General features: G+C 71.6%; 55 protein-coding genes, 1 tRNA gene and 2 pseudogenes (1 of these 58 running past the window's edge). 24 read left to right on the top strand and 34 right to left on the bottom strand.

The features are described 5' to 3' along the window. Positions 1-1415, top strand: partial view of an NADP-dependent phosphogluconate dehydrogenase gene (gene gndA, locus ACFXMF_RS10570; RefSeq protein WP_379987663.1) — the 3' portion only. Its footprint begins 22 nt before the window's first position; only the last 1415 of its 1437 coding nucleotides appear in the window; its start codon lies off the left edge, out of view; the stop codon is at positions 1413-1415. Between the two features lie 61 nt (positions 1416-1476). Here the strand turns inward: gndA and ACFXMF_RS10565 are convergent, their stop codons facing one another. From ACFXMF_RS10565 to ACFXMF_RS10555, 3 genes are all read right to left on the bottom strand, one after another. Then, positions 1477-2046 carry a hypothetical protein gene (locus ACFXMF_RS10565; RefSeq protein ID WP_360307454.1) on the bottom strand — a complete coding sequence of 190 codons (570 nt, stop codon included), beginning with the start codon at positions 2044-2046 and terminating at the stop codon, positions 1477-1479. Between the two features lie 97 nt (positions 2047-2143). Beyond that, positions 2144-2227: transfer RNA gene (locus ACFXMF_RS10560), tRNA-Leu, on the bottom strand. 179 nt (positions 2228-2406) lie between these two features. Next, the gene (locus ACFXMF_RS10555; protein ID WP_379987623.1) at positions 2407-2955 is read right to left on the bottom strand and encodes a TetR/AcrR family transcriptional regulator; all 549 of its coding nucleotides are present in this window, start codon (positions 2953-2955) and stop codon (positions 2407-2409) included. 34 nt (positions 2956-2989) lie between these two features. On the opposite strand from ACFXMF_RS10555, the gene ACFXMF_RS10550 reads away from it, so the two are divergent. The 3 genes from ACFXMF_RS10550 to ACFXMF_RS10540 all read left to right on the top strand — a co-directional run bounded on the left by ACFXMF_RS10550 (position 2990) and on the right by ACFXMF_RS10540 (position 6458). Continuing rightward, positions 2990-3127, top strand: a complete 138-nt coding sequence (locus ACFXMF_RS10550) for a hypothetical protein (RefSeq protein WP_360307449.1) — start codon at positions 2990-2992, stop codon at positions 3125-3127. A 120-nt stretch (positions 3128-3247) separates the two neighbouring features. Further along, positions 3248-4720, top strand: a complete 1473-nt coding sequence (locus ACFXMF_RS10545) for a purine-cytosine permease family protein (RefSeq protein WP_379987621.1) — start codon at positions 3248-3250, stop codon at positions 4718-4720. 58 nt (positions 4721-4778) lie between these two features. Beyond that, complete coding sequence (locus ACFXMF_RS10540; RefSeq protein WP_360307446.1) at positions 4779-6458, top strand: amidohydrolase; 1680 nt, start codon at positions 4779-4781, stop codon at positions 6456-6458. An 18-nt stretch (positions 6459-6476) separates the two neighbouring features. Here ACFXMF_RS10540 and proP read toward each other — a convergent pair whose 3' ends face one another. Next, entirely contained in the window at positions 6477-7952 is a 1476-nt protein-coding gene (proP, locus tag ACFXMF_RS10535) for a glycine betaine/L-proline transporter ProP (protein ID WP_379987661.1), read from the bottom strand. A 75-nt stretch (positions 7953-8027) separates the two neighbouring features. Beyond that, positions 8028-8504, bottom strand: a complete 477-nt coding sequence (gene bcp, locus ACFXMF_RS10530) for a thioredoxin-dependent thiol peroxidase (protein WP_360307440.1) — start codon at positions 8502-8504, stop codon at positions 8028-8030. Between the two features lie 242 nt (positions 8505-8746). Here bcp and ACFXMF_RS10525 point away from each other — a divergent pair. The 7 genes and pseudogenes from ACFXMF_RS10525 to ACFXMF_RS10495 all read left to right on the top strand — a co-directional run bounded on the left by ACFXMF_RS10525 (position 8747) and on the right by ACFXMF_RS10495 (position 14527). Next, a pseudogene (locus tag ACFXMF_RS10525) lies at positions 8747-9786 on the top strand (energy-coupling factor ABC transporter permease). A 2-nt stretch (positions 9787-9788) separates the two neighbouring features. Next, positions 9789-10550 (top strand): cobalt ECF transporter T component CbiQ, encoded by a 762-nt coding sequence (gene cbiQ / locus ACFXMF_RS10520; protein WP_360307437.1) that lies wholly within the window; start codon positions 9789-9791, stop codon positions 10548-10550. Further along, positions 10547-11323, top strand: coding sequence for an ABC transporter ATP-binding protein (locus ACFXMF_RS10515; protein ID WP_360307434.1), 777 nt, complete (start codon positions 10547-10549; stop codon positions 11321-11323). The genes cbiQ and ACFXMF_RS10515 overlap by 4 nt, the downstream gene beginning before the upstream one ends. 304 nt (positions 11324-11627) lie before the next feature. Then, positions 11628-11909: pseudogene (locus tag ACFXMF_RS10510) on the top strand (DUF3618 domain-containing protein); the annotation flags it as partial. Between the two features lie 184 nt (positions 11910-12093). After that, positions 12094-12396 carry a co-chaperone GroES gene (locus ACFXMF_RS10505; protein WP_052173837.1) on the top strand — a complete coding sequence of 101 codons (303 nt, stop codon included), beginning with the start codon at positions 12094-12096 and terminating at the stop codon, positions 12394-12396. 206 nt (positions 12397-12602) lie between these two features. Next, positions 12603-13265, top strand: a complete 663-nt coding sequence (locus ACFXMF_RS10500) for an RICIN domain-containing protein (protein WP_360307428.1) — start codon at positions 12603-12605, stop codon at positions 13263-13265. A gap of 221 nt (positions 13266-13486) precedes the next feature. Next, positions 13487-14527, top strand: coding sequence for an LLM class flavin-dependent oxidoreductase (locus ACFXMF_RS10495; RefSeq protein ID WP_379987658.1), 1041 nt, complete (start codon positions 13487-13489; stop codon positions 14525-14527). Between the two features lie 58 nt (positions 14528-14585). On the opposite strand, the gene ACFXMF_RS10490 is transcribed toward ACFXMF_RS10495, so the two are convergent. Next, positions 14586-16148, bottom strand: coding sequence for a molybdopterin-dependent oxidoreductase (locus ACFXMF_RS10490; protein WP_360307422.1), 1563 nt, complete (start codon positions 16146-16148; stop codon positions 14586-14588). A gap of 188 nt (positions 16149-16336) precedes the next feature. On the opposite strand from ACFXMF_RS10490, the gene ACFXMF_RS10485 reads away from it, so the two are divergent. Continuing rightward, positions 16337-17032: a GNAT family N-acetyltransferase gene (locus ACFXMF_RS10485; RefSeq protein WP_360307420.1), complete on the top strand. Its 696-nt coding sequence runs from the start codon at positions 16337-16339 to the stop codon at positions 17030-17032. Here ACFXMF_RS10485 and ACFXMF_RS10480 read toward each other — a convergent pair. From ACFXMF_RS10480 to ACFXMF_RS10465, 4 genes are all read right to left on the bottom strand, one after another. After that, the gene (locus tag ACFXMF_RS10480; protein WP_379987616.1) at positions 17011-21813 is read right to left on the bottom strand and encodes a DNA repair ATPase; all 4803 of its coding nucleotides are present in this window, start codon (positions 21811-21813) and stop codon (positions 17011-17013) included. The two genes, ACFXMF_RS10485 and ACFXMF_RS10480, sit on opposite strands and share 22 nt — an antisense overlap. Before the next feature lie 47 nt (positions 21814-21860). Next, positions 21861-23891, bottom strand: a complete 2031-nt coding sequence (locus tag ACFXMF_RS10475; protein WP_379987614.1) for a flotillin family protein — start codon at positions 23889-23891, stop codon at positions 21861-21863. A gap of 135 nt (positions 23892-24026) precedes the next feature. After that, positions 24027-24689, bottom strand: a complete 663-nt coding sequence (locus tag ACFXMF_RS10470; protein WP_360307411.1) for a hypothetical protein — start codon at positions 24687-24689, stop codon at positions 24027-24029. Positions 24690-24815: 126 nt separating this feature from the next. Further along, positions 24816-25907 carry a PucR family transcriptional regulator gene (locus ACFXMF_RS10465; RefSeq protein WP_379987656.1) on the bottom strand — a complete coding sequence of 364 codons (1092 nt, stop codon included), beginning with the start codon at positions 25905-25907 and terminating at the stop codon, positions 24816-24818. A 168-nt stretch (positions 25908-26075) separates the two neighbouring features. On the opposite strand from ACFXMF_RS10465, the gene ACFXMF_RS10460 reads away from it, so the two are divergent. The 4 genes from ACFXMF_RS10460 to ACFXMF_RS10445 all read left to right on the top strand — a co-directional run bounded on the left by ACFXMF_RS10460 (position 26076) and on the right by ACFXMF_RS10445 (position 30523). Further along, positions 26076-26741, top strand: coding sequence for a response regulator (locus ACFXMF_RS10460; protein WP_379987612.1), 666 nt, complete (start codon positions 26076-26078; stop codon positions 26739-26741). Next, positions 26738-27916: a sensor histidine kinase gene (locus ACFXMF_RS10455; RefSeq protein WP_379987610.1), complete on the top strand. Its 1179-nt coding sequence runs from the start codon at positions 26738-26740 to the stop codon at positions 27914-27916. The genes ACFXMF_RS10460 and ACFXMF_RS10455 overlap by 4 nt, the downstream gene beginning before the upstream one ends. A 154-nt stretch (positions 27917-28070) precedes the next feature. Continuing rightward, positions 28071-28964, top strand: coding sequence for an ATP-binding cassette domain-containing protein (locus ACFXMF_RS10450; RefSeq protein ID WP_360307402.1), 894 nt, complete (start codon positions 28071-28073; stop codon positions 28962-28964). After that, on the top strand, positions 28961-30523 hold the full coding sequence (locus ACFXMF_RS10445) for an ABC transporter permease (protein ID WP_379987607.1): 1563 nt from the start codon (positions 28961-28963) through the stop codon (positions 30521-30523). The genes ACFXMF_RS10450 and ACFXMF_RS10445 overlap by 4 nt, the downstream gene beginning before the upstream one ends. A gap of 27 nt (positions 30524-30550) precedes the next feature. Here ACFXMF_RS10445 and rdgB read toward each other — a convergent pair whose 3' ends face one another. From rdgB to murI, 5 genes are all read right to left on the bottom strand, one after another. Further along, on the bottom strand, positions 30551-31153 hold the full coding sequence (gene rdgB, locus ACFXMF_RS10440) for an RdgB/HAM1 family non-canonical purine NTP pyrophosphatase (protein ID WP_360307396.1): 603 nt from the start codon (positions 31151-31153) through the stop codon (positions 30551-30553). Positions 31154-31226: 73 nt separating this feature from the next. After that, positions 31227-31625 (bottom strand): hypothetical protein, encoded by a 399-nt coding sequence (locus ACFXMF_RS10435; RefSeq protein WP_360307393.1) that lies wholly within the window; start codon positions 31623-31625, stop codon positions 31227-31229. Between the two features lie 216 nt (positions 31626-31841). Next, the gene (gene rph, locus ACFXMF_RS10430) at positions 31842-32567 is read right to left on the bottom strand and encodes a ribonuclease PH (protein ID WP_360307390.1); all 726 of its coding nucleotides are present in this window, start codon (positions 32565-32567) and stop codon (positions 31842-31844) included. A gap of 54 nt (positions 32568-32621) precedes the next feature. Further along, positions 32622-33377: an MBL fold metallo-hydrolase gene (locus ACFXMF_RS10425; protein ID WP_360307387.1), complete on the bottom strand. Its 756-nt coding sequence runs from the start codon at positions 33375-33377 to the stop codon at positions 32622-32624. Then, positions 33374-34189 (bottom strand): glutamate racemase, encoded by an 816-nt coding sequence (gene murI, locus ACFXMF_RS10420; RefSeq protein WP_360307384.1) that lies wholly within the window; start codon positions 34187-34189, stop codon positions 33374-33376. Before murI ends, ACFXMF_RS10425 begins: the two co-directional genes overlap by 4 nt. Before the next feature lie 219 nt (positions 34190-34408). Here murI and ACFXMF_RS10415 point away from each other — a divergent pair, with 219 nt between their 5' ends. After that, positions 34409-34591, top strand: coding sequence for a hypothetical protein (locus ACFXMF_RS10415; protein ID WP_360307381.1), 183 nt, complete (start codon positions 34409-34411; stop codon positions 34589-34591). Positions 34592-34838: 247 nt separating this feature from the next. Here the strand turns inward: ACFXMF_RS10415 and ACFXMF_RS10410 are convergent, their stop codons facing one another. Next, complete coding sequence (locus tag ACFXMF_RS10410) at positions 34839-34970, bottom strand: hypothetical protein (RefSeq protein ID WP_360307378.1); 132 nt, start codon at positions 34968-34970, stop codon at positions 34839-34841. Here ACFXMF_RS10410 and ACFXMF_RS10405 point away from each other — a divergent pair. Further along, a complete protein-coding gene (locus ACFXMF_RS10405) occupies positions 34950-35858 on the top strand; it encodes a methyltransferase domain-containing protein (protein ID WP_379987603.1) in 909 nt (302 codons plus the stop codon). The two genes, ACFXMF_RS10410 and ACFXMF_RS10405, sit on opposite strands and share 21 nt — an antisense overlap. Here the strand turns inward: ACFXMF_RS10405 and ACFXMF_RS10400 are convergent. Together ACFXMF_RS10400 and ACFXMF_RS10395 are read right to left on the bottom strand one after the other, a co-directional pair. Next, positions 35822-36724, bottom strand: coding sequence for an NAD(P)-dependent oxidoreductase (locus tag ACFXMF_RS10400; protein ID WP_379987601.1), 903 nt, complete (start codon positions 36722-36724; stop codon positions 35822-35824). The two genes, ACFXMF_RS10405 and ACFXMF_RS10400, sit on opposite strands and share 37 nt — an antisense overlap. 173 nt (positions 36725-36897) lie before the next feature. Continuing rightward, on the bottom strand, positions 36898-37872 hold the full coding sequence (locus ACFXMF_RS10395) for a zinc-binding alcohol dehydrogenase family protein (protein ID WP_379987599.1): 975 nt from the start codon (positions 37870-37872) through the stop codon (positions 36898-36900). Between the two features lie 183 nt (positions 37873-38055). On the opposite strand from ACFXMF_RS10395, the gene ACFXMF_RS10390 reads away from it, so the two are divergent. Continuing rightward, positions 38056-38667 (top strand): TetR/AcrR family transcriptional regulator, encoded by a 612-nt coding sequence (locus ACFXMF_RS10390; protein WP_360307366.1) that lies wholly within the window; start codon positions 38056-38058, stop codon positions 38665-38667. Between the two features lie 230 nt (positions 38668-38897). Here ACFXMF_RS10390 and ACFXMF_RS10385 read toward each other — a convergent pair whose 3' ends face one another. From ACFXMF_RS10385 to clpS, 7 genes are all read right to left on the bottom strand, one after another. Next, positions 38898-39848, bottom strand: coding sequence for a PLP-dependent cysteine synthase family protein (locus ACFXMF_RS10385; protein ID WP_379987597.1), 951 nt, complete (start codon positions 39846-39848; stop codon positions 38898-38900). Further along, positions 39848-40129 carry a MoaD family protein gene (locus tag ACFXMF_RS10380; protein WP_360307360.1) on the bottom strand — a complete coding sequence of 94 codons (282 nt, stop codon included), beginning with the start codon at positions 40127-40129 and terminating at the stop codon, positions 39848-39850. The genes ACFXMF_RS10385 and ACFXMF_RS10380 overlap by 1 nt, the downstream gene beginning before the upstream one ends. Positions 40130-40305: 176 nt before the next feature. Then, entirely contained in the window at positions 40306-40404 is a 99-nt protein-coding gene (locus tag ACFXMF_RS10375; protein WP_360307782.1) for a putative leader peptide, read from the bottom strand. A gap of 178 nt (positions 40405-40582) precedes the next feature. Beyond that, a complete protein-coding gene (locus tag ACFXMF_RS10370) occupies positions 40583-40996 on the bottom strand; it encodes a M67 family metallopeptidase (RefSeq protein ID WP_360307357.1) in 414 nt (137 codons plus the stop codon). Between the two features lie 65 nt (positions 40997-41061). Continuing rightward, positions 41062-42471: an amino acid permease gene (locus ACFXMF_RS10365; RefSeq protein ID WP_360307354.1), complete on the bottom strand. Its 1410-nt coding sequence runs from the start codon at positions 42469-42471 to the stop codon at positions 41062-41064. A 164-nt stretch (positions 42472-42635) separates the two neighbouring features. Continuing rightward, positions 42636-43235 carry a DUF2017 domain-containing protein gene (locus ACFXMF_RS10360; RefSeq protein ID WP_360307351.1) on the bottom strand — a complete coding sequence of 200 codons (600 nt, stop codon included), beginning with the start codon at positions 43233-43235 and terminating at the stop codon, positions 42636-42638. Between the two features lie 76 nt (positions 43236-43311). Next, positions 43312-43602, bottom strand: a complete 291-nt coding sequence (clpS, locus tag ACFXMF_RS10355) for an ATP-dependent Clp protease adapter ClpS (RefSeq protein ID WP_020553361.1) — start codon at positions 43600-43602, stop codon at positions 43312-43314. A 116-nt stretch (positions 43603-43718) separates the two neighbouring features. Here clpS and ACFXMF_RS10350 point away from each other — a divergent pair, with 116 nt between their 5' ends. Further along, positions 43719-44654 (top strand): RDD family protein, encoded by a 936-nt coding sequence (locus tag ACFXMF_RS10350; protein WP_379987593.1) that lies wholly within the window; start codon positions 43719-43721, stop codon positions 44652-44654. Between the two features lie 148 nt (positions 44655-44802). Then, a complete protein-coding gene (locus ACFXMF_RS10345) occupies positions 44803-45600 on the top strand; it encodes an RDD family protein (protein ID WP_379987591.1) in 798 nt (265 codons plus the stop codon). Here ACFXMF_RS10345 and ACFXMF_RS10340 read toward each other — a convergent pair. Continuing rightward, positions 45584-45787 carry a hypothetical protein gene (locus ACFXMF_RS10340; RefSeq protein WP_158696122.1) on the bottom strand — a complete coding sequence of 68 codons (204 nt, stop codon included), beginning with the start codon at positions 45785-45787 and terminating at the stop codon, positions 45584-45586. The genes ACFXMF_RS10345 and ACFXMF_RS10340 overlap by 17 nt on opposite strands. A 183-nt stretch (positions 45788-45970) precedes the next feature. Between ACFXMF_RS10340 and ACFXMF_RS10335 the strand changes: the two genes are divergently transcribed. After that, the gene (locus ACFXMF_RS10335; protein WP_379987589.1) at positions 45971-46420 is read left to right on the top strand and encodes a hypothetical protein; all 450 of its coding nucleotides are present in this window, start codon (positions 45971-45973) and stop codon (positions 46418-46420) included. Between the two features lie 27 nt (positions 46421-46447). Here the strand turns inward: ACFXMF_RS10335 and ACFXMF_RS10330 are convergent, their stop codons facing one another. The 4 genes from ACFXMF_RS10330 to ACFXMF_RS10315 all read right to left on the bottom strand — a co-directional run bounded on the left by ACFXMF_RS10330 (position 46448) and on the right by ACFXMF_RS10315 (position 49816). After that, complete coding sequence (locus ACFXMF_RS10330; RefSeq protein WP_360307340.1) at positions 46448-47071, bottom strand: isochorismatase family protein; 624 nt, start codon at positions 47069-47071, stop codon at positions 46448-46450. A 60-nt stretch (positions 47072-47131) separates the two neighbouring features. Beyond that, complete coding sequence (locus tag ACFXMF_RS10325; protein WP_379987586.1) at positions 47132-48436, bottom strand: nicotinate phosphoribosyltransferase; 1305 nt, start codon at positions 48434-48436, stop codon at positions 47132-47134. A gap of 113 nt (positions 48437-48549) precedes the next feature. After that, positions 48550-49356, bottom strand: a complete 807-nt coding sequence (locus ACFXMF_RS10320; RefSeq protein WP_379987584.1) for an SDR family NAD(P)-dependent oxidoreductase — start codon at positions 49354-49356, stop codon at positions 48550-48552. 97 nt (positions 49357-49453) lie between these two features. Beyond that, positions 49454-49816, bottom strand: coding sequence for a hypothetical protein (locus ACFXMF_RS10315; protein ID WP_360307333.1), 363 nt, complete (start codon positions 49814-49816; stop codon positions 49454-49456). Between the two features lie 217 nt (positions 49817-50033). On the opposite strand from ACFXMF_RS10315, the gene alaS reads away from it, so the two are divergent. Beyond that, the gene (gene alaS, locus ACFXMF_RS10310) at positions 50034-51332 is read left to right on the top strand and encodes an alanine--tRNA ligase (protein WP_379987582.1); all 1299 of its coding nucleotides are present in this window, start codon (positions 50034-50036) and stop codon (positions 51330-51332) included. Between the two features lie 292 nt (positions 51333-51624). Here the strand turns inward: alaS and ACFXMF_RS10305 are convergent, their stop codons facing one another. Both ACFXMF_RS10305 and ACFXMF_RS10300 read right to left on the bottom strand, forming a co-directional pair. Beyond that, the gene (locus tag ACFXMF_RS10305; RefSeq protein ID WP_360307327.1) at positions 51625-52491 is read right to left on the bottom strand and encodes a helix-turn-helix transcriptional regulator; all 867 of its coding nucleotides are present in this window, start codon (positions 52489-52491) and stop codon (positions 51625-51627) included. Between the two features lie 564 nt (positions 52492-53055). After that, entirely contained in the window at positions 53056-54423 is a 1368-nt protein-coding gene (locus tag ACFXMF_RS10300; protein ID WP_360307324.1) for an FAD-linked oxidase C-terminal domain-containing protein, read from the bottom strand. A 72-nt stretch (positions 54424-54495) separates the two neighbouring features. Between ACFXMF_RS10300 and ACFXMF_RS10295 the strand changes: the two genes are divergently transcribed. Then, positions 54496-54963 carry an Lrp/AsnC family transcriptional regulator gene (locus ACFXMF_RS10295; RefSeq protein ID WP_360307321.1) on the top strand — a complete coding sequence of 156 codons (468 nt, stop codon included), beginning with the start codon at positions 54496-54498 and terminating at the stop codon, positions 54961-54963. A gap of 121 nt (positions 54964-55084) precedes the next feature. On the opposite strand, the gene ACFXMF_RS10290 is transcribed toward ACFXMF_RS10295, so the two are convergent. Together ACFXMF_RS10290 and ACFXMF_RS10285 are read right to left on the bottom strand one after the other, a co-directional pair. Further along, the gene (locus tag ACFXMF_RS10290; RefSeq protein ID WP_360307318.1) at positions 55085-55864 is read right to left on the bottom strand and encodes a S16 family serine protease; all 780 of its coding nucleotides are present in this window, start codon (positions 55862-55864) and stop codon (positions 55085-55087) included. Between the two features lie 87 nt (positions 55865-55951). Beyond that, the coding region (locus ACFXMF_RS10285) for an IclR family transcriptional regulator (RefSeq protein ID WP_380020608.1) at positions 55952-56603 on the bottom strand (652 nt) is incomplete at its 5' end.

The following is a 56603-nucleotide window of genomic DNA, read 5'->3' as shown; positions in this document are numbered from 1 at the left end:
GTGTGACCGGCCTGGCCGTGATGGGGCGCAACCTGGCCCGCAACTTCGCGCGGCACGGGCACACCGTCGCCGTGCACAACCGGACCTCGGCCAAGACCCGGGCGTTGGTCGACGAGTTCGGCGACGAGGGCACCTTCCTGCCCGCCGACACCGCCGAGGAGTTCGTCGCACTACTGGAGCCGCCTCGGCGGCTGGTGATCATGGTCAAGGCCGGTGCGCCCACCGACGCGGTGATCGACGAGTTCGCCGCGCTGCTCGAACCCGGCGACATGATCGTCGACGGCGGCAACGCGCACTTCGCCGACACCCGCCGGCGCGAGGCCGCGCTGCGCGAGCGCGGGATCCACTTCGTCGGCTCCGGGATCTCCGGCGGCGAGGAGGGCGCGCTGCTCGGCCCGAGCATCATGCCGGGCGGCTCCCCCGAGTCGTATGCCGCGCTCGGCCCGATCCTGGAGGACATCGCCGCGAAGGTCGACGGTGTGCCGTGTTGCGCGCACATGGGCCCGGACGGCGCCGGTCACTTCGTCAAGATGGTGCACAACGGCATCGAGTACGCCGACATGCAGCTGATCGCCGAGGCGTACGACCTGCTCGATCGCGCGCTGGGGTGGCAACCCGGCCGGATCGCCGAGGTGTTCCGGACCTGGAACTCCGGCCGACTGGAGTCCTACCTGATCGAGATCACCGCCGAGGTACTCGCGCACACCGACGCGGCCACCGGCCGGGCGTTCGTCGACGTGGTCCAGGACCGGGCCGAGCAGAAGGGCACCGGCCGATGGACCGTGCAGACCGCGCTGGACCTCGGTGTTCCGGTCAGCGGTATCGCCGAGGCGGTGTTCGCCCGGTCGTTGTCCGGACACGCCGACCTGCGCGCGGCGGCCCGGGAGTTGCCCGGTCCGACCCGCACCACGCTCGACGCGGACGCGGCCGACCGCTTCGCCGACGATGTCGAGCAGGCGCTGTACGCGTCCAAGATCGTGGCGTACGCGCAGGGCATCCATCAGATCGAGGCAGGCAGTGCCGAATACGACTGGTCGATCGATCCCGGTAAGGTCGCCGAGATCTGGCGTGGCGGCTGCATCATCCGGGCCCGCTTCCTGAATCGCATCCGGGAGGCGTACGAGGCCGACCGCAAGCCCGACTCGCTGCTGACCGCCGACTACTTCCGAAACGCGATCGCCGGCGCCCAGGACGCCTGGCGTCGGGTGGTCGTCACCGCCGCCGAACTGGGCATCCCCACCCCGGGCTTCGCCGCCGCGCTGTCCTACTACGACGGCCTGCGCTCGCCCCGCCTGCCAGCCGCGCTGATCCAGGGGCAGCGGGACTACTTCGGTGCGCACACCTACCGCCGGGTGGACCGCGAGGGTTCCTTCCACACCGAGTGGTCCGGCGACCGCACCGAGCACTCGGTCTGATCGAGGGCGGAGCCGGCCACCGGCAGCGGCCACCACACGGCCGCTGCCGGTCCGGATCACCTCACTCCCAGCGCCCCGCCAGCAGCCGCGTCATCGCGCCCGTCAACGACCCGCGCAACTGTCGACGCACCGGCGGCGTCAGGTGCCGCAGCCACAGATGCGCCGCCCGCTCACCCATCAGCCCCACGCACAACAGCGGATCCTCGAACAGGAACGCCGGCGCGTGCCAGCTCACGCACACGTTCGGATCGGGGTCCACGGCCGGCACCCGCCGGATGCCCACCGCGGCCAGCCCGGTGGCGCAGAGCAGACAGCAGCCCCCGCCGACCTCCATCGCGGTATCCGTGAACTCGCCCGATTCCAAAGGCAGTCCGTGCATCCGGGCCTGCTGGAGGCAATCCATCTCGGCGTGCAGCCCGCGCTTGGGCGAGCCCTCGAAAATCCGCCGGCCGAAGCTCATCACACAGTCCGCGTCGGGCTTGGCCGGCACCGCCCGCCCGAGCGTCTCGACCCGCCCCTCGGCGGCCCGCACCCACCCCACCCAGTCACCGGCGATCTTCGGCACGATCATCTCGGCGGGCGGTGTCTGCACCCGGCCGCCGGAAACCTTCGGACAGTACTCGCAGTGCATGGCGCCTCCCCAGGGACGACATGCCGCAAGCTAGCGTGCGCGGGGTCGAACCCGCCAGCACAAGACCGGCCGACAATCACCGGAAAACCACCACTTGTGCGGCCGAAGGGACTCGAACCCTCATATCCTCTCGGACGGCAGGACCTAAACCTGCTGCGTCAACCAATTGCGCCACGGCCGCGCGACCGACCTGCGCGACAACGCCCCGAGGTCGACCACGCCTCATGCTAGTGCCCACCGGATCGACCGGCCGGCATATATCCCCCCACGACCAACCATCCGGCCGAGCCCGAGCCGACGTCGAGTCGACCTCGAAGCCGTTCCCGAGCCGCCCCCGCGGTGGCCCGCGACGCCCGTCCCTCAGCGGATCAGCCGCCCGGTCGCCCGCCGCGCCAGCGCCAACGCGCTCTCCCGAGTCGTCCCGCCCAGTCCGAGCACCGTGCGCGTACTCAGCCCCTCCAACAGCGCGAGCAACTCCGAGGCGACCGCGTCCGGATCGTCGATCAGCAATACCTCGCGCTCCGCACCCCGGGTCAGGACGGTGACCAGGTCGGCGTGCCAGCCGAGGTCGATCTCGTCCTGCGCGACCCGCAGTTCCACGTTGCCGGCCGTCCTGGCCCACAGCTCCAGCCACAACATCCAGCGCGGATCGCGCGGGCCGACCGGCAGGTACAGGCCCAGGAACAGGTCGAGCTTGCGATCGGCCGCGACCCGGCGCGCGAGCAGCCGGGCCCGCTCCTCGCCCAACCGCTCCTCACTCCAGCGCAGCGCGGCCAGCAACAACCGATCCTTGCTGCCGAAGTAGTACAGGATGTGCCCGCCGCTGGTGCCCAGGCGCTCCGCGAGACCGGACATGGTCAGCTTGGCCAGGCCGTGCTCGGCGATCGCCGTTATGGCCTCCTCGAGCATCCGATCCTGGGCGATCCGACCGTCGCTCCGCCGCGTGGCCACCACCGACACCCGCCTTTCGATCGCGCGGCCGACCCACGACCCGCTCGCGCAAGGGCTCGACCCTATCCCGCCGGCCACGCCGACCTTGAACGACGGTCAAATTCTGGTCGGGTTCGCCACGAACTCTTGACACCTTCCTTGCTCGCAGCGCACCTTGAGTGGCGTTCAAAGTTCTTGAATGCCATTCAAGCTTCGGGTTCGGCCCGAACGCCCACGAAGGCCACACCGCACACCATGAGGAGGAGGTCCGGTGACCCTGCCCCGCACGGACTCCACGAGCGGCGCGGCAAGCGGCGACGCATCCGCCGCCCCGCGCACCACCCCCGCCGCCGACCCGCCCGGCTTCGGCCGGGGTGTCGCCTCCGACGAGCTCTTCCAGGTGGAAACCCGCGGGATCGACCCGATCCCGGACGACGAACGACACGGCAGCGCCAAGGACGTCTTCTGGCTCTGGTTCGGCTCGAACCTGTCGTTCACGTTCGTCATCAACGGCACCCTCGCGGTGATGTTCGGCCTCTCCTTCTGGGCCGCCATCGCCGTGGTGGTGGTCACCGGTCTGTCCTTCTTCGCGGTCGGTGCGCTCGGCCTGGCCGGGGTCCGCACCGGCACCGCGACGCTGGTGATCTCGCGCGCCGCGTTCGGCGTACACGGCAACTTCCCGGCCGGCCTGCTGAACTGGGTGGTCGGCATCGGATACACCATCCTCAACACCGTGGTCGGCACCTTCGCGCTCGAAGGGCTGTTCGCCAAGCTCGGCTGGGCCGGCGGCGACCTCGCCCGGGTGGTCGCGCTCGCGATCACCCTCTCGCTCACCTTCGCCGTGGCGATGTGGGGGCACGCCACCGTGCAGGCCGCCGAACGCTGGATGGCCTACGTGCTGGGCATCGGCTTCGGCCTGCTGATCCTGTTCGTGGTCCCGGGCCTGGAGACCGGAGCCGCGCCGGAGACCTCGAACAGCTTCCACGCGATCTCGCTCGCCGTGCTCGTCCTGGTCGCCGGCCCGATCTCCTACCTGCCGATGCCCTCGGACTACACCCGTTATCTGCCCCGGGACACCTCGCTGCGCTCGATCACCCTGTGGGGCGCGGCCGGCGGAATGCTCTCCTCGGTGCTGCTCGGCGTGGTCGGCGTGGCCGCCGCCACCCAGGCGGACATGACCGACCCGGTGGCCGGTGTCGCCGACCTGGTGCCGAACTGGTTCGAGGCGCTGTTCCTGCTGCTCGTGGTGGGCGGCTCGATCACCAACTCGATCCTGACCCTGTACTCCTCCAGCCTGAACCTCCAGGTGCTCGGCATCCCGTGGTCGCGCTCCAAGGGCATCCTGGTCAGCACTGCGTGCATCCTGGTCGGCTCGTTGTGGGCGCTGTTCAACGGCAACTTCACCGACAACCTGACCAGCTTCCTGTCCGTGCTCGTGGTGGTGTTCGCGCCGTGGGGCGGGGTGTTCATCGCGGACACGCTGATGCGCCGCTGCCGCTACGACGCCGACGGCCTGCACGACCTGCGCGGCGGCGCCTACCGGTATCGCGGCGGTTTCCACCCCGCCGGGATGATCGCGCTCGCCGCCGGCATCGTCTTCGCCTGCCTGACCGCCGAGTCCGCGCTGTGGACCGGCGCACTGGTGGAGACCTTCGACGGCGACTTCACCCTGCTGGGCACGGTCGTCTCCGGCGGCCTGTACTGGCTGCTCGCCCGCCGCGAACCGCAATTCGCCGAGCGCTGATCGACCCCGAAACCAACCACCCCGCACCACGTTTCCGCGCCACCCCCCTGGAGCCACCGTGTCCCACACCGCCGATCTGGTCCTGCGCAACGCCCGCCTGCACACCGTGGACCCCGACCTGCCCGAGGCCGAGGCACTCGCGGTGCGCGCGGGCCGGATCGCCTGGGTGGGGGCGGACGCCGACGCCGCGGCCTGGATCGGTCCGGACACCGTCGTACTCGACGGCGCCGGGCGGCGGGTGTTGCCCGGCTTCGTCGACGCGCACAACCACGTGCGGCTGGGCTCGGACGACGCGTGCGTGCAATTGGCGGGCGTGCGCACGCTGGCCGGCATCCACGAGCGGATCGGCACCTGGCTGGCGGCCAACCCGGACGCCGAGTGGATCGAGGCCGAGGCGTTCGACTACTCGGCGATCCCGGACGGCCGGATGCCGCGGGCGAGCGACCTGGACCCGGTCACGGGCGCGGTGCCGGCCTTCGTGCTCAGCTACGACGTGCACACCGCGTGGCTCAACAGCGCGGCGATCAAGCGGCTCGGGATCACCCGGGACAGCGACATCCTGCCGTTCGGCCGGGTGGACAAGGACCCGGAGACGGGCGAGCCGACCGGCTTCGTCAAGGACTTCGCGGTCCGCGGGCTCTCCCGTGACGGGCACCGGGCGCTGCGCGAGCTGGGTCTGCCCTGGGCCTCGGCCGACCGGCAGTACGGCCGGCTGGCCAAGAGCCTGGACGACGCGATCCGGTTCGGCATCACCACCGTGGTCGAGCCGCAGAACTCGCTCGACGACCTGGCCCTGTACACCCGTGCCCGACACGAGGGCCGGCTGCGCTCGCGCGTCGTCGCGGCGCTGTTCCACCCGCGCGGCACCACCGCGGCCGACCTGGACGAGTTCGCCGAGGCCGCCCGCACGTACGCCGACGACCGGCTGCGGGTGGGGCCGCTCAAGCTGTACATCGACGACGTGGTCGAGCCGCGCACCGCCGCGCTCCTGGAACCGTACCGCGGGTGTGCGCACCACCGGGGCGAGACGTTCTACCCGGCCGAGGAGTTCGCCGACCTGCTGGCCGAGCTGGACGGCCGCGGCTTCCAGTGCTTCGTGCACGCCACCGGCGACCGGGGCATCCGTACCGTCCTGGACGCGGTCGAGCACGCCCGTACGGTCAACGGCGCACGCGACGCGCGGCACCAGGTCGTGCACGTGGAATGCCTGGACCCGGCGGACGTGTCGCGCTTCGCCGAGTTGGGTGTGGTCGCCTGCATGCAGCCGAGGCACTGCGCGCCGGAGATCGCCGGACCGGGTCGGGACTGGGCGGAGAACGTCGGCGAGGAGCGCTGGCACAAGGCGTGGCCGATGCGGAGCCTGCACGCGGCGGGCGCGGTGTTGGCGCTGTCCAGCGACTGGAACGTGGCCGAGATGGACCCGATGGTCGGCGTGTACACCGCGCTCACCCGGGCGCCGCTGGCCGGCGGCCCGTCCTGGATCCCGACCGAGACGCTCGACGTCGAGACCGCGGTGCGCGGCTACACGATGGGCTCGGCGTACGCCAACTTCCTTGAGCACGAGCGCGGTTCGCTGACCGTCGGCAAGCTCGCCGACTTCGTCGTGCTCTCCCGGGACGTCATGACCATCGCCCCGGCCGACATCTTGGGCACGGTCTGCGAGATCGTCGCGGTCGGCGGCGAGATCGTGCACACCACCGAAGCCGAGCGCACCACCGAAGCCGTGCACCCCGCCTGACCGGCCCCGCCGTGCCGCCTACGGTCGCTGCGCCGCCACCAGTTCGCGGGCCTCCTCGATCGTTTCCACCGCCGGGGGCGAGCCCATCAGCGGCTTGCGCGCGGTCTCGGTCATCGAGATCGCGGCGACCAGGCCCACGACGGCCGCGAGCATCATGTAGAAGGCCGGCATGTAGTCGTTGCCCGTCCCGCTGACCAGCGCCTCGCTCACGAACGGGGTGGTGCCGCCGAACAGCGAAACCGAGATGTTGAACGAGACGGACAACGCTCCGGAGCGGATCTCGGTCGGGAACAGGGCGGGCAACGCGGCGGACATGGTGGCCAGGAAGCAGACCAGGACCAGGCCCAGGATCAGCAGGCCGATGAAGATCGGCACCAGCCGGCCGGTCTGGAGCAGTACGAAGCACGGCAGCGGCAGCACGATGAAGCCGACGCAGCCGGCGATGATCACCGGCCTACGGCCGATCCGGTCGGTCAGCGCGCCCAGCGGGTGGATCACCGCGAGCAGCACGACCATCACCACGACGATCTGCAACAGGCCGTGCGTCTCGTCGTAGCCGAGGGTGTCGGAGAGATAGGTCGGCATGTACGACAACAGCATGTAGTCGTTGATGTTGTACGCCGCGACCAGCGCGATGCAGATGATCATCGCGCGCCGCTGGCCGAGGAAGATGCGCTTGAACTCGCTCAGGGTCTCCGACCCGCTCCCGGCATCGTCGCCCTCGCCCGCCGCCGACCGTTCCAGCACCTTCGCGAACGCCGGCGACTCCTCCAGCCGCAACCGCAGATACAGCCCGATCACCCCGATCGGACCGGCCACCAGGAACGGGATGCGCCAACCCCACGACCGCATCTCGTGCTCGCTGAGCACCGCGGTCAACAGGGTGACCAGGCTCGCCGCCAGGATGTAGCCGATCAGCGTGCCGAACTCCAGGAAGCTGCCGTAGAACCCGCGCCGCTTGTCCGGCGCGTACTCGGCGATGAAGGTGCTCGCGCCGCCGTACTCGCCACCGGCCGAGAAGCCCTGGAGCATCCGGAACAGGATCAGCAACACCGGCGCCAGGAAGCCGATCGTGTCGTAGCCCGGAATCAGCCCGATGCACAATGTGCCGCTCGCCATCATCAGCATGGTGATCGCGAGCACCTTCTTGCGCCCGATCCGGTCGCCGAGCGGCCCGAAGAAGAAGCCGCCGAGCGGTCGGACCAGGAACGCGGCGGCGAACGTCGCGAACGAGGACAACGTCTGCGCGGTGTCGTTCCCGGACGGAAAGAACACCTTCCCGATCGTGACCGCCATGTAGGCGTAGATGCCGAAGTCGTACCACTCCATGGCGTTGCCGAGCATGGTCGCCCGGACCGCGGTGTCCACCGTCTTGGTGTCGACGACCGTGATGTCTTCCTCGCGCACCTGTCTCCCTCGTCCTGCGGTCGCCCCGCGCTCCAGGTTGGGGCAGACCGCCGCGCAAGACGGGGCACGACACAGGATTACGCGCAAAAAGCCCCGAATCACCCGAAGATCGGGCGAATCGGGGCCGTTCTACGGAGCTCCGAGCGGAGCGTCCGAGCGAGCTCAGGCCGCGTCGAGCTTGAGGTCCTTGATCAGCTTGGCGACGTGACCGGTCGCGCGCACGTTGTAGAGCGCCCGCTCGATCCGGCCGCTCTCGTCGACGACGAACGTGGAGCGGATCACGCCCTTGACGGTCTTGCCGTACATGGTCTTCTCGCCGAACGCGCCGTACGCCTCCAGCGTGCTCTTGTCCGGGTCGGCGACCAGCGTCACCGTGAGCTTCTCCTTCTCCCGGAACTTGCCGAGCTTCTCCGGCTTGTCCGGCGAGATGCCGACCACGTCGTAGCCCGCGCCGGCGAGCAGCTCCAGGTTGTCGGTGAAGTCGCACGCCTGCTTGGTGCAGCCCGGGGTCAGTGCGGCCGGGTAGAAGTACACGATGACCTTGCGGCCCGCGTAGTCGGACAGCGAGACGTCCTTGCCGTCGGCGTCGGACAGGGTGAAGGCGGGGGCGGTGTCGCCCGCCTGGAGGCGGTCGCTCACGAAGAACTCCTCGGATCGCTCGGCAACGTATGCCGCCACGCTAGCGCTGCCGTCCGACCGATTCGGCTCCCGAGCGCCGCGGCGCGGTCGCGCGTCCCGCAGGGGCGTCGTTCGTCAAAGCCGGGCAAAGAACGCCCCCCGTGCGCCGTTGTTGCCTCGATCACCCAATTGCGAGCCTTTTGCAGTTGCGGCCACAAGCCATAAAATCCCACAGCCGAATCCGGCATTTCGGGAGGCGTCACATGCACATACCCAACGGGTTCATCGACGGCCCGGTATCCGCGGGGGCCGGAGTCGTCGCCGTCGCCGGGATCGCCGTCGGCCTGCGCGGCGCGCGCCGGGAGCTGGACGAGCGCACCGCGCCGCTGGCCGGCCTGGTCGCGGCCTTCGTCTTCGCGGTCCAGATGCTCAACTTCCCCGTGGCCGGCGGCACCAGTGGCCATCTGCTGGGCGGCACCCTGGCCGCGATCCTGGTCGGCCCGTACACCGGCGTGTTGTGCGTGGCGGTGGTGCTGCTGATGCAGGGTCTGTTCTTCGCCGACGGCGGCCTGACGGCGCTGGGCCTGAACATCACCATCATGGGCATCGTGACCGTCGTGGTCGGCTACGGGCTGTTCCGCCTCGTGCTGGGCCTGCTGCCGGCCCGGCACTCGTCGGTGCCGATCGCCGCGTTCGTCGGCGCGCTCGTCTCGGTGCCCGCGGCGGCCTGCGTGTTCACCGTTTTCTACGCGATCGGCGGGACCACCGACGTGTCGATCGGCAAGGTGGCCGGCGCGATGATCGGCGTGCACGTGCTGATCGGCATCGGCGAGGCGATCATCACCGCGGCCACCGTCTCCAGCGTGCTCGCGGTCCGGCCCGACCTCGTCCACGGCGCTCGCGGCCTCGCGCGCCCGCTCGAACTGCGCTCGGCAGGGGGATCCCGATGACCCGCGTCCGTACTCGCACCCTGCTGATCGCGGGCGCGTTGCTCGCCCTCGTGCTGGCCGGTTTCGTGAGCTATTACGCGAGCCAAAGCCCGGACGGCCTGGAGAAGGTGTCCGCGGACAAGGGCATCGACGCCAAGGAGCAGGAACACCAGATGAAGGACGGCCCGCTGGCCGACTACACCGTCAAGGGCGTGCACAACGAGCGGCTCTCCGGCGGTCTGGCCGGCGTGATCGGCGTGGGTGCCACCCTGCTCGTCGGCACCGGCGTCTTCCGGCTGGTCCGCAAGCGTTCCACCGGCACCGACCCGGCGGGTGCCCGCACCGCCGACTCCGGCGCGGGCGACGGCGCCTGATCATGTCCGCAGGACACGGCCATCGGCTGTACCGACCCGGCGACTCGCCGCTCCATCGACTGCCCCCGCACTGCAAACTGCTCTCGCTGGTCGCCTTCGTGCTGGTCACCGTGTCCACACCGCGCGAGGTCTACTGGGCGTTCGGCGGGTATGCCGTGCTGCTCGCCGCCGTCGCCGCGCTCGCCCGGGTGCCGGCCGGCTTCCTGCTGCGGCGCATGCTCGTCGAGCTGCCGTTCGTGGGCTTCGCGCTGCTGTTGCCGTTCGTGGCGAACGGGCCGAGCGTCGAGGTGCTGGGCCTGTCGGTCAGCCGGGACGGCCTGCTCGGCGCCTGGAACATCATGGCCAAGGGCACCCTGGGCGTGATCGCCGGAGTCCTGCTCGCGGCCACCACCGAACTGCGCGACCTGCTGCTGGGCCTGCAGAAGTTGCGGATGCCACCGCTGCTGGTCCAGATCATGTCGTTCATGCTGCGTTACGGCGCGGTGATCACCGCCGAGATGGGCCGGATGCGGATCGCCCGCGAGTCCCGCGGCTTCGTCGCGCGCGACCTGCGGCAGACCCCGGCGGTGGCCAAGTCCGCCGGCGCGCTGTTCATCCGCTCCTACGAACGCGGCGAGCGGGTGCACCTGGCCATGCTCAGCCGGGGCTACACCGGGACCATGCCGGTAATCCTGGACACTCGGGCGAGCGGTGCGCACTGGGCCGCCGCCGCGGCGCTGCCGGCGGCGGCGCTCGTGGTCTGGGCGGGTGCGCGGACCCTATGAACGGAGTACCTCACGTGAGCGAACCGACCGCCGCCCCCTCGCTGGCCGTCCGCGGCCTCGCCTACGCCTACCCCGACGGCCATCAGGCGCTGTACGGCGTCGACCTGACCATCGCCCGGGGCGAACGGGTCGCCCTGCTCGGCCCCAACGGCGCCGGCAAGACCACCCTGGTGCTGCACCTCAACGGCATCCTGACCGCGGGCGCCGGCACCGTCGAGGTGGCCGGGCTGCCGGTGGCCAAGGAGCACCTGCGCGAGATCCGTCGCCGGGTCGGCATCGTCTTCCAGGACCCGGACGACCAACTGTTCATGCCCACGGTCCGCGAGGACGTCGCGTTCGGCCCGGCCAACCTGGGCCTGCGCGGCGCCGCGCTGGAGGAACGCGTACAACACGCCCTGGCCCGGGTGGGCATGGCCGGCTTCGCCGATCGCCCGCCGCACCACCTCAGCTACGGCCAGCGCCGCCGGGTCGCGGTGGCCACGGTGCTCGCGATGGAGCCGGAGATCCTGGTCCTGGACGAGCCCTCCTCGAACCTGGACCCGGCGAGCCGGCGCGAGTTGGCCGAGGTACTGCGTTCGCTCGACGTCACCGTGTTGATGGTGACCCACGACCTGCCCTACGCGTTGGAGCTGTGTCCGCGCGCGCTGGTGCTGGCCGGCGGCGTCGTGGTCGCCGACGGGACCACCCGCGAGCTGCTCCTGGATCGCGACCTGATGGCCGCCCACCGGCTGGAACTGCCGTACGGTTTCGACCCGTCGTCGGTCCCGGCCTGACCGGCTCGACCCCGTCCGCCCGCGCCACGCCACCCGGTTGACACGGGTGCGGGGCTGCACCTGACAGACTTGGGGAACACACGAGCGCAGGGGCCGGAGAGGACGGGTTGTGAGCGACCACGGGCGGGAACTGTCTCCGGCGGAGTTGGAGCGGCAAGGCCGGGCGGCGTTGGGCCGTCCGGTGACGGCACACGCTGAGCGGAGTCGGGTGGAGTCGGTGAACGGTGCGCACAAGGCCGACGGTTCGAACGCCGGGCACAAGGCCGGGGAGGCCGTCGACAAGCCGTCGACCGGCGACCAGCCGGACCGGCGCTCGCCGCAGCAGATCGAGCGGGACATCGAGGCCGCCCGGGCCAATCTGGCGGTGACGCTGGACGAGATCGTCGATCGGGTGAAGCCGGCCAACGTCGCGGCGCGCGCGAAGGACAAGGTCCGGGCGCAGTTCATCGACAGCGACACGGGCGCACCGCGCACCGAGCGGATCGTGCCGCTGGTGGGCGGGGTGGCGGGGCTGCTCCTGCTGGTCGTACTGGTCAAGAGCCGCGGCAAGGGCGACAAGAACGGCAAGGCCGGCAAGAAGCGCTGAGGTCCCGCACCGACGCCGGGCCGACCTCGCCGGGCCCGGCCGAGGCGGAATCGGATCGGGACATCACACCTCCCGGTGACGCACGTTCCGCGTCGGACGGGTAGCTTGTCGAAGCGTGAGTTCCGACAGGTCCCAGTCTTCGAGCAAAAACGCCCACGATCTCGGCGAGAAACTGCCCATCCGCATGCTGCACGACCGCGTGCTGGTCCGCCAGGACGCGGCGGAGGGCGAGCGTCGTTCCGGCGGTGGCATCCTCATTCCCGCGACCGCGCAGGTCGGCAAGCGGCTGGCGTGGGCGGAGGTGGTCGCGGTCGGCCAGAACGTCCGCACCGTCGAACCGGGCGATCGTGTCCTGTACGACCCCGAGGAGCGCGCCGAGGTCGAGGTGCGCGGTGTTCCGTACGTCCTGCTCCGCGAGCGCGATCTGCACGCGGTCGCCGCCGAACGCATCGAGGTTTCCGGCGAGGCCACCGGCCTCTACCTCTGACCGCGGACCGTCCGCCGAGAGATCCCAGAACAGCCGTCGAACGCCGGGTGGTGAGCCCTTCACCACCCGGCGGCTTCGTATGCGCGCGGTGGATCGGGCCGCCGGGATGGACCGAATCGGGTGAGCCGGCTCACTCCTGCGGGTGAACTCTTCTGCCAGGATGACCCGATCCGCACGAAGAGCCGGCCAAGAGGAGAGGGAAACAGATGCCGCGACGTCGGATCTGGATGGCGGCGCTGTGCGCGGTCGCGCTGGTGGGTTTCCTGGGCGGCGGCCTGGTCGGGGTGTTCGGTGGTGGCGGTGGCGGTGGTGGCAAGTCCGCCGCCGCGGCGACGTCGCCCGGTGCGAGCAGCCCGTCCCCCACCACCGTGGTCGGTGCACAGGTCAGTACGCCGCCGACCACCGCCGCGCCCACCTCGACGTCCCCGTCACCGTCCAGGACCGCGCCGCCCAAGTCGCCGCTGACCGTGGGCGCCCGCTACGTGCTGACCCTCGGGGACGGCCGGGCGATGGACGTGAGCGGGGCCAGCGACCGGGACCGGGCCGCGGTGATCGCGTATCCGGCCGGAGCGGGCAAGGCGAACCAGCAGTGGGTGGTGCGCGACGCGGGCGGCGGCTTCGTCCGGCTGGAGTCGGCGCTCTCGCGCAAGTGCCTGGAGGTGTCGGGCGGCCGGGACTCTCGGGCGTACCAGGACGACTGCGGACGCGGCGACAACCAGTTGTGGAAGCCGCAGGCCGACGGCTCCGGTGTGGTCCTGCTGGCCCGCAACGGCTCGGCGCTCGGGCTGGGCGAGCAGAACAAGGGCCTGCAGGGGCTGGGCCTGGTACCGGCCGGCTCGGGCGCGGTGTGGCGAGCCGCCGGCGCGTGAGCGGGCGTCGGGCGAACCGGCCGGGCCCGCCCGGCCCCGCGGCGGATGTGCTCCCCCACCGGGTGTGACCCCCTGCACGCCCGCCGCCCGGAACAGCGCGCGCCGCCCTGCGGTTGCACCTCAGAGCGATCGCGGCCACCCCACCCTCGGCGGCACGGGTGCACGGGTGCGCAATCGGGCGGGCGAGAAACGGCGAGGAAGAGGGACGCGGAGTGGACGCTGTGAAGCTGTCGGTACTGGACGTGGCCCCGGTGGGGACCGGGTATTCGGCGACCGAGGCACTGCGCACGAGCACCGAGCTGGCCCGGCGGGCCGAGCAATGGGGCTTCCATCGGTTCTGGGTGGCCGAGCACCACAACATGCCCGGCATCGCCAGCTCCTCGCCGCCGGTGCTGCTCGCCCACCTGGCCGCGCACACCTCCACCCTGCGGCTGGGCTCGGGCGGCGTGATGTTGCCCAACCACGCGCCGCTGGTGGTCGCCGAGCAGTTCGGCACGCTCCAGGCGCTGCACCCCGGGCGGATCGACATCGGCATCGGCCGGGCCCCGGGCACCGACCAGGTCACCATGCGCGCCCTGCGCCGCGGCGGTGGCGCCGAGTCGGTCGACGAGTTCCCGCAGGCGCTCGGCGAGCTGATCGGCTTCGTCACCGGGTCGTTCGCCCCGGATCACCCCTACTCGCGAATGCACGCGGTGCCCGGTCCCGCGTCGGGGATCGAGGCGGGCGGCGAGTTCGCGGCCGGCGAGGCGCCGGTGTGGCTGCTCGGATCCAGCGGCTACAGCGCCCAACTGGCCGGGGTCCTGGGCCTGCCGTTCGCCTTCGCGCACCACTTCAGCGGGCAGCACACGGTGCCCGCGCTGCGGTTGTACCGCGAGTCGTTCCAGCCGTCCGAGTCGCTCAAGGAGCCGTACTCGATGATCGCGGCCGGGGTGATCGCGGCCGACACCCACGAGCAGGCGGAGCGGCTCGCGCAGTCCCAGGCGTTGTCGATGTTGCGGCTGCGCAGCGGCAATCCGGGCCGGATGCCCTCACCGGAGGAGGCCGAGTCCTATCCGTGGACGCCGGCCGAGCGGGAGTTCGTGGCGAACTACCGACGCCAACACATCAGCGGTGACCTGGCCGAGGTGCGAGCCGGTATGCGGGAGTTGCGCGAGCGCACGCAGGTGGACGAGTTGATGGTGATCAGCAACGTCTACGGGCACGATGCCCGGATCCGGTCGTACGAGTTGATCGCGAAGGCGTGGGGGCTCATCGAGGAGTGAGCCCGGCGCCGGGCTCGGCTCGTTGTCGGGCTCCGGGCCCGGCTCGCCGGTCGGCGATTCAGCGCACCGTGACCTCGACGTGGTGCTGCCCGGTGGCACCGTCGGGCAGCACGTCCGCGGTCTTGGCGGTCTGTACCGCGCCGGTGCCGTCGGTGGCTCGGACGCGCAGGGTGTGCCGGCCCGGCGTGGCGTCCCAGCGCAGGCGGTACTGCCGCCAGGTGTCGGTGGTGGTCTGCGGCGCGAGTTCGGCGGGCTGCCACGGGCCGTCGTCGACCTGGATCTCGACCGCAGCGATGCCTCGGTGCTGGGCCCAGGCGACGCCCGCGACCGGGATCGGGCCGGCCTCGACGCTGCTCCCGTCCCTGGGGGTGTCCAGTCGCGACTGGGTCTTGATCGGGGCCTGCCGGGCCCAGCCGAGCCTGACCCAGTAGGCGCTGAACGTGTCGAACCGGGTCACCTCCAGGTCCACGAGCCACTTGCACGCGGAGACGTAGCCGTACAACCCCGGCACCACCATCCGCACCGGGAAGCCGTGTTTGATCGGCAGCGGCTCGCCGTTCATCGCGTACGCCAACATCGCGTCGCGCCCGTCCAGCACCTCGCGCAGCGGGGTGCCGATGGTCATCCCGTCCGACGAGCGGGAGACCAACTGATCGGCGCCGGGCCGGATGCCCGCCTCGCGCAGCAGGTCGGCCAGCGGGGTGCCCAGCCAACGGGCGTTGCCGATCAGGTCCTCGCCGACCTCGTTGGACACGCAGGCCAGCGTGATGTCCCGCTCGATCGCGACGCGCTCCAGCAACTGCCGGTAGTCGAGCCGGATTTCCCGGTCGACCAGGCCGTGGATGCGCAGCTCCCAGTCCTCGGCGCGCAGTTGCGGCACGGTGAAGGCGGTGTCGATCCGGTAGAAGTCGGCGTTCGAGGTCAGGTACGGGGTCAGGCCGGGTTCGAGCAGGCCGGGGCCGGCCGGGGCGGCGGGGCTGAGCGGTGTGGGCAGGTTCGCGGCGACCGCGGCCCGGGACTTCTCCGCGTTGAACCGGGCGTGTTGCAGCATCCGGCCGCCGAACCCGGTCAACGCGGCGAGCGCGGCGGCGCCGGCCACGAGCACCGTGCGGCGTGTGGTGTCCGGGGCCGGCTCGCTCACGCCGTCCTCGGGCGCGCCCGGCAGCGGGCGGGCGAGCGGGCGGCGGTCGATCAGGTCCGGCCGGGTCAGCACGACCAGCGTCAGCACCCCGAACAGCGTGCCGACCGACACCGGCGCCAGGTCGGCGGCTTCGAACGAGGGTCGGTCGGCGGCGGTCCACGCGGCGAAGGCGCCGAGCGCGAGCACCCCGGCGATCCCGTAGCGGAGCCGGCGGGCGGCGAGCACACCCAGTCCGGCGGCGAACACCACGAGCAGCACGGCGATCACGGTCAGCAGAAACGCCTTGTCGCCGGTCCCGAAGGTGCGGATCGCCCACTCGCGCGGCCCCTGCGGCGCCCGGTCGGTGACCGCGCCGCTGATCGTCACGAACGGGGTGGCCTCCGGTCGCACGAAGGCCGCGACCGCCTCGGCCACCCCGAGCGCCACCGCCGCCGAGACCACACCGACCAACGCGGCACCGGACCGACCAGAACGCCGCACAACGCCACCTCACGTCCGAGAACAACCCTGGCGAACGGCTCGCCAGGGCTGCCCCCCATCGTGGCTTCGCGCCGGCCCGCACGGGGAAATCCGCTGCTTACCGTTGTGTGACGAAGCACCCCGAGCCTTATTGCGAATACCTTGCAATAAGCTTTCCGGGTCGAGTCGTCGATCCGTCTGGGGAAGCCGTGACCACCACCGTCCGCGAGCACCTTCCGTTCCCCGCCGCCGAACTGGTGCGGGCCTGGGTCACCGGTTGGGCGCCCGCCCGCGAGGTGCCGCCGCCGGTCGAGGTGGCGGGCGGCTTCCGGCTACAGGTGGGCCTGCCGGGTCATCGGGTGCGGTACGTACTCTTCGATCTCGATCGGGTGGCCGAACTCGCCCGGACCCGGACCGCTCCCGGGACCTGGATCAAGGTCCTCGCCCCGGTCGAGCGGGTGCGGGCCGAGCTGACGTCCGCGTGGACCGTGGGCGAGCCGGAGTATCCGATGACCGGACCGCTGCGGCGGGCGACGGTGGACGTGCCGAGCGGCTACACGATCGAGATCGAGCCGACGGGCGGGGTGGTCCAGGTCCGGCTGCGGGCCGCCGACGGCGCCGTCGCCGCCCACGGTCGGATCGCGGTGACCGGGGAGACCGCGGTGGCGGACCAAATCGGGACGGATGCGGCGCACCGCCGTCGGGGCCTGGGCAGCGTGGTGATGACCGCCCTCGGCGACGCCGCCGCCGCGCGGGGCGCCCGGACCGGGGTCCTGGTGGCCAGCCCGGACGGGCTGGCGCTGTACCGCACGCTGGGCTGGACGCAACACGGCGTGCTCACCGCGGCCTGGATCCCGGAGCCGGTCCGAGAAGACGACGCGGCTCAGCCCCGACCCGCCAGGTAGGCCCGCTTCACCTGCGCCCAGCGCAGTTCCTGGGCCGACGTCGACCGGCCGCGCAGTTCGGCCAGCTTGAGCAGGTTCGCCTCCGCGTCGCCGGTCAACGTCTGCGCCTCCGCGGCGTAGTGGTCGTCCAACAGCGTCTCGACCTCGGCGTCGTCCAGCACCGGCAGGAGCCGCTCGGCCAGCCTGTTGGTGTCCCGATAGGAGCCCTGGAGGCGGAACGGCGGTTCGGTGCGCGAGGATTCGGACTGTGCCGCCGAGGCGATGTAGGCCCGGTTGACCGCGAGGACCGTCTCGCACACGTGCAGCAGTCGGCGCAACACCGCAACGATGCGCTCCAGTTCGGTCGGATCGTACGGGTGGGCGAGGCGCTCCGGGCGGGCGGCGTCGCCGCGGGCGAGCCGGACCAGCAGTTCCAGGTCGCCGCGCTCGCGACCGACGAGCGGAGCCAGGATCGGGTTCGCGGTCAGCGCGTTCTCGATGTGGCTCAGGGCGAACAGCTCCTCCCGGCCGCCCAGCACGTCGCCGAGGTTCCACACGTCGGCCCGGTTGGCGAGCATGTCCGGGATCCGGAAGCGGGCCCCGGACTCGGTGTACGGGTTGCCCGCCATGCACACCGCGAACCGCTTGCCGCGCAGGTCGTAGCTGCGCGCCTCGCCCGCTCGCACGCCCTCGATCCGGCGTTGCGCGTCACACAACGAGACGAATTTCTGGAGCAGTTCGGGCGATACGTGCTGGATGTCGTCCAGGTGCAGCAGCACGTTGTTGCCCAACTCCAGCGCGAAGCCGATCTTCTCGATCTCGCGCCGCGCGGCGGCGTCCGGTGCGGCGGCCGGGTCCAGGGACGTGGTGCGCGACCCCAGGGCCGGGCCGTCGATCCGGACGAACGCCAGGCCCAGGCGGGCCGCGACGTATTCCAGGAGCGTGGTCTTGCCGTATCCGGGCGGGGACAGCAGCAGCAACAGACCCTGGTTGTCGGTGCGCCGGGCGTCGCCGGCCGCGCCCAGTTGCCTGGCCAGGTTGTCGCCGATCAGTGGCAGATAGACCTCGTCGATCAGCCGGTTGCGCACGAAGGTCGGCAACACCCGGGGGGTGTGCGCGTCCGGCCGCAGTCGCTCGCGCTCGGCGGCGAGCAGGCTCGCCCGGGTGCGCTCGTAGGCCCGATACGCGGGCACCCGGACCTGGCGGAACTCGTCGGTGCGCAGCAGGAATTCGTCCAGCCGCAGGTCCAGCGTGCCGGCGCCGGTCAGGCGCGGGTGGCTGCCGAGCAGACCGGTCACGGTGGTCGCCAGGGGCGCGTCCACGGGGTGTCGGTCCAGCGTCTTGCCGCACACCTCGATCGCGATCGCCTCGGGCAGGTCGACGGGCGGGCCGGCGTCGAGTCGTTCGGCGTAGGCGCCGAGCCACGCGGTGACCAGTTGGTGGCGGGCGGCGAGGTCGTCGCCGAGGGCGCGCAGGTCCTCGGCGAAGTCCTTGGCGGCGGGTGAGCCGTCGCCGCCGAGCGCGGTGCGGAAGTCGGCGAGCAGCGTCCGGGCCGCGGCTCCGGTGACGAAACGTGGTCCGCCGGCCGCGAGTTCCTCGACCAGGTAGCCGCCGACCGCCTCGCCGGCCACGGTCGGCGCGCCGAGCGCGCCGGTCAGGAACTCGACCGCCTGTTCGCCGAGTTCGGCGGCCAGATCGTGCGCGGCCGGCACCGGGCCGAAGGTCTCCCGGGCCCGGGCCAACGATTGGGCCCGGATCGTCCACGGCGCCCGGGCGTCCGGACCGGCGCCGTAGGCCCAGAAGAGCTGGGCCGCGGCCCGCACCTGCGGCGTGAAGCGCAGCAGTCCGGCGCCGGCACGCAACCGCAGTACGGCCGCCAGCAGCGCCGCCGCGTCGTGGTCGTGCACGCCTCGGTCGTAGCCCTCGCCGTGCCGGGGCAGCGCGATCCGGCGCACCTCGGCGAGCAGTTCCTCGGCCGAGGGGGTGGCCGAGGCCGGGAATCGGCTCTCGGCCAGCACCACCGCGGCGAGGTACTCGGCCCGGTAGACCTGCGGCGACTCCGAGCCCAACGGCTGGTCCCGAAAGGCCCGGTGCGCGGCCGGCAGCGGCTCGCGCAGCGGCGCGCGGTAGTCGGTGCCGGTGATCGCGAAGGCCAGGCCGTCCCCGTCCGGGAGCAGGGTCAACTCCATCGGCCGCCCGTGCACCGCGAACCGATGCCGGCCCAGCCGTACGGTTCCCGCCGCGTCGTAGAGTTCGGCCCGGTCGCGCAGGGCCCGGGCGGCCTCCTGCCGAGCGGCCTTGAGCCGGCCCTCCAACTCGCCGGCCCGCACCGGGTCGCCGAGTCGGTGCAGTTCCGCCGCGGTCGAGCGCACCTTGGCGACCAGCGCGTCGGAGGCGAACCAGGTGTTGATCTCGTCGGTGCTCGCCAGGTCGGCGACCCGGCGAGCGATCGTGGTCAGGATCCGCCGCGCCGAGTCGACCAGTCGGGCGCTGTGTCGGGCGCGCTCGTCCAGCCGGGCCTGCTTGCGGGCGGAGAACGCGTCGTGGACGCGCTCGCGTTCGTGGTCGATCCGGGCCTGGTGCTCGTCGAGATCGCCGAATCGGGCCTCCAGGTTCTCGATCCGGGCGAGCAGCCTGCCGAGTTGTTCGTCGCACTCCTCGGGATCGACGGCGGCGGACAGCGCGCCGACCACGGTCTGTTCCAGGAGGGTGATCTCGGCGGCGAATTCGGCGCGTTGTTCGGCCGCGACCAGCTCGCGCCGGCGGGTCGAGAGGGTGGCGCGGGCCCGGTTGACCCCGCCGAGCACCTCGCCGATCCGGGTCAGGATCGTGGTGCGTACGGTGGCGTCGGTGCCCTCCAGCGTGCCGACCACCTCGGTGACGATGCGCAGGCCCTCGGCCTGTTCGTCGATCCGCTCGGTCAGCGCGGCCGATCCGGCGACGGTGTCCGACTCGGCGGCTTCGGCGGCCAGGCGGTCCACGGTCAGGTGGGTGTCGGCGAACGCGTCGGCGGTGGCGAGGAAGGCGACCGCACGCCGGCCGGCCTCGGCCAGTTCCTCGACCACGCTCGCGTCGAGGCCGTCCAGGGCCGCGGTGTCCACGTAGCGGATCTCCCGCAGGGTGGCCAACCGGCCCTGGGCCCGCCGCAGCTCGGTGAGCTGTCGGACGCACGCCGCGGCGCTGTCCGGGTGTTCGCCGCGCACCCGCCGGGTCAGCGTGACGGTGTTCGCGGCGGCCTCCTCGACCGCCTCGGCGGCGATCCGGCGCAGGTCCAGGACCCGGCGGAACTCCTCGACCACATCGGCCGCGGTGCCCCGGACGGCGGCCAACGGTTCGTCGAGTCGCTCGAGTTCGGGATCGGCGAGCCAGTGGTGGGTGTCCTCGACCCGGGCCGCGGCCGCGGCGATCGCGGCGAAGACCGCCGTGGTGGGCGCCATCTCCTCGGCCATCGCGGCGATCGAGAGGCAGTCGGCGATGCCGCGCACCAGTTCGGGGTTGCCGATCCGGGCCAGCGGGCCGGTCCCGGCGGGCCGCGCCGCCGCGTACGCGTCCGAGGTGTACGGCGTGCGCCACACCTGGATCGGGTGCACCCGGCCGGGTTCCTCGCCCGCCGCGCGCAGCACCGCCATCGTGCCGTCCGCGAAGAACGCCCGGCCGTGTCCGACGATCGGCGCCGCGGCCTCCTCGCGGATCACGTTGTAGGAGAGCAGCACGGTGCGACCCTGGGCGCGGGCCCGGAACACGTAGAGCACGTCCTCGCCGTTGGGCGAGCGCACCGTCGACTCGAACTCCAGGCCGACGGTGTCGATGTCGAACGTGCGCGCGGTGCCGGTGCTCAGGTAGTAGCCGCCGGGGAAGACGATGCCCTGCTCGTCGGGAAGTCGCCGACAGGCCGCCCCGATGCCGTCCAGGCGCAGCACCTCGCCGGTGCGGGTGTTGTGCACCAGATGCCGCCACGCGTCCTCGTGGTACGGGCGCACCCGGACCAGCAACAGCGGCCCGACCCGGGCGTGTTCGACGTCCGCGTCGGCCAGCGACTGGAGCGGATCCTCGACCGGTTCGGCGTAGACGCCCTCGGCGGTCGCGGTGTCGTCCACCACCTTGACGGTGAGCCGGCCGTCGAGGGTGGACACGTACAACGTCTGTGCGATCGCGATGTGCGGATGCCGGCCCGGCACGTGGTCGGCGCGGGTGCTCGCGGTCCAGGCGAAGTCGTGTGCCGGCGGGAGGGCGTACTCGCGCTCGCCCTGCGCGTCCAGATAGGTCGGGCTGCCGTCCGGGCCGAGCCGCCAGCGCAACACCCGGATGTCGGTGAGCCGTTCGCCGACCCGAAAGACCGCGAGCAGGTGCGTGCCGGTGTCGCGCAGGTGCAGCAGTTCGGTGTCGCGGAAGTAGCGGAAGAGTTCGGTGAAGTCCTGCCGGAAGCGGGCGTCGTCGAGCAGACCGGGCACCGCGTCCGCCGGCGCCGGGGCGAAGCCCTCGGGCGTGCGCCGGTGCAGCGCGAACACGTCGTCGGGGCAGACCGGTTCGCCCGGCACGCCGCCGCCCCGGAGGCCGACCAGGAGCAGCCCGCCGACCTGGACGACGTCCCGGGCCCAGGCGGGGCGTTGCGTGTGCACCCGGTGGGTGTCGGCCAGGTCGAGCGTGCCGCCGCCGTAGGTGTGCACCCGGCGCTCGTTCAGCGCCCCGGCCCGCGCGCCCAGGTCGCGGGCCGCGCTCAGCAACCGGTCGCGCAGGACCTCGTAAGTCCCGGACTCGGCCTCGGACTTGGAACCGCCCCGGGCCGGGGCTGGGCTTCTCACGTTCGGGTCAACTCCCTTGTCGTACGGGCGGTTCGGGACGCCGGTGACTACTTGCCGGCGCCGTTGAGCTGCGCCGGGATCACCAGGTCGGCGAGTCGGGTGTCGCCGAGGCCGCCGGCCCGCACCGATTCGAGCAGGCCCTTGAGCACGGCGGTCTGCGGGCCGCCGCCGGCGATCAGCGCGCCGAGCGCGCCGGCCAGGGTGAGGTCGCGCACGCCGCTCGCGCCCAGGCCGCCGACCATCGCACCGAGGTCGGCGGCGAAGGTGGAGCCGTTCGGGTCCAGCCAGGCGCCGGCCATCGTGCGTACCGTGTCGGAGCGGTCCACGAACGCGTCCACACTCTTCCCGGCGGCCATCGCCCCCATGATGCGGTCGAAGAACATGCTGTCGCCGCCGACGATGTCGATCTTGGCGTTCTCCAGGCCGGTCGCCAGCACCGTGGCCTGGGCCTCGGCGATCTGCCGGTTCACCTCCAGGCCGGCCAGCCGAATCTCCTTCTCCGCCTCCAACCGCAGCCGGTATTCCTCGTGCTCGCGGCTGGACTCGTCCAGCGCGGCCATCGCGGCGGCCTTCTCGGTCAGGCCCTCGGCCTCGCCCTTGAGCCGCTCGCGCAGGCCCTCGGCGCTCGCGAGCGCCTTCTGCCGGGTCACCTCCGCCTCGGCGTGGCCCAGCTTGGCCACCGCCTCGGCCATCCGCTCCTGCACCTCGGCCTCGGCCAGGCCGACCGCCGCCGCCTCGGCCCGCTTGCCCTCGGCGCCGCGGATCGCCGCCTGGGTGTCCAGCTCGGCGGCCTTGCGCCGGGCCTCGGCCAGGGTGAGCTGCTCGGCCGCCCGGTGTCCGGCCGCCTGCTCGGCGGCCTCGGCCGCCTTGATGTCCTTGACCAGTCGCTCCTGCGCCTGGGCCTCGGCCTGGATGATCAACGCCTGGCGCTCGCGCTCGGCCTCCTCGACCAGCCGGAGCTTCTTGATCTCCTCCTCCTGCGCGGCGACGGTGCGCTCGACCGCGATCCGCTCCCGGATCACCTCGGCGATCTCGCGCTTCTCCCCCTCGACCTCCTTGTCGCCGGCGATCCGACGCAGTTGGGTCTCCCGCTCCCGGGCGATCACCTCCAGGAGCCGGTCCTTCTCGATCCGCTCGTTCTCCACCGCGATCACCCGCTCGCGGTTCTTCTGCGCGACGGCCACCTCACGCTCGCGGTTCTCGTTCTGGATCCCGAGCGCCTCCTCCGTCTTCATGTGGGCGCTCTGCGCGCGCAGCCGCTCCTCGGCCTGCACCCGGGCGGTCTCGGCCTCCTCGCGGGCCCGGCTGATCTCGATCTCCCGGCGCTGCTTGATCTCCGCGTCGGCCTGCCGGCGCTCCAGTTCGAGCACGGTCTCCCGGGCCTCGACGTTCTGCCGGGTCATCTCCTTCTCCTCGGTGCGCTGGTACTCGTTGGTGCGCACGTGTTCGATCGCGGTCAGCTCGGTGATCTTGCGAATGCCCTGGGCGTCCAGGATGTTCGCACCGTCGAGCTGGCTCATCGGGGTCTGTTCGAGGAAATCGATCGCGGCGTCGTCGAGGTGGTAGCCGTTGAGGTCGGTGCCGATCACCGCGAGGATGCGGTCCCGGAACTCCTCGCGCTTGGTGTACAGGTCGACGAAGTCGAGTTGCTTGCCGACCGTCTTGAGCGCCTCGGCGAACTTGGCGGCGAAGAAGTCCTGGATCGCGGCCCGATCGCTGGCCCGGTCCGCGCCGATCGCCTGGGCGACCTTGATCACGTCCTCGACGGTCTTGTTGACCCGGACGAAGAAGTAGATGTGGATGTCGGCACGGATGTTGTCCCGACAGATCAGGCCCTCGCGGCCGGTCCGGCGGATCTCGATGGTCTTCACCGAGATGTCCATGGTCTCGGCCCGGTGCAGCACGGGCAGCACCACGGCACCGGTGAAGGTGACGTCGACCGTGTCCGCCTTGGAGATGATCAGGGCCTGGCCCTGCGACACCTTGCGGTACAGCCGGGCCACGGCGAGCAGCACGACGAACAGGACGAGCAGGACGACGGCGACGAGCACACCGATGCCCACGGTGATGGCATCCATCAGTGAAATCCCTTGGTCGAACGGGACGTTGGTTGGCAGGAAGGCGGTTTCGGCGCAGGCGATCCCGCGGCCGCGACGCACGGCGCCGCGAGCGGGGTGGGGACGAGCACGAGGGGCGGGCGCGGCCCGACCCGATCAGCGCACCGTGCGATCCGGGTCCAGCGCACTGTCGAAGCGGGTGACCCGGAAGAACTCGCCCGCCACGTCGTAGTCGAAGATCAACGCGGTGCTGCCGGAGACCAGCCCGCTCTCGTCGGTGCGCACCTGGAGGATCGCGGTCGAGCCGTCCTCGGCGCGGACCTCGGCCTGGCCGAAGTCGGGGCCCACCCGGCCGGTCCGGACCCGACAGGTACGGCCGACGAAGTCGGCGCGGACAGAGGGCCGTTCGGCCGGCAGGAAGCGCCGGCCCAGGGCTCGCACCAGGCGTGCGGCGAGCAGGCCGAGACCGAGCGCCGCGGGGAGCGCCGCGGCGCGCAGCCACCATCGGTCGGTCAGCGCGGTGCCGACCAGACAGACGAACCAGGTCACCACGATCGCGAACGAAAGGGTCACGGTGATCGGCACGCCGGCGGTGTCGCGAGGGTCGTGGTCCCCATGACCCGGATGACCACCGTGAGCATCATGGCCCCCGTGGGCCCAGGGCCCCCCATGATGTGCACCCCCATGGTCCCCGTGGCCGCCATGACCCACGACGACACCGCCGAGCAGCACCAGCAGCCAGTAGGCCGCCACCACGACGAGCGCGAAGCTGAACAGGACGGCGGGAAACGCCAGTGCCGCCCGCACGAAATCCCCCACCGTTCCACCCCCTCGGCTCGCTGTGCGCCGACATCGTGGCACCGGCCGCCCGGCCGGCGCATTGCCGGAAGCCGGCAGTGTTGACACCTGTTTGGCGTCCGGTACCGGGCCCGAGGGAAAGCGCGATTAAAGCGGGGTACCGGGCCAGCCCAAGAGCCGGGCACCCAGGGCGGCCGTCTCCAGGGTGTAGCGCTGGAGCGCGTCGCCCGGGTCGTATCCGGTCAGCGTGCGAATGCGCTCCAGCCGGTAGGACAGCGTGCGTACGCTGATCCGCAACCGGCGGGCGGCCTCGGCATTGACGTAACCGGCCGCCGCACACGCGGTGATCGTCTCCAGCAGCGGGCCCGCGCCGCCGCGCGCGTGCACGAGCGGACCCAGCGCGGTGCGGACCAGGTCCGCCATCGCCGCCCGGTCGCGCATCAGCACCGGGAAGACCAGCAGATCGCCCGCGTCCAGCACGGTGCCGGGCAACTCCAGCCGCACGGCCAGGTCGAGCGCGCCCAACGCCTCCTCGTAGGACAACACCACGCCGCTCGCCCCGGCGTGCGGTCGGCCCGTCGCGACCCGGTGTGCGCCCTCGTGGCCGGCGTCGGTCCGGGTCGCGTGCTTGGCGAACGCCGTCAGTACCGACTGCTCGTTCGCCGCCGCGATGCACACGAGCCGGCCGTCCTTGGTGGTCAACAACACGTCGCGCTCGCCGAACCGACCGATCAACTCGCGCTCGACCCGGCGGGTCAGCGGATGCACCTCGTCGTAGTCGCTCGGGCCCACGGCCACCGCGACCGTGTGCGCCCGGGCCAGGCGCAGCCCGAACCGCTCGGCGCGCTCGGCCAATCGTCCCGGGTCGCTGCGGCCGTAGAGCAGGTCGTCGACGAACTCGCGGCGCGCGGCCTCCTCCTGGCGCACCGCGAGCCGCCGCGCGTGCTCGTGCCCCGCGCCCAGGGCGGCGATCGCCGCATCGAGCGCGGCCAGCACCGCGTCCCCGCTCCGAGCCGCGTCGCTCACACTCGCCGCGCGCCCGATGCCCGGCAGGGTGGCCCACGCACGCCGCGTCTCGCGCAGGTACAGCCCGACCAGGGGACGCCAGTCGTGCCCGGCCTCCGCCGCCCGCTCACCCGACTCCGCCAACGCCTGCAACTCCGCCCGCCGCAACAGCCGCCCGGTCTCGGAGACCTCCCCGAGCACCTCCGGCCAGCCGTCCGCGAACTCGACCGACATCTCGTCGTCGCTCTCCACGTCCGGTCCCCCCGAAGCCCCACCCCGTTGCCGAATTCCCGACACCGCGACGCTACCAACATTGCCGATTCCCGGCAGCGACCGGGCGCGCGGCGCAACATCCGGCCCTCGTCCGACGCGACGCCGGGAGCGCCGGCAGAATCGAGGGTTGTGACGATCTCGGTATTGCTGGCGGACGACCAGGAGATGGTGCGGCGAGGGATGCGGCGCATTCTGGAGCGGCAGCCCGACATCGAGGTGGTCGGCGAGGCCGGCGACGGTGTGGCCGCCCTGGAGGCGGCACGGCGATTGCGGCCGGACGTGGCGCTGGTGGACATCCGAATGCCCCGGATGGACGGGCTCGAACTGACCCGACTCCTGGCCGGGCCGCACGCCGAGGTACCGGTCAAGGTGGTCGTGGTGACCACGTTCGACCTGGACGAGTACGTCTACCCGGCGTTGCACGACGGCGCGTCCGGCTTCCTGCTCAAGCGGGCCGGCCCGACCCTGCTGGTCGAGGCGATCCGGGCGGCGGTGGTCGGCGACACCCTGATCAGTCCCTCGATCACCGTGCGCCTGCTCGAACACGTCACCCGACCGAGGCCGGCACGCGGCCGGCCCGCGCCGATCGAGGCGCTGACCGAGCGCGAGGTGGAGATCGCCGGCCAGGTCGCGGAGGGCAAGACCAACGCCGACATCGCGAGCGAGCTGTTCATCTCGCCCGGCACGGTCAAGACACACGTGGCCGCCATCGGACGCAAACTGGGCGTGCGCAACCGGGTCGGCATCGCGATGCACGCCTGGGAGATGGGCTACGCCCCGGCCGGGCCGCGATGACCCCCGTTCGGCAACGTCGCCGGATCGGCTGGGCCGTCGCGGCCGTGGCCCTGGTCCTGCTGCCGCTTTTGCTCGCCCCGCCCGTGGGGATCCTCGCCGCGCTGCCGGCCGCACTCGCCGTCGGTGTCGCGCTGCCCCGCTGGCCGATCGGGCGGGTGACCCTGGCGGGCGCCGCGTGGGTGGTCGTGGCGACCTCGTTGCTGCTCGACCTCTGCTATCCGGGCCCGCATCAACTCGCGGGCTTTTGGCTGCCGTTCGAATTCGTCGGCCTGTGGCTGACGGTCGAGCGGGTGGTCCGCAGGCTGCCGGCCCGCACCGCCGCACGGCTGGGTTCGGCCCTCGGCCTGGCCGTCGCGGTGCTTCCGCTGCGCTTCACGTTGCGCGCCCCGGAGGCGACCTGGGAGGCGTCGGTGGCGATGTGCGCGGTGGCGCTGCTGCCCGCGGCGGCCACCGCGGGCGTCGGCCTCTACCTGCGCTCGCTCGACGACCGCCGCACCCGCGCGGTCGCCCTCGCCCGCCGGCTCCAGCGCCTGGAAGTGGCCCGCGACCTGCACGACTTCGTCGCCCACGAGGTCACCGGCATCGTCTTGGAGGCCCAGGCGGGGCAGCTCGACGAGCCGACCGGGCCGGACACCGAGCACACCCACGCGTTGCTCGCCCGGATCGAACAGGCCGGACTGCGCGCGCTGGACTCGATGGACCGCACGGTACGGACCCTGCGCGAGAGCGCGGGGGAGGGCGACGCGACTCAGTTGCCCGAGCCGCCGACCCGGGTGTACGGAATCGCCGATCTCCCGCTCCTGGTCGAGCGCTTCACCGGCTCGGGCCGGGTGCGCGCCGAACTCGACCTGGCCCCGGACCTGGCCGCCGTACCGCCCGGACCACTGGACGAGGCGGCCTACTTCGTCGTCCTGGAGGCACTCACCAACGTGCGCCGGCACGCCCCGGACACGGCCGGCGTCACGGTCGCGGTCGGCCCCGCCCGCGGCCCAGGGGTCGAGATATCGGTGACCGACCTCGGCGGCGGCGCCCGTCCCGCATCGACCGAACGGGACGGCGGCGGAACCGGGTTGGCCGCCCTCCGAACCCGCCTGGAAGCACTGGGCGGCACCTTGTCGGCCGGTCCCCACCAGGGCGGCTGGCGCGTGGTCGGGCTGCTGCCGAACCCGCGATAGCACCGGCGCACGAGCGCCCCGACCCCACCGGATATCTGCCGAACGGCAGATGTCCCCGCTCTCGCGAACGCCCAGGCTGGTCCGGTGCCGCCACATCACGCGGCGCGGCGTCGGGCGACCCGTCCCGGCGCGTCATCGCGGAGGGTCGACCGACATGCTCGAACTGATCGACGTCACCAAGGAATACCCCGGCGGCAAACGCGCCGTCGCCGGCGTCACACTGCGCCTGGAACCGGGCCTGCTCGGGCTGTTGGGTCCCAACGGCGCGGGCAAGTCCTCGCTGATGCGCATCATCGCCACGGTGACCCGGCCCACCTCCGGGCGCATCCGCTTCGACGACGTCGACGTGCTCGCCGACCCGGACGCGTTGCGCCGTTCGCTGGGCTACCTCCCGCAGGACTTCGGGGTCTATCCGAACCTGGGCGCCCGCGAGTTCCTGGGCTACCTCGCCGCCGCGAAGGGCCTGAGCGCGCGCTCCGCCCGGGCCCGGATCGAGGAGCTGCTCGAAGCGGTCAACCTCGCCGACGTCGGCAAACGCCCGCTGGGCAAATTCTCCGGGGGCATGCTGCGCCGAGTGGGCATCGCCCAGGCGCTGCTGGCCGACCCGCGCGTGCTGGTCGTGGACGAGCCGACCGCCGGCCTGGACCCCGAGGAGCGGGTCCGCTTCCGCCACCTGCTGGCCGAACTCGCGGTGGACCGGGTGGTGCTGTTGTCCACGCACATCGTCTCGGACGTCGAGTCGGTCGCCTCCGACATCGCGGTGCTCGCCGCCGGAACCCTGCTCCGTCGCGCGAGCCCGGAGCAGTTGCTGCACGAAGTACGCGACGTGGTCTGGGAGATGACGGTGCCTCAGGACCAGGTGTCGGCCGCCCGGGGCCGCTGGGTGGTGAGCCGGATGGTGCGCACCGCGGCGGGCGTACGGCTGCGCGTACTCGCGCCGCGGCAACCAGCCGATTCCGCCGTCCCGGTCGTGCCCGACCTGGAGGACGCCTACCTCGCGATCGTCTCCGGCCTGCTCGCCGACAGCGCCCAGGCGGTGCGGCCGTGACCGCGGGCATCGTGGTGCGCCTGGCCGGTGCCGACTTCCGCGATCGGGTCCGCCGTCCGGCCTACCTGGTCACCCTGGCCGCGGCGGTCGCGCTCGCCTATGTGGCCATCCCCGGCCCCGACGCGCACTGGACCGTGATGAACATCGGCGACTACCGGGGCCGGTACGACAGCGCGTACGTGGGCACGGCCACCGCGCTGGCGGGCGCGCTGTGGTTGACCCTGGGCGGCTTCCACGTGGTGCGCGACGCGATCGGCCGGGACGAGCGCACCCGGGTCGGCCGGTTGCTGGCGGCGACACCACTGCGTACGTGGGCCTACCTCGCGGCCAAGTTCCTCGGCAACGTGCTGGTGCTCGCCTCGATGGTGGGCGTGCTCGCGCTGACCGCGGCCGGCATGCAGTTGCTGCGTGGTGAGGATCGGCGGATCGAACCGGTCGCGCTGCTCCTGCCGTTCGCCACCATCACGCTGCCGATGGTGGTGGTCACGGCCGCGATGGCGCTGCTGTTCGAGACGATTCCCCGGCTGCGTGGCACCCTGGGCACCGCCGTGTGGTTCTTCGTCTCGCTCACCGCGGCACTGGGCGGGCAGTCCGGGTCGGCACCCCTGGGCGGCCTCGGCGTGCATGCCGCGGTCGCCTCGATGCGTGACGAACTCGTCGCGCAGAACGGCGAATTGGCCGGTCAGGAGTTCAGTCTCGGGCTGACCTGGCGGGACGAGCCGCTGCGCACCTTCGACTGGGCCGGCTTCACTCCCGGCGGCGTCTTCCTGCTCCAACGGCTGGCCCTGGTGCTCCTCGCGGTCGCCGTCGCGGTGCTGCCCGCGCTGTGGTTCGCCCGTTTCGACCCGGCCCGGGCCGGCACGCGCGCCGCCGTCGGGGACGAGCCGTCGACCCAGCCGGTTCGCCCGGACACACCGCCCGTGCTGCCGCGCACTCCGGCCCGCGTCGGCTTCACCTTCCCGCGTCTGCTCGCGGGCGAGCTGCGCATCCTGGTCCAGGGCGTGTCCCGACGTTGGTGGGTGGTGGCCGCGTCATTGTCCGCGTTCGGCCTGGTCGCGACCGGGAACGTGGTGACCTCGGCGGTGCTGCCCGCGTTGTGGATCTGGCCGCTCATGGTGTGGTCGCGGCTGGGCACCCAGCGCACCGAACACGACCTGGCCGGCCTGCTCGGCGCCTATCCGACGCCGCGTCGACGGCTGTTCGCCGAGTGGACGGCCGGCCTGCTGCTGACCGTGCTGATCGGACTCGCCCCGGCCGTCCGGATGGTGGTCGCGGGAGACACCCCGGGACTGGCCGCGTGGGCCGCCGGCGCGCTGCTGATCCCGTCCTTCGCCCTGTGCACCGGACTGGCCGGTCGCACCCACCGGCTCTTCCAGGCGCTCTATCTGCCGCTGTGGTGGGGCATCCTGAACAACATCACCGGACTGGACTTCATGGGCGCGATCCGCCGCCAGGGCGAACCGGCCGGACCGCCGTGGTTCGCGGTCGCGGCCGTGGCGGTGGTACTGCTCGCGGTGGCGATGGGGATCGGTGCGGCACGCCGGCCGGACCGCCGCTGAACGCGGGCGGCGAGCGACCGGGCCGGGTCAGCCGACCAGTTCGGAGACGATCGGCGCCAGAGCCCGAAACGCCTTGCCCCGGTGGCTGATCGCGTTCTTCTCGGCGGGGCTGAGCTCGGCCGCGGTCCGGGTGTCGTCGGCGACCCGGAGGATCGGGTCGTAGCCGAAACCGCCGGTGCCACGCGGCTCGCGGGTCAGCGTGCCCTCGAACCGGCCCTCGACCACCCGCTCGGTGCCGTCCGGCAGGGCCAGCGCCGCCGCGCAGGCGAACCACGCGGCGCGGTGCTCGTCGCCGATGTCGGACAACTGCGCGAGCAACAGCCGCAGGTTGGCCGCGTCGTCGCCGTGCGTGCCGGCCCACCGCGCGGAGAAGATGCCGGGCATGCCGTTGAGCGCGGCCACGCACAGGCCGGAGTCGTCGGCGATCGCCGCAAGTCCGGTGGCCTGCGCGATGGCATGCGCCTTGAGCAGGGCGTTGGCCGCGAAGGTGAGGCCCGTCTCGGGCACGTCGGGGACCTCCGGATAGGCGTCCATGCCGACGAGTTCCACATCGAGCCCGGCATCCTTGAGGATCTGCTGAAGCTCGACGACCTTGTTGGCGTTGCGCGTGGCGAGTACGAGACGGCTCATGCGGCCAGCCTAGCCTCGCCGGGTGTGGCCGGATTCCCGGCGGCGGATCGACACCGACCGCCGCCCGGGTCCGCTACTTCACACAGATCGTGGTCAGGTTCTTCGCACCGTTGATCAGCGGCTGCACGTCGCTCGCGCTCAGGTTGCCGCCGTTGGCGAGCCGGGTGCTGAGCTGGGTGATCACGTCGCCGAGGCCGTTCGCGGCGTTCTTCGCGTCGTTCGAGTCCAAGTCCTTGGTCTTGTCGTCCAAGGTCTTCTGCAGGTTGTCGAGCGCCTTGCGGGCGGCGTCCGGGTCGTTCAGCACGTTGCCCAGCGTGGAGATGTCGTTGGTGAGGTTGGTGGCCAGTTCGGCACACGAGATGGCCTGCTGCGCCTGCTCGCACGCGGCGGTGGCGAACAACGCGCCCGCCATGACGGTGGCCGCGATCGTGGTGCGCAGGACCCGGCGGGAACGGTACGTGGCGCGGAACATGGAGCTCCTCGTCAGGGACGGGCTGATCGGCCCGGTCGTGGCTGCTGCTGATCGGGATGACCAGGTGCCCCGACCGTACTCGCGTCCGACCACGCGACGGGCCGTCGGTGGCACACCCGATGCGTGCCGGTTGCGCGTACGTGACACTCGCAACCGGCACGTGACCACCACTTGCGGCGGTATGCCGGGAAAGCGCGCCCGGGGGACGCAGCGCTCTCAGGACTCCAGAGCGAGCTGCTGAAGCACCGTCAGTTCCTCGCAGCCGTGCGTACCGAGGTCGAGCAGGTTGTTCAGCAGCGCGCGGTCGAACGGCTCCTTCTCCGCGGTGCCCTGCACCTCGACGAAGCGTCCGTCGCCGGTGCAGACGATGTTCATGTCGGTCTCGGCGCGGACGTCCTCCTCGTACGGGAGATCGAGCATCGGCACGCCGTCGATGATGCCGACGCTGACCGCCGCCACCGAACCGATCAGCGGGTTGGCGCCCTTGCGGGTGAGCTTGTGCTCGCGCGCCCAGGTCACCGCGTCGGCGAGCGCGACATAGGCGCCGGTGATCGCCGCGGTCCGGGTGCCGCCGTCGGCCTGGAGCACGTCGCAGTCGAGGTGGATCGTGGTCTCGCCGAGCGCCTTGGTGTCGATCACCGCACGCAGCGAACGACCGATCAACCGCGAGATCTCGTGCGTGCGCCCGCCGATCCGGCCCTTGACCGACTCGCGGTCGCCACGCGTGTGGGTGGCGCGCGGCAACATCGAGTACTCGGCGGTGACCCAGCCCTCCCCGCTGCCCTTGCGCCAGCGCGGCACACCTTCGGTGACGCTCGCGGCGACCAGGACACGCGTACGGCCGAACTCGACGAGGACCGAGCCCTCGGCGTGGTCGAGCCACTTGCGCTGGAACGTGACCGGTCGGAGCTGGTCGGGGGTACGGCCGTCTACTCGTGACATGGACCCAGCCTAAGCGGTGCCGCGCACGCTTTCGGACCGGACGCCCGGCGTGCCTCAGACCGTGTGCGTGGCGTCCGGCAGAGCCAGCTCGACGGCGCCGCTGAAGGTCTTGCGGGCATCGTCGAGGTTGCGCCCGCGGCTCGTCCACGGCGGGATATGGGTGAGCAACAGCCTTCCCACGCCTGCCCGTTCGGCATGCTCACCGGCCTGTCGGCCGTTCAGGTGCACATGCGGCAGGTCTTCCCGGCCGTACTCGAAGGACGCCTCGCACAGCAGCAGGTCGGCGCCGCGCGAGATCCGCACCAGGTCGTCGCTGACCCCGGTGTCGCCGGAGTAGACAAGCGATCGGCCGCCGACCTCGATCCGGTAGGCGTACGACTCGACCGGGTGCGGCATGCGGTCCGCGGTGATCCGGAACGGGCCGACCTCGAAGGTGCCGGTGACCACGGTGCGGAAGTCGAACACGTCGGCCATCCGCCCGTTGTCGATCGCACCCTCGACGTCGTAGGCGCGCGCGATCCGCTCGTGCGTGTCGACCGGGCCGTACACCGGCAGCCGGGGCAGTTCCCCGGCCGGACAGTACTTACGGGCCACGAAGTAGCAGGCGAGGTCGAGGCAGTGGTCGGCGTGCAGGTGGCTGAGCAGCACCGCGTCGACCGAGGCGAGCGTGGCGTGCCGTTGCAGGGCGCCCAGGGCGCCGTTGCCGAGATCGATCAGGATCCGGACCCCGTCGGCCTCCAAGAGGTAACACGAGCAGGGGCTGTCCGGCCCGGGGAAGCTGCCGGAGCAGCCGACGACGGTGAGTTTCACGTGAGGGCTCCGAGCGCGTCGACGTGCGCGAGTTCGGGGCCGAGGAACCGGCGACCTACGTCGCGGAACTGGGCGGGATCGCCCGTGGTGAGGAATCGGTGGTCGGGTGCGGGCCGACCGACGTCGCGCATCAGGCCGCCGGCCACGAGTGCGCGATAGACGTCCTTGGCGGTCTCCTCCGCGCTGGAGATGAGCGTGACCTGCTCGCCCATGACGTAGGAGATGACGCCGGTGAGCAACGGGTAGTGCGTACAGCCGAGGATCAACGTGTCCACGCCCTCGGACACCACCGGGTCGAGGTAGCCGCGGGCGACCTTGAGCAGTTCGTCGCCCCCGGTCACACCCCGCTCGACGAACTCGACGAAGCGCGGGCACGCCTGCGTGGTGAGCCGAATGTGCGGCGCTGCGGCGAACGCGTCCTCGTAGGCCATCGAGGTCTTGGTCGCCTGCGTCGAGATCACCCCGACCCGCCCGTTGCGGGTGGCCGCCGCGGCCCGCCGGGTGGCGGGCTTGATCACTTCGACCACCGGAACGGCGTACCGCTCGCGCGCGTCCCGCAACATCGCGGCGGACGCGCTGTTGCACGCTATGACGAGGACCTTGACGCCCTCGTCCACGAGCCGATCCAGGCACTCCAGCGCATAGCGGCGCACCTCCGCTATCGGCCTCGGCCCGTAGGGCTGCCGCGCGGTATCGCCGAGATAGCGGATCGATTCGTTCGGAAGTTGGTCGAGCACGGCCCTGGCCACGGTGAGACCACCGAAGCTGGAGTCGAAGATTCCGATCGGCGCGTCGTTGGATGCGAATGCCACTCCCCGAGAGTACGCAGTAGAGGGGTACGTCCCGGTGCACAACGGGCACGGGGGTGACCGACGTCACGGGACATCGGCCCTTCGGACCGGCAGCGGCTCCGCCGCTCTCCTCGCTGCCGCTCGTCGATCACCGGTCGACGATCAAGTCGTTGGCGCTGACGCGCCGAAGGGGTGGACCGAGTCGACGTCGCGGTCGGGGTGGGCCAGGGAAGCCGCCCGGTGCCAGGGCAACGCCGGGTCGGCCCAACTCGCCCGCTGACGAGCACCCCCGGCGCCATCGCCACCGAGCGCTTCGCCGAGGCCGTCCAGACTCACGGCCTCAAGCCCAAACAGGTCGACGACTCGCAGCGGGATCGGCCGATTCCGCCAGAGCTGCCGCCGGATCCGCCGCCGCAGAAGTAACGACGACCAACCGTGGAAGAGGGGCGCCCGTGAGCGTCGGCAAGCGGGAAAAGGCCCGGGCCGGCGAGGAGTTGCTTCGCCTGGTCGAGGCGCGTGTCGGGTCCCTGGGGCCATGGCGGGATGCCCTTCGAGCCGTGCCCAGGCATCGCTTCCTGCCGGATGTGGTCTGGGTGCGGCGGGCCGGTGGGCGCGCGCCGGTGCGGGTTGATCGGCGGATGGCTCCCGAGGCGTGGTTCGAACTCGCCTATCAGGACGTGTCGGTGATCGTGCAGGTCAACGACGGCGCCGAGGGCGACGCCGATGGCGGCCCCGACTGGCCGTCCTCGGCCGCGTCGCAACCGAGCGTGGTGGCAAGGATGTGCTCGACCTCGACGTCCACGACGGGCAGCGGATCCTGGAGGTGGGTACCGGGTCGGGGTGGAACGCCGCGCTGCTCGCGCATCGGGTCGGCGCCGATCGTGTCGTCACCGTCGAGGTCGACGCCGCCCTCGCCACCCGGGCCCGCCGGCGACCGGCCGCGCTCGGACCGGCCGCCCCCGAGGTGGTCACCGCCGACGGCGCGGCGGCAGGGCCGACCGGTGACGCCTACGACCGGTTGCTCTGTACGTGTGCCGTCGAACGGGTGCCGATGTCGTGGCTCGCCCGCACCCGACCCGGCGGCCGGATCGTCACGCCCTGGGCCACGTCCTGGACCGCAGCCGGTTCGGCGATCCTGACGACACGTCAAGACGGCTCCGCCACAGGTCGCTTCGCCCCGGGCGGCGCCTTCATGCGGATGCGCGCCCATCGCGCCGACCGGATCGACGACCTGGACACCGTCGTCCGCCCCGAGCACGTTCCGGACCTCGGCCGCACCGCGGTCTCTCCGTGGGAGGTGACCGGCGACGCCGACTTCGCGATCGGCGTCGCCGTACCCGGCGTGTGGCACCTCTGGGAGCCACAACCCCCCGCCGATTCCGCACCCACCCGGTTCTGGGCGGCCGACGAAGCAGGCACCTCACGGGCCTGCGTCGACTACGACGGAACGCGGCTCACCCACCTCGCCGTACGGCAGTTCGGCCCGCGCCGACTGTGGGACGAGATATCGGCCGCGCATGCCTGGTGGGCTTCGGCGGGCCGCCCCGGCCTCGACCGGTTCCGGCTCACCGTCGACGCCGACGGCACCCAGTCCGTCCGGCACGACTCGCCCACCGGCGTCTCCTGGCCCGTCCCCGGAACCGCCCCGGGGATTCACCGCTTCCCGAAGTGCTCCACCAACCGGGAGTAGCTGTCGTCGCCGTGCCCACGCTCGACCGCACCGGCCACCAACGCCCTTGTGTACTCCGGGAATTCGACGTCGATCCCACGCGCCCTGCTCTCCCCGACCAGGTCCGCCAACGACGGCAGGTGGTGCTTGAGCGCGCCGAAGTCGGCCGCGTACTCGCCTCGGTCGACCTCGGCCGCGATCGACGGCAGGATCGAAAACAACGCCGACACCGAGGGGCCGGCCTGCTCCAGGAAATGTCCCACCTCGATGCCCTCGGCGGACAACAACGCCGCCGCGTGCAGAAAACCGTTGAGTGTGCCCCACATCGTGCCGTGCACGGCCATCCCGTACAGGCCCGGAACCCCCGCGTCCTCGCCGAGCAAGCTCCCCCGCCCGCCGATGAGCGCCAGCTCCGCGCCATACCGGGCGAAGACCTCCCCGGACCCGCCGTAGAACACCACCGCGTCCGGATCCCCGACGGCCGGCGCGATCGTCATGATCTGCCCGTGCAGATAGACCGCACCCCGCCCCGCCGCCCACTCCGCCATCGCCCTGGCCTCCCCCGACGTCCCGTCGGTCAGATTGACCACCGCGCGACCCACGAGCGCGTCCCCGGCCGCCGCCAAAATCTCCCGAGCCGCGTCGTTGCCCTTCACGTTGACGATCACCAGCGACCCCGCCGCGACCGCCTCCCGAACATCGCCCGCCGACCGCGCCCCCAGCGCGACCAAAGCCTCGTCCCGCCCCGGCGTCCGGTTCCACACCGTGGTCGATCGGCCCCCGGCGACGAACGCACCCGCCAACGCCGAGCCCATCTCCCCCAACCCGAGCACGGTCACCGCCGTACGCGCATCGCTGCCATCGGAGGCAAAGGTGGTGGTGGTCATGATCGCGGCCCCTCCCGAGATGCCGCGACCGGCACCCACGCCGGCCCCGGCGACGTAGTCGAACAGGAGCCAACACGCTAGGAATTCAACCGCACTTGAGGTCAAGGCCCACACCGCGAAAGCACCACGAACACACCGCGAACAGGCCACGAGCACACCCCGACCCACCCCGACTACGGCACCAACAGCACCCGCCCCGACTGCCCCCGCCCCTCCAGCACCCGATGCGCCTCGACCGCCTCGGTCAGCGGCAGCCGCGCATGCACCGCGACCCGCAACCGACCCGAGGCCAGGTGGTCGGCCACCTCGGCCGTCTCCCGCCGCGCCGCCGCCGGATTCGCCGCCTGCCAGGCGAGCAGCGAGAACCCGGCCACCGACCGCAACGCGAACAGGTCCGTGACCGGAATCGCCGGCAACTCGCCACTCGCCGCGCCGTACACCGCGATCCGACCGAACGGAGCCAACAGGTCGAAGCTCTGCCGCAGAATCGCGCCGCCCACCGAGTCGAGCACGACATCGACCCCACCCGGCGCCACCTCGCGCACCCGCGCCGGCCAATCGAGGTCGGCGTAATCGACGACGAAGTCGGCGCCGTACTCCTCGACAAAGGCGAACTTGTCCGCCGACCCGACCGTGGCGACGACCGTACCGGCCCCCAACAGCCCGGCCAGTTGCACCACCACATGCCCGATCCCGCCGGCTGCGGCATGCACCAACATCGTCTCGCCGGCCGCGACCCGCCCGGTACGCAACGCCCGCAGCGCAACCGGCCCCGCCATCGGCAACGCGCTCGCCGCACCGGCGTCGAGCCCCTCGGGCACCTCGACGAGCCACTCGGCGTCCGCGACCACGAAGTCGGCGAACGCGTCCTCCGCCAGGCCGGCGACCCGGCGGCCGACCTGCCACCGCGTCACATCCGGGCCGACGCCCTCGATCACACCCACCACGTCCCCCGTGAGCACACCCGGCAACGGCCTCTGGAACAACGGCCCCGCGGCCGGCCCGAGCCGAAACCTGGTGTCCACGAAGTTGGCACCGATCACCTCGACCCGGACGAGCACCTGCCCCGGCCCGGGTTCGGGGCGGTCGACCTCCTCCACGGTCAGTACCTCCGGGCCGCCGTACTCGTGATAGCGGACTCGTCGCATCCGATCCTCCTGGGCACTGGGATCATGGGTGAACCCGACCCACGCCAAACTGGACCATCGGTCAACTTAATCCGAACGTACTGGACCGCCAGTCCAGTTGTCCATCGACCCCGGCAACTCCCACCGACCCCTTCGACCCCACGCCGACCCCACGGCAACCCACCCCGACCGACGAGGAACGCGATGACGCAAGACCGCCCCGAACGCGCCGACGCGGCCCGCAATCGGCGCGCGATCCTGCTGGCCACCGAGGAACTCCTGGCCCGATACCGCCCCGAGCAGATCTCGATGGAGCAGGTCGCCACAGCGGCGGGCGTCGGCAAGGGCACGGTGTTCCACCGCTTCGGCAGCCGGATGGGCCTGATGCACGCGCTGATGGCGGAGCGCGCACTCGCCCTGACCGAGGCCGTCTCCACCGGGCCGCCGCCGCTGGGCCCGGGCGCACCGGCGGCCGAACGACTGGTCGCCTTCCTCGACGCCGTCGTCGACGTGATCGCCCGCAACAAGGGGCTGTTGGCCGCGCTCGGCCACGCCGACACGACCGTCGCCGCCAAGTCGGACGAGGACCCGCGCACCGCGCACCCGGTGTACGGCTTCTGGCACGGACACATCGCCGACCTGCTCGCCGCCGAGCGCCCGGACCTGGACGCCGAGTTGCAGGCACACATCCTGCTGGCCGGCCTACAGAGCCGGTCGACCCTGCTCCTGCTCGAACAGGGCGAAGCCGAACGCCTCGCCGCCGCCCTCCGCGTCCTGGCCCGCGCCCTGCTGCACGCCCCGACACAAGGCGGCTGACAACCGGGCGCGGCGCCTTCCGAGGCCGAAAAGCCGATCGCCCCCGGTGCCGAAAAGGCACTCGGGGGCGACGAAAACCCGGCAATCAGCGCGGGAGGGAACCCACTCGAAACTCGGACCCGAAGGCCGACGCACACAAAACCGACCCAGGCCCCGAAAGCCGGCCGAAGCCGGCGAAGGCCGACTCGACCAAGCCCGCGCTCAACCCCCGACGCCGACCCACGCAAACCTCACGCCCACAACTGACCCTGCAACCCCTCGACCGCGGCCTCGGTGCTCTCGGCCGTGTAGATCCCGGTGGACAGGTACTTCCACCCCGCGTCCGCGATCACGAACGCGATGTCCGCGTCCTCGCCCGCCTTGATCGCCTTCCGCGCGATCCCGAGCGCCGCGTGCAGCACCGCGCCGGTCGAGATGCCCGCGAAGATGCCTTCCTTCTCCAGCAGTTCCCGGGTACGCCGAACCGCGTCGGCGGAACCCACCGAGTAGCGCGTGGTCAACACCTCGGCGTCGTACAACTCCGGCACGAAGCCCTCGTCGAGGTTGCGCAGGCCGTACACCACGTCGTCGTAGCGCGGCTCGGCCGCGACGATCGTCACGCCCGGAACCTTCTCCCGCAGGTAACGACCGACACCCATCAACGTGCCGGTGGTGCCCAGCCCGGCCACGAAGTGGGTGATCGTCGGCAGATCCTCCAGCAACTCGGGCCCGGTCGTGGCGTAGTGCGCGTCCGGATTGGCCGGATTGCCGTACTGATACAACATCACCCAGTCGGGATTCTCGGCCGCGAGCTCCTTGGCCACCCGTACCGCCGTGTTGGAGCCGCCCGCCGCCGGCGACCCGATGATCCGGGCGCCCCACATGCGCAACAACTCGCGGCGTTCCTCGGAGGTGTTCTCCGGCATCACGCAGACGATCCGGTAACCCTTGAGCTTGGCCGCCATCGCCAGCGCGATGCCGGTGTTGCCCGAGGTCGGCTCCAGGATCGTGCAGCCGGGGGTGAGCAGCCCGTCCCGCTCGGCCGCCTCGATCATGTGCAGCGCCGGACGGTCCTTGATCGAACCGGTCGGGTTGCGGTCCTCCAGCTTGGCCCACACCCGCACGGTCGGCGACGGCGACAGACTCGGCAGGCCGACCAACGGGGTGCGGCCCACCGAGTCGAGCAACGATTCGTAGCGCATCAGATCGAGCCGCCGGCGACCGCCGGAAGAATGGTGACCGTGTCGCCGTCGCCCAGCTTGGTGGTGAGCCCGCCGGTGAACCGCACGTCCTCGTCGTTGAGGTAGACGTTGACGAAGCGGCGCAGTTCGCCGTTCTCCTCCACCAGGCGAGCACGCACACCCGGGTGCCGGGCCTCCAGGTCGACCAGCAGGTCGGCGAGCGTGGCGCCGGACCCGGGTACGGCCTTGGCGCCGTCGGTGTAGGTGCGGAGGATGGTCGGGATGCGGACCTCGATGGCCATGGATGCGCTCCTCTGGTGTTGACTCGAACGGAGAGAACGCAGTCCGGACGCGGGCCGCACCCCAAACGCTCCGACGGGGCCGATGGAGACCGCGGGGCGGGGGTCGTTCGCATGCGCCGGTGCTGCGGGACTTGCCTGCTGCCTGGGGTGCCTGGTGAGCCGATCCGGGAAGCGGATCAGCCCACGCGCGCAGCGCGACAGAGGGCGCTGGAGAGTCGGCACAGATCGACGTGCAGGCGTGCGACGAGAAACGCGCCCGGGGCACCGCCCGGCACCGCTTCCGTCGTATTCACGCCCGCATAACGCATATGGTCATGCTAGCCATTCCCCCGGCCCGCTCCGATGTGATCTCGCATGGCGGAACACCCCATATCGACAGGTGAGACGCAGCGGGTCCGGCAAGGGAATCAACCGGCAACAATCCGACATCGATCACCCCTGCATCGACAGACATCAATAGGTGTCCACCACACTGACCTCCTCCTCGGTGATCACCCCGTCGACGATCCGGTACGACCGGAACTCGTACGTCTCCTCGTCCCGCGTCGACACCAGCACGTAGTGCGCGTTGGGCTCGGACGCGTACGACACGTCGGTACGCGACGGATACGCCTCGGTCGCGGTGTGCGAGTGGTAGACGATCACCGGCTCCTCGTCGCGATCGTCCATCTCCCGGTAGAGCTTGAACAGGTCGGCCGAGTCGAACTCGTAGAACGTGGGCGACCGCGCGGCGTTGAGCATCGGGATGAACCGCTCGGGGCGGTCGGTGCCCTCGGGCCCGGCGACGACGCCGCACGCCTCGTCGGGGTGGTCGGCACGGGCGTGGGCGACGATCCGATCGCGCAGATCTGCGGTGATGGTGAGCATGCCCCGAGCGTACTGAGCACCTCCCGACCCCGCGCGAGGCCCACCGCCCGCCGCCGACCCGCCGATCAGACCTTCATCGGCTTCGCGTGCCGCGCCGGGATGTACGCCGCCACCAGGAACGCCACCCAGATCGGCACCACGTACAACGCGATCCTGGTGTCCGCGGAGAACCCGAGCAGGACCACCACCATCACCAGGAAGGTCAGCACCGCCCAGCCCGTGTACGGCGCACCCGGCATCCGGAACCCGTGCCCGGCCAGCCGGCCCCGGTCCACCGCCCGCCGGTAGCGCATCTGGCAGGCGACGATCATGCCCCACGTCCACAGCGCGCCCACGGTGGCCACCGAGGTGATGTACATGAACGCCTTGTCCGGCACCAGCGCGTTGATCAGTACGCCCAGACCCATCACGATCGCCGACACGGTGATCGCCGCCGCGGGCACCCGATGCGCGCTCAGCCCGCTCACCCCCGGCGGCGCCTGTCCCTCGACCGCGAGCGTGCGCAACATCCGGCCGGTCGAGTACAGGCCCGAGTTGCACGAGGACAGCGCGGCGGTGAGCACCACGAAGTTGATGATCGCGGCCGCGGCCGGGATGCCCACCCGGTCGAAGACCAGCACGAACGGGCTCTCCTGGGCGTGGAAATCGGTCCACGGCGCCAGCGAGAGGATGATCAGCAGGGCGCCGATGTAGAACAGCCCGATCCGGAACGGGATGGTGTTGATCGCGCGCGGCAGCACCTTCTCCGGATCCTGCGCCTCGCCGGCGGTGACCCCGACCAGTTCGACACCCAGGAAGGCGAACATCACGATCTGGAGCACCAGCAACGTCTCGCCGACGCCGTTGGGCGCGAACCCGCCGTCCGACCACAGGTGGGTGACCGACGCCTGGTCGCCGGCCTCGCCGAAGCCGAAGATCAGCACCCCGATGCCGACCAGGATCATCCCGATGATCGCGGTCACCTTGATCATCGAGAACCAGAACTCGAACTCGCCGAACAGCTTGACCGAGATCAGGTTGGCGGCGAACAGCACCGACAGCACCACCAGCGCGGTGACCCACTGCGGCACCGAGGGCCACCAGTACTGCACGTAGACGCCCGCCGCGGTGATCTCGGCCATCCCGGTGACCACCCACATCACCCAGTACGTCCAGCCGGTCACGAAGCCGGCGAACGGCCCGAAGAACTCCCGGGCGTACTCGGCGAAACTGCCCGCCACGGGGCGATACATCAACAGTTCACCCAGCGCGCGCATCACGAAGAAGATCACTACGCCGGCCACCGCGTAGGCCGCGATCAACGACGGCCCGGCCTTCTCGATCGCACCGCCCGCGCCCAGGAAGAGGCCGGTACCGATCGCGCCGCCGATCGCGATCATCTGGATCTGACGGCTGTTGAGTCCCCGTTCGTACCCTTCGGCGTCGACACTCGGTTCGGCCGCATTCGCGCTCGATCCGGCCTCGGTGTCCATCATGATCGCTCCCGTTCGTCGGTACGGAGGCCGTATTACCAACGAACCGGGGCGGAAACCCGGATGCCGATCGATCCGGCGTGTCCCTTTTCAACGGATACGCCATGTACAAGGAACGCGCCTTTGCCATGGGCACGCCGCGCGGCGTGCCCTCGACCCACCGGTCGCTACAGCGCCCCGAGCAACGAGTCCTGCAGGCCGCCCAGCCAGTGGAAGACCGCGAACAACCAGCGCCGCGGATCGTCGTCGGCCAGCTTGGCCTCGAACTCCTCCATGTCCTCGGTGACTTCGAGCCGGGTGCCGATCACCAGCCGCAGGTCGTTGAGCGTGCCCAGCCAGGCCTGAACGCCGGCCGCGTCGAGCACCACGCGGTGTTCGCCGCCCTGGGTGCGCAGCTCCTCGGCGTCCGCCGGTTCGGTCAGGTCGACCAACTCGGCCAGGTCGGCCAGCACGATCCGCGCGTTGTCCCGCTTGCGCAGCCGCAGGTCGGTCTCGGTGTAGCGACGGAACTCGGCCGCCGCCTCGGCGTCCTCGGCATACGCGTCCGGCAGCAGGCGGGCCAGCGCGGGGTCGTCCGGGGTGACCGGCACCTCGGACGAGCCGAGCCCGGTCAGGCCCAGCTCGGCGGCCAGCGGATCGGTCGCATCGTCGTCGGGCGAGACCATCTCCACCAGTTGACCGCACAGATCGGCCAGCACCCGCACGTGCATGTCCTCCAGGACGATCTCGGGTCGACCCGAGCGTCCGCGCATGAAGAGGCCGTTCACAGGCTGTGCAACTCCCGGAGAAGGTGGGGCGGGAACCGAAGTGGTCGGCGGGCCGAACGGGCGAACCGCCCGGGTGTCACTTGTCGTGCTGGATGGTGGCCCACAGGCCGAAGCCGTGCATCGCGGTGGTGTCGCGCTCCATCTCCTCGCGCGTCCCCGACGAAACCACGGCCCGCCCCTTGTTGTGCACGTCGTGCATCAGCTTCTCGGCCTTCTTCTTCGGATAGCCGAAGTAGGACTGGAAGACGTAGGTCACGTACGACATCAAGTTGATCGGGTCGTTCCAGACGATGCACACCCAAGGGGTCTCCGCCCGGACGTCCTCGTCGGGCTTGTGCTTCTCGACCTCGATGGGAGCGACACTCATGGGTCCCATGCTGCCATCCGGGCTGGGCCCGGGCGAACCGGCTCGACGAGAGCGATCGGGCCCGGATGTGACCCGGGGCGTACCCGTCACCCCTCCCGTACGGCAAAATCCCGCCCATGTCCTCTGCACCCGCACCGGGTTGGTACCCGGATCCGGAGATCACCGGCCACATCCGTTACTGGGACGGCGGTGCCTGGGTGCCGGACAGCAGTCGGCCGGCCGAGGAACCCGGCCGGTCCGCCGCCGAACAACCGGACCAGGCCGCGCAATCGGGCGGCCCCGAGGCGCTCGAACAGGGCGGTCGGGTGATCCGGGGCGAGGTGCTGTCCGCGCGGGCCGGCGGGTTGTACGACATGTCCTCGACGGGCATGTACGCACCGCCGACCGGCACACCCGAATCCGCCGGCCCGGCCGACGCCGGTGCGGCGCGCTCCGGCCCGACCGGTCCCACGGCCCCCACCGGCCCGAGGCGCGGCGCGACGCCGGGCGCCGAGGTGCCGCCGCAGCGCGCCGCCGAGGAGCCGGGGCCGTGGCGACCGGTCCAAGCCGACATCTTCGGCACCAACGAGCGGCGCCCGGCGAACCCGGGTCGGCGCCTGCTCGCCCGGATCGCCGACGCGCTGGTGCCGCTCGCGGCCGGTGTCGCGGTCGGCATCCCGCTCGTCCCGGACGCGGTCGACCACATCCGGGACAAGATCGACCGGGCCCGCTACGAGGGCCGCGACACCACCGTCTGGCTGATCGACGGCACGACCGGCACGGCGCTCGCCGCGGTGCTCGGCACCGTGCTCGTGGCCGCACTGCTGTACGAGGCGCTGCCCACCTGGAAGTGGGGCCGCTCGCTCGGCAAGACGCTGTTCGGCCTGCGCGTCGCCGACCTGGACAGCCACGACACGCCGTCGTTGTGGCAGTCGGTGCGGCGGTGGGCCGTGCTCTACGTCCCGGGCGTGTTGGTGATCGGCCTGTTCGGCGCCCTGTGGGGGCTGTTCGACCGGCCGTGGCGTCAGGGTCTGCACGACAAGGCGGCACGCACGTTCGTGGCGCGGGACTGAGCGGGCCGGTCCGGAACGAGTCGGTCCGCAAGGGATCGGTCCGGGTCGGCTCGCCCCGCCCCCACCACTGACCCATCCAGGCGCGACACGCCCGAATTGGCCCGAGACGTCACACTTACGTCAGCTTTTGTCCGCTTTACTCGGCTTCATGACAGGTAGTGCGCCGCCTCCACCGCCCGACCCGTACGGCGACGACCCCTCGGGTCGCAACCCGTCCGGACCACCACCTCCGCCCGGCCGACAACCCCCGCCCGGCCAACCGCCGTACGGACAGCCGCCTTACGGACAACCGCCCTACGGGCAGCAGCAACCGCCCGGCGGGCAGCCGCCCTACGGCCAGGACCCGACCGGGCAGCAGCAACCCCCATACGGCCAGGACCCGTCCGGGCAACCGCCGTACGGCCAGGACCCCACCGGGCAGTATCCCTACGGTCAGGGCGGCTCGTACGGGCCGGGCGGTCCCTACGGCCAGGACCCCTCCTACGGCGCCGGCGGCGGTCACGGCGCGGGCCCCACCCTCGGCGGTCCGGCGCGGCGACTGCTCGCGCGGATCGTCGACAGCATCATCGTCGGCGTGATCGCGGGGCTGATCTCGTGGCCGGTCACCGACTACGACTACGACGACGTGACCTTCGGCTCGCAGTTCGCCTCGGGCCTGATCTTCTCGTTGGTCTATTTCGTCTACGAGGGCTTCCAGCTCGACCGGTTCGGCCGCACGCTCGGCAAACGAGTGGTGCGCATCCGGGTGGTTCGGGTGGCCGACGGCGGGCCCATCGCTGGGTCGATCGCATGGACCCGCGCCGGCGTGTACACGTTGCCCCTGGCCGTGCCCTGCCTGGGCACGCTCTTCTGGCTGGTCAACGTGTTGTGGCAATTCTGGGATCAGCCGTGGCACCAGTGTCTGCACGACAAGGCCGCCCGGACCACCGTCATCCGCGGGTCGTGACCCGGGACGGGTGATGCCGTGCGCGAATGCCGAGCACTGCCGTCGTCGTGCCCAGCGCGACCCCGATGCCCATGGCGACGGCAGCTCCCGCCACGGTGCGCGGCTCCCAGGCCGCCAATAGTGAGACCGTCAAGACGATCGTGACGAATACGCCGTAGCCGAGACGGAAGAAATCTCCTCTTGCCACGACGCACCACCTCCCCTGCACCCCTATGTGCACGCCCCCCGTCTCTCACGCTACTGCGCGGGCCGCGCAATGTAACCATTCGATTGCGATCGGGATTTATCGGTCCGGGCTGCGGGCACCCTCCCGCGACCGGTCGGAGCGGTGATCTTCGGCTCAGGAATGTCCGAGACCCGGAGAACGCAGGTGAACCCGAGGCACCTCGCCCCTGCCGTCGTCGCCACGCTGTGCGCACTGCTCCTGCCGGCCACCGCGCCTGCCGCGCCGGGCCCGGCGGCCGATCCCCCGGCGGGGCGCACCGCGGACTCCGGCCCCTTCGTCGAACGCGACGACGATCTTGCGCATCCGTTCACCGAGCGGCGCGGGCAGCGGCGCGACGCGGCGGTGCAGGCGATCACCGAGGACCCCGGGCTCACGGCGCGCACCGTGCCGGCGGGCGAGACGGGCGCGGCGGAGATCCGTCCGCCCGCCCAGGCGCGGGTGTTCGTGATCCTGGTCGAGTTCGGCGATCGCCCGAACACGTCGGGCGGGCCGGGGTCCGGCTCCCGACCGGGTGAGGCGAACCCAGCCTGCCCGGCGCATGAGGGCAACCAGCCCGGCCGGCGCATGAGGCCAAGCAGCCCCGCCGGCGCTTGAGGCGAACAAGCCGAACCCCCACCGCCCTCAGGGCAAGACCCGCTCCCCCACGACCTCCGCCCCCGCCCCCCGAAGCTCGGCAAGCGCGACGGCCGTACTCTCCCGCCCCACCCCCGCCGTCAACCCCACCAACACCCGCGTCGAAAACCCCTCCCGCACCGCATCCAACGCAGTCGCCCGCACGCAGTGATCCGTGGCAATCCCCACCACGTCCACCTGCGTAACCCCCCGCGCCCGCAACCAGTCCGCCAACGACGTCCCGTCCCCGGCCGCCCCCTCGAACCCGCTGTAGGCGGCCGCGTACGCCCCCTTGGAGAAGACCTCCTCGACCCGCCCCGACTCGACCACCGGCGCGAACGCCGGATGGAACCGCGCCCCCTCGGTCCCGGCCACACAGTGCACCGGCCAGGTCCCCGCATAATCCGGCGTCGCCGAAAAGTGCGCCCCGGGATCCACATGGTGATCCCGCGTCGCCACGATGTGCGCATACGCCGGCGTCTCCGTGTGCACCGGATCCGGCGGCTGCTCGGCCGCATTGGCCGCGACGTGGTGCCGGATCGCCTCGGCGACCGCCGCCCCGCCCTCGACCGCGAGGCTGCCGCCCTCACAGAAGTCGTTCTGTACGTCGACCACGATCAATGCCCGGGTCATCGCTTCGTGCCTCCTCGTGACCGGCCCGGCCCCGTCGAGTCCGACGAGCCCGTTCCGCGCCTACTCGTAGATCGTCGGAAGTACCGGTTCCCCGCGCGAGAGCTGTGTAGCCGAAAGCGGCAGTTCCTCACGCGAACGCGCGTGTCGCGTGCGCGCCGCCGACAGCGGCTCGCGCCCGACGATCTCTCCGTCCACGACCAGCGGGACCAGCAATTCCCGCTCGCCCGGCACGGCTTCCGCATCGGCGCGAAAGGGCCGCAGCACCTCGGCCTCGGCCACCCCGTCCGCGTCGTACCGCCGCACCGCGCTCTTGCGACCGCCGTGGCTCGGCTTGCCCGGCGACTTCTTGGCCACCGGCACCAGCGGCGCGTCCGGCGCATCGCTCATCGCCCGCGCGACCAGTTTGTACACCAGCGACGCGGTCGGCTGCCCCGAGCCGGTGACCAATTGGGTGCCTACCCCGTAGGCGTCCACGGGAGCCGCCCGCAGCGAGGCGATCGCGTACTCGTCGAGGTCGCTGGTGACCACGATCCGGGTCTTGACCGCCCCGAGCTCGTCGAGCTGCGCCCGTACCCGGTGCGCGAGCAACAGCAGATCACCCGAGTCGAGCCGAACCGCGCCGAGTTCGTGCCCGGCCACCTCCACCGCCGTGCGCACCGCACTCGCCACGTCGTAGGTGTCCACGAGCAGCGTGGTGTCCGCGCCGAGCGCGGCCACCTGCGCCGCGAACGCCTCGCGCTCGTCGTCGTGCAGCAGCGTGAACGCGTGCGCGCTGGTGCCCCGAGTCGGGATCCCGTACCGCTGCCCGGCACGCAGGTTCGAGGTACTCGCGAAACCGCAGATGTACGCGGCCCGCGCGGCGGCCACCGCCGCCTCCTCGTGGGTGCGGCGCGAGCCCATCTCGATGCACGGACGCCCGGCGGCGGCCGACGTCATCCGGGATGCGGCGGCGGCGACGGCGGCGTCGTGGTTGAGGATCGACAGGATCAACGTCTCCAGCACCACCGCCTCGGCGAAGCTGCCCTCGACCACCACCAGCGGCGAACCCGGGAACCAGCACTCGCCCTCGGCGTAGCCCCAGACGTTGCCGGTGAACCGGTAGCCCGCCAGCCAGTCCAGCGTCGCCGGACCGACCACCCCGGCCTCGCCGAGGAAGCGCAGCGTCTCCTCGTCGAAGCGGAAGTTCTCGATGGCGTCGAGCAGCCGCCCGGTGCCGGCGGTCACACCGTAGCGCCGACCGTCCGGCAGTCGGCGGGCGAAGACCTCGAACACCGAACGGCGATGCGCCGCGCCGCTGCGGAGTGCGGCTTCGAGCATCGTCAGCTCGTAGTGATCCGTGAGCAATGCCGTGGTTGCGGTGTCCATGTCGTCAGCATAACACGATTACTCGTCAGTTTGACGATTACTCGCAAGAGTGGTGCGCATCACGGTAATTCGCCCACTCAAGCCTCGATATCCGGACAATATCCACCATCTCGCTACCCGGCCCGGTCCTCCTCCGGCGTCGGCGCCCAGGTCGAACCGTTGATGTGCGTGCCGCCGCCGACGAAGAGCGTGTTCCCCGTGACATAGCGCGAGTCGTCACTGGCCAGGAACAGGGCGGCGCCGCCGATGTCGGTCTCCGGGTCGCCCATCCGGCCCATCGGATTGGCCGACTCCGCGAGCGCGGCGGCCTCCGGGTTCACCTTGGCGTAGGCCGCGAACGCGTCGGTCCTGGCCCCGGGACAGATCACGTTGGCCCGGATCTGATGCGGCGCCCACTCCCGCGCCGCCGAGCGGGTCAGCGCCCGCAGCGCCTCCTTGCCGACGTTGTACTCGGCGGTGAACCGATGCGCGTTGACGCCGTTCAGGCTGGCGATGTTGATCACGCTGCCGCCACCCGCGTCCCGCATCGGCTCGAACGCCGCGCGCATCGTCCACCATCCGGCCCACAGGGCCATGTCCAGACCGTGCTGCAACATCTCGTCGGTCTTGTTCTCCAGGCGGTTGATCCGCCCGCCGCCCCACGCGTTGTTCACCAACGTGTCCAACCGGCCCCACCGGTCCAGCGCGGCCTCGACCAGGCCGACCGCCTCCGCCTTGACCGTGACGTCGGCGACCACCGCGAGCGTGTCGACGCCGAACACCTCGGCGATCTCGGCGGCGACCCGATCCGCCGACTCGGCCCCGATGTCGTTGACCAGGATCCGACATCCCTCGGCCGCGAACCGCCGGGCGATCCCGCGCCCGATGCCCGCCCCGGAGCCGGTGATCACCGCGACGTGGTCCTGAAGACGTCCTGCCATGGCGCTGCCTCCCACGTTGATCGTTTTGCCTTCGTGGGTATCCGCAACAGCCCTACAAAACAAGGGCCTCCCGCCGAAAGCGCGACGAAGACGCAGGTCAGCTGGGGCGCCACTGGTGATCGCAGTCCCGACACTTGCGGTCCCCGTACGGCATCGAGGACACCTTGCCCGAGCCGCACTCGGGACACGTGGGACCGTCCGCGGCGGTCGGCGGACGCCAGCGCGCGGCGCACGAACCGCAGACGTAGTCGCCGACGATGTCGGTGCTCACCTTGGTCGAGCCGCACTTGCCGCACTGCACCTCGACGTGTCGCCGCTTGCGCGGCGCGGCCCGGCCGATCGCCGCCTGGCGTTCGCGCTGCGCGGAGAAGCCCCAGTAGGAACGCAGCCGGTCGGCCATGTCCGGCTGCAGGTCCGCCCCCCGGCCGTACGGCGCTTCGCTGCTCGGCAGGTCACTCATGCCCGTCACGGTAGGCCATCCGGGCGACCGGGCACCGGTTCGCGGCCCGAAAATCCCGTCGCCGACAACCCGGTGTCGGTTATCGTCGAAACATGTGGATCAACGGGCAGCGAGCTACCGGCGTCGGGCCGGCGAACCGAGCGCGATAGCGCCGCTCGGCCCGGCTCGGCGTGTGTGTACTCCCACCGCCCGCTGCTCTCGCGAAGGCCGATTCGCCATGCTCTCGCCACAGATCCGTTCCACCTTCCTCGACTTCTTCACCGCGCGCGGACATCGCCTCGTGCCGTCCGGTTCGCTGCTGCCGCCCGATTCGAGCCTGCTCGTGGCCAACGCGGGGATGAACCAGTTCAAGCCCTGGTTCCTGGGCGACGTCGAACCCGAAGTGCCCCGCGCGACCTCGGTGCAAAAGTGCGTACGCACCGTGGACATCGACAACATCGGACACACCCGCCGGCACTCCACCTTCTTCGAGATGCTCGGCAACTTCTCCTTCGGCGACTACTTCAAGTCGGAGGCGATCGGGTTCGCGTACGAGGTGCTGACCGAACACTTCGGCCTCTCCCCCGACCGCCTGTGGGTCACCGTCTACGAGGACGACGACGAGTCGGCGCGCATCTGGCGCTCGGTCGGCATGCCCTCGGAGCGGATCCAACGCCTGGGCGCGGCGGACAACTTCTGGTCGATGGGCGTACCGGGGCCGTGCGGTCCGTGCTCGGACGTCACCTACGACCGGGGACCGGAGTACGGGCGCGACGGGGGACCCTCGGTCGACCCCGAACGCTTCGTCGAGTTGTGGAGCCTGGTCTTCATGCGCAGCGTGCGCGGCGAGAGCGAACCCGGCGGCGGTTTCCCGGTACTCGGCGACCTACCGCGCACCGGCATCGACACGGGCCTGGGCCTGGATCGGCTCGCGACGGTGCTCCAGGGCGTGGACAGCACCGTACAAACCGACCTGCTGCGCCCCACGTTGGCGACGGTCGAGGAACTGGCGGGCCGGGCCTACTCCCCCACCGACCGCGACAACCCCGATCGGGTGTCCTTCGAAGTCCTCACCGACCACGCGCGGGCGATCGCGTTCCTGCTCGCGGACGGCATCCGTCCGGGCAAGGAGGGCACCGAATACGTCCTGCGTCGACTGATCCGAAGGGCGCTCCGACACGGCCGTCGCCTCGGCATCCGGGGCCCCGTCCTGCCACCCCTCACCGCAAGCATCGTCACGACGCTCTCCCCCGCCTGGCCGGAACTCACCCGAAGCGCGTCCCTCATCGAATCCCTGACCGCCCGGGAGGAAGAATCCTTCGCCCGCACCCTCCACAAGGGCACCCGCCTCCTCGACAAGGCGATCCGCCGCCGCCTGGAAGCCGGCCACCCCGACCTCCCCACCGAAACCGTCGTCACCCTCTACACCACCCACGGCTTCCCCCCGGACCTGACCCTCGAAGCCGCCAAAGAAGCCGGCCTGACCATCGACACCCCCCACCTCACCTCCCTCCTCCTCCCACCAACCCACCCCTGAAGCAACCCCCAAGCCCGGCCGGCCCCGGTACCTCACGACCCGGCCGGCGCTTGGGGCCACTCGCCCCCGCCGGCACATGAGGCGAACCCAGCCGGCCCGACGCTTGGGCCACCCAACCTCGCCGACGCTTAGCCGAATCAGCCCGGCCGGCGTATGAGGCCAAATCAGCCCCGCCGGCGTTTGAGGCGAATCAGCCCGGCCGGCGTTTGAGGCCACCCAGCCCCGCCGGCGCTTGAGGCGAACCAGCCCGGCCGGCGACCGAGGGCAACCCGACCCGCCAACCCACCCACCACTAGGCCGACATCGTTTGCACGCCGACAACCCGAAGCAACGCCAACCGCCCAGCCGCCAGGCTCCCCGCAGGGGCCGAATAAACGACCACCCGCTGCCCCGCCTCCACGGCGACAAGCACCTGACTCCGCAAGGCGATCTCCCCGACCTCCGGATGCCAAACCGTCTCCCCCCGCCCCCACCGCCCGGCCCCCTCGCACAGGCCGCCCCCCTCGTCCCCGCCCCCCGACCCCGCCGCCGCCCACAACGCGGCGAACTCGGCCGACCCCGCACACAACCGCGCCACCACCCCCGCGACCCGCGCATCACCCGGCCGCTCCCCGAGCACACCCCGCAGATCGGCCACGTACGCCCGGGAGATCGCATCCACGTCCGCCCCGCGAAACCGCTCCCGCGAACCCGGCTCGCAAAACCACCGCACCACGACGTTGCGCCCGACGTTCGCCCCCAGCAGCGCCACCGCCATCGCGTTCTGCGCCAATACGTCGCCCGAATCCGAGATCACCTGCGCCGGCACATCGTGCAGCCGATCCAGGATCAGCAATATCGCCGGCGACACATGCTCGTCCGCACCGCAGGACCGCCCCGGCGGAACACGACCGGCCAGCCGGAAAAGGTGATCACGCCCGTCCTCCTCCAACCGCAACGCGCGCGCCAACGCGGCAAGAAGCTGCGGCGACGGATGCGGCCCCCGGTTCTGCTCCAGCCGCGCGTAGTAGTCGACCGACATCCCGGCCAGCCGCGCGACCTCCTCGCGACGCAGCCCCGCCGTACGGCGCCGGACCCCATCGGGCAGCCCCACGTCCGCCGGCGACAGCCGTTCCCGGCAGCGCAGCAGAAAGCCGGCCAGCTCCTGTCGATCGTTCATGCCCACAGGATCCGACGTCCCCGCACCGGTATCCAGGGCCCATCCGTCCCTGGATCACCAGTCCCCGGTTGCGCGTCCCCAGGGACCGGGCAGCTCCGAAGCGGCCGACCCACCGGCCGCCGGCCGCCGATTACCCGACGCGGCCCACCCACCGGCGATCAAGCGCCGAACAGCCAAAGCCCGAACAAGCTCCGGCGAATCAGGCCGCCCGGCGGATCGCGGTGACGAGTCGGGCGGTGGCCTGCGCGCGTGCCTGTCGACGGCGGCGCAGTGCGATTGCCGCGACCCGTACCTCTCGACTGTCCCGCTTCTCCACGACCGCCACCTCCGAACGAACCCGTCCCGCCCGAGAAGGCGACACCGTGCGCCCCAACAGGAGCGACACCCACAAACCTAGGTGCCACACCCCCTGTCGGGCGTCGCCCGGGAGTGCCGATCGGCCCTACTACCGGAGGACGACTCGAACCCCCGGGTACCCCCGAGACATGCCACCCCGGGAGTACCCGACGGGACTTCCGACGGAGCCGCCCCCTCCTCGGCCCGGCCCGGAGCACCTCCCCGGGTTCAGATCACCTTCCCCGGGTTCAGGATGCCCAGCGGGTCGAACGCGGCCTTGACCCCCCGGTGCACCCGAACCCCCACCGGCCCGAGTTCCTCCGCGAGCCAATCCCGCTTGAGCACGCCCACCCCGTGTTCCCCGGTGATCGTGCCGCCGAGGTCCAACCCCAGACGCATGATCGCGTCGAACGCGACCCCGGCCCGCTCCACCGCCGCCGGGTCGGTCGCGTCGAAGATCACGATCGGGTGGGTGTTCCCGTCCCCGGCGTGCGCGCACACCCCGATCACCGTGTCGTGCCGCTCGGCGATCGCGGCCACCCCGTCGAGCAGGTCGCCGAGTCGCGAGCGCGGCACCGCGACGTCGTCGATCATGCTGGTGCCCAGCCGTTCCAGTGCGGGCAGCGCGAGTCGACGGGCCTGCATGAACAGCGCCGAGTCCTCGGCGTCCTCGGCGGTGAACGCCTCGAACGCGCCCGCCTCGGTACAGATCGCCTCGATCGCGGCCAACTCGGCGGCGGGCTCCGGGGTGTCCACCGCGACCAGGAGCAGCGCGGCGCTGTGCTCCGGCAGGCCCATGTTCGCCATCGCGTTCACCGCGCGCAGGGTGGTGCCGTCCATCAGTTCCATCAGCGAGGGGGTGTGGCCGGCCGCCATGATCGCCGAGACCGCACCGGCCGCCGAGGCGGTGCTCGCGAACTGGGCCACCGTCACCAACGCGGGCGGCGGCGTCGGTCGCAGCGCGAGGGTGGCCCGGGTGACCACACCGAGCGTGCCCTCCGCGCCGACGAACAACCGGGTCAGGTCGTAGCCCGCGACGCCCTTGGCGGTCCGTCGCCCGGTGCGCAGCAGTTCCCCGTCGGCGAGCACGACCTCCAGGCCCAGCACGTACTCGGCGGTCACCCCGTACTTGACGCAGCACAATCCGCCCGCGCCGGTACCGATGTTGCCGCCGATCGTGCAGGTCTCCCAACTGGACGGGTCCGGCGGGTAGACCAGGCCGTGCTCGGCGGTCGCCTTGGACAGGTCGGCGTTGATCACCCCCGGCTCCACCACGGCCGTACGGTCGACGGGATCGATCTGCAGGATGCGATTCATCCGAACGAGCGAAAGCACGATGCAGCCGTCGACCGCGTTGGCGCCGCCGGACAAGCCGGTACGCGCGCCCTGCGGGACCACCGGTACCCGCAGTCGGGTGGCCACCCGCATGACGTGTTGCACCTGCTCGGTGGTCTCGGCCAGGACCACCACCGCAGGGTGACCGGCCGCACACAGGCCGGCCATGTCACGCGCGTACGATGCGGCGATGTCCGCGTCCGTCACCAGGACGTGCGCGGGTAGTTCCTCCCGCAGTGCCGTGATCAGGTCGGTGGTCATGCTGCCTCCCGGTGTGGCCGTGAATGGCCCCAGGGTAGGCACCGGGAAACCAGTCCCCCGAGGGAGGGCACCTTGCAGATCGACCGGTTGGATGCCGCGCTGATCCGGTTGCTGGTGGAAACACCGCGGATCGGTGTCGTGGAGTGTTCGCGCCGGCTGGCGGTGGCGCGCGGCACGGTACAGGTGCGCCTGGACCGGCTGCGCGAGGCCGGCGTGATCAGAGGCTTCGGGCCGGACGTGGACCCCGCCACCCTCGGCTTCTCGGTGACCGCCTTCGCGACCCTGGAGATCCGCCAGGGCCAGGGCCGCGACCTGCGCAAGCAACTGGAATGCGTGGCCCAGATCCTCGAAGTGCACGCCATCACCGGCCGAGGCGACCTGCTGTGCCGAATCGTCGCCCGCTCGAACGCGGACCTACAACACGTAATCGAACAGATCATCGAACTCGAAGGCGTGGTCCGCGCCTCCACCACCATCGCCCTGGAAACCCCGGTCCCCTACCGGGTCCTGCCCCTGGTCGAGTCCGCGGTGGACGAATAGCCGGCCCACCCGGCCAGGCCGGCGTTCGAGGCCGCTCAGCCCCGCCGGCGCAGGCGGCGAACCCGGCCCGGCCGGCGTTCGAGGCCGACCGGGCCGGCCGGCGGACGAGGCCGAACGCCCGTCAGCACGAAGGCACCTTGCCCCCCGCGTTCAACGCCTCGAGCGCCGAAACCGCGCCCGAGAGCGTCTCGACCGGAATCAGCCGAAGCCCGCCGTCCCCGACCCGCCCGGCCTCCCCGCACTCCCCCTTCGGCAAAACGAAAACCGTGGCCCCCGCCCGCTTCGCGGCCAGCAGCTTCATCGGCAACCCGCCGATCTCCCCGACCTTGCCGTTCGCGTCGATCGCCCCCGTGCCGGCAATCGTCCGCCCGCCGGTGAGCTGACCCTCCGTCAGCTTGTCCACGATGCCCAGCGCGAAGAACAGCCCCGCACTCGGTCCGCCGACATCGTTCAGGTGCAACGTCACCTTGACCTGGTCCGGCGACTTGCCGAGGTACTTCAGCGCCGCGACGGTCGCGCTGTCCTGCGACTTGACCATGTCCTTGACGTTGGTCTCGACGACCTGCTCGACCGACTTGCCGTCCGGATAAACGGACTTCCTCGGCACGACCGACTCCTCCGAGTCCCACCACGCGCCGATCAGCGATGCCAGCCGGCGCTTGTCGTCGCGCCCGCTCGCGTGGATCGTGGTCAACAGCAGGTGCCCGGTGGTCGGATACACCGCGGCGGGGCCGGAGATCTCGACCACCGGCCGCCCCCCGTCCTCGCCGAGCGTGTCGGCCACCGATCCGGGCGTGATCAGGACGTACGGCATCGGCACCAGGAACGCGAAGAGGAACAGGATCGCGACGAGGAGCAGGGACACCGGGAGGGTGAGCTTGGTACGGGCCACGCCTGGCATTAAACACGGCGCGCCCCCACCCGCCGTACCGGACTCGCCTCACCGAAGCCGCGGTCGGCGATCCGCGCGTGGTCGCGACGCTCGGGACTACGCGGCGGAGACCCGTACCCCGCCCAGTTCGTCGGACAGTTCGGCCGCGGCCTGGGCCACTCGGCGGCCCAGCCGTTCGGTGTCCAGGTTGCCGAGCGAGACGATCCCCACGCTCGACTCGACCGCCGCGAGATCCGGCACCGAGGCGGCGATCCCGGGCACCGTGTGCCGACCGTCGCCGGGGGCGTACACATAGGACCTGGGCCCGTCCAGGCCCGCCACCACGCGGCGCGCGGCCAGGATGGCCAACCCCGCGGCCCCCGCGTCCAGCGTGTGCCGCGAACCGACCCGGTAGGCCACGTGGTAGTCGGTCCAGGTGGGCTCGGCCACCGCGACCACCAGGGCCTCCATGCCGTCCACGATGGTCAGGTGCGCGGTGGCGCCGGTCTCCTCGGCCAGTCGGCGCAGACAGGGCACCGCCGCGTCGCGCACCAGCGGGTGTGCCCGACGGGCCAGCTGCAGCGCGCCGAGGCCGAGTCTGGTGCGGCCGCTCTCGTCGCGCCGGACGAGGCCGTGCTGTTCGAGCGTGGCGAGGATGCGATAGACAACGGTGCGGTTGACGCCGAGTGCGGCGGCGATGTCGTGTACCGACAAGCCGTCCGAGGCATCGGCGAGCAGTTCGAGGACCTTGAGACCTCGGTCCAGGGTC

It is taken from the genome of Embleya sp. NPDC059213, assembly GCF_042754445.1.
GTDB lineage: Bacteria > Actinomycetota > Actinomycetes > Streptomycetales > Streptomycetaceae > Embleya.
Note: the sequence above shows the minus strand (reverse complement) of the source record. Positions and strands in the feature narration are given on the sequence as shown.

Coding starts and splice junctions, on each gene's coding strand:
- ACFXMF_RS10565 (WP_360307454.1), bottom strand. CDS start 2,046: ATGCACTGCGAGTACTGTCCGAAGGTTTCCGGCGGCCGGGTGCAGACA.
- ACFXMF_RS10555 (WP_379987623.1), bottom strand. CDS start 2,955: ATGCTCGAGGAGGCCATAACGGCGATCGCCGAGCACGGCCTGGCCAAG.
- cbiQ (WP_360307437.1), top strand. CDS start 9,789: ATGTCCGCAGGACACGGCCATCGGCTGTACCGACCCGGCGACTCGCCG.
- ACFXMF_RS10515 (WP_360307434.1), top strand. CDS start 10,547: ATGAACGGAGTACCTCACGTGAGCGAACCGACCGCCGCCCCCTCGCTG.
- ACFXMF_RS10505 (WP_052173837.1), top strand. CDS start 12,094: ATGCTGCACGACCGCGTGCTGGTCCGCCAGGACGCGGCGGAGGGCGAG.
- ACFXMF_RS10500 (WP_360307428.1), top strand. CDS start 12,603: ATGCCGCGACGTCGGATCTGGATGGCGGCGCTGTGCGCGGTCGCGCTG.
- ACFXMF_RS10475 (WP_379987614.1), bottom strand. CDS start 23,891: ATGGATGCCATCACCGTGGGCATCGGTGTGCTCGTCGCCGTCGTCCTG.
- ACFXMF_RS10465 (WP_379987656.1), bottom strand. CDS start 25,907: ATGTCGGTCGAGTTCGCGGACGGCTGGCCGGAGGTGCTCGGGGAGGTC.
- ACFXMF_RS10455 (WP_379987610.1), top strand. CDS start 26,738: ATGACCCCCGTTCGGCAACGTCGCCGGATCGGCTGGGCCGTCGCGGCC.
- ACFXMF_RS10450 (WP_360307402.1), top strand. CDS start 28,071: ATGCTCGAACTGATCGACGTCACCAAGGAATACCCCGGCGGCAAACGC.
- rdgB (WP_360307396.1), bottom strand. CDS start 31,153: ATGAGCCGTCTCGTACTCGCCACGCGCAACGCCAACAAGGTCGTCGAG.
- ACFXMF_RS10435 (WP_360307393.1), bottom strand. CDS start 31,625: ATGTTCCGCGCCACGTACCGTTCCCGCCGGGTCCTGCGCACCACGATC.
- rph (WP_360307390.1), bottom strand. CDS start 32,567: ATGTCACGAGTAGACGGCCGTACCCCCGACCAGCTCCGACCGGTCACG.
- ACFXMF_RS10400 (WP_379987601.1), bottom strand. CDS start 36,724: ATGACCACCACCACCTTTGCCTCCGATGGCAGCGATGCGCGTACGGCG.
- ACFXMF_RS10395 (WP_379987599.1), bottom strand. CDS start 37,872: ATGCGACGAGTCCGCTATCACGAGTACGGCGGCCCGGAGGTACTGACC.
- ACFXMF_RS10390 (WP_360307366.1), top strand. CDS start 38,056: ATGACGCAAGACCGCCCCGAACGCGCCGACGCGGCCCGCAATCGGCGC.
- ACFXMF_RS10385 (WP_379987597.1), bottom strand. CDS start 39,848: ATGCGCTACGAATCGTTGCTCGACTCGGTGGGCCGCACCCCGTTGGTC.
- ACFXMF_RS10380 (WP_360307360.1), bottom strand. CDS start 40,129: ATGGCCATCGAGGTCCGCATCCCGACCATCCTCCGCACCTACACCGAC.
- ACFXMF_RS10370 (WP_360307357.1), bottom strand. CDS start 40,996: ATGCTCACCATCACCGCAGATCTGCGCGATCGGATCGTCGCCCACGCC.
- ACFXMF_RS10365 (WP_360307354.1), bottom strand. CDS start 42,471: ATGATGGACACCGAGGCCGGATCGAGCGCGAATGCGGCCGAACCGAGT.
- clpS (WP_020553361.1), bottom strand. CDS start 43,602: ATGAGTGTCGCTCCCATCGAGGTCGAGAAGCACAAGCCCGACGAGGAC.
- ACFXMF_RS10350 (WP_379987593.1), top strand. CDS start 43,719: ATGTCCTCTGCACCCGCACCGGGTTGGTACCCGGATCCGGAGATCACC.
- ACFXMF_RS10345 (WP_379987591.1), top strand. CDS start 44,803: ATGACAGGTAGTGCGCCGCCTCCACCGCCCGACCCGTACGGCGACGAC.
- ACFXMF_RS10330 (WP_360307340.1), bottom strand. CDS start 47,071: ATGACCCGGGCATTGATCGTGGTCGACGTACAGAACGACTTCTGTGAG.
- ACFXMF_RS10325 (WP_379987586.1), bottom strand. CDS start 48,436: ATGGACACCGCAACCACGGCATTGCTCACGGATCACTACGAGCTGACG.
- ACFXMF_RS10320 (WP_379987584.1), bottom strand. CDS start 49,356: ATGGCAGGACGTCTTCAGGACCACGTCGCGGTGATCACCGGCTCCGGG.
- ACFXMF_RS10315 (WP_360307333.1), bottom strand. CDS start 49,816: ATGAGTGACCTGCCGAGCAGCGAAGCGCCGTACGGCCGGGGGGCGGAC.
- alaS (WP_379987582.1), top strand. CDS start 50,034: ATGCTCTCGCCACAGATCCGTTCCACCTTCCTCGACTTCTTCACCGCG.
- ACFXMF_RS10305 (WP_360307327.1), bottom strand. CDS start 52,491: ATGAACGATCGACAGGAGCTGGCCGGCTTTCTGCTGCGCTGCCGGGAA.
- ACFXMF_RS10300 (WP_360307324.1), bottom strand. CDS start 54,423: ATGACCACCGACCTGATCACGGCACTGCGGGAGGAACTACCCGCGCAC.
- ACFXMF_RS10290 (WP_360307318.1), bottom strand. CDS start 55,864: ATGCCAGGCGTGGCCCGTACCAAGCTCACCCTCCCGGTGTCCCTGCTC.